Annotated in this window: 29 protein-coding genes and 2 pseudogenes; 20 read left to right on the top strand and 11 right to left on the bottom strand. The window is 58.1% G+C overall.

Features of this window, described 5'->3' with window-relative positions; genetic code table 11:
* The 4 genes from GSQ75_RS07455 to GSQ75_RS07440 form a co-directional block, all read right to left on the bottom strand.
* The coding region (locus GSQ75_RS07455) for a hypothetical protein (protein ID WP_216840629.1) at positions 1–335 on the bottom strand (335 nt) is incomplete at its 3' end.
* A gap of 42 nt (positions 336–377) precedes the next feature.
* Entirely contained in the window at positions 378–947 is a 570-nt protein-coding gene (locus GSQ75_RS07450; RefSeq protein WP_158753813.1) for a TetR/AcrR family transcriptional regulator, read from the bottom strand.
* A gap of 297 nt (positions 948–1,244) precedes the next feature.
* On the bottom strand, positions 1,245–2,600 hold the full coding sequence (locus GSQ75_RS07445; RefSeq protein ID WP_158753812.1) for a cytochrome c peroxidase: 1,356 nt from the start codon (positions 2,598–2,600) through the stop codon (positions 1,245–1,247).
* Positions 2,601–2,676: 76 nt separating this feature from the next.
* Positions 2,677–4,482, bottom strand: a complete 1,806-nt coding sequence (locus tag GSQ75_RS07440; RefSeq protein ID WP_158753811.1) for an alkaline phosphatase family protein — start codon at positions 4,480–4,482, stop codon at positions 2,677–2,679.
* 504 nt (positions 4,483–4,986) lie between these two features.
* Between GSQ75_RS07440 and GSQ75_RS19175 the strand changes: the two are divergent.
* Both GSQ75_RS19175 and GSQ75_RS07425 read left to right on the top strand, forming a co-directional pair.
* Positions 4,987–5,160 (top strand): annotated as a pseudogene (locus tag GSQ75_RS19175) (pyrimidine dimer DNA glycosylase/endonuclease V); the annotation flags it as partial.
* 1,097 nt (positions 5,161–6,257) lie between these two features.
* Positions 6,258–6,572, top strand: a complete 315-nt coding sequence (locus GSQ75_RS07425; protein ID WP_158753810.1) for a TolC family protein — start codon at positions 6,258–6,260, stop codon at positions 6,570–6,572.
* Between the two features lie 493 nt (positions 6,573–7,065).
* Here the strand turns inward: GSQ75_RS07425 and GSQ75_RS07420 are convergent, their stop codons facing one another.
* Together GSQ75_RS07420 and GSQ75_RS07415 are read right to left on the bottom strand one after the other, a co-directional pair.
* Positions 7,066–8,715, bottom strand: a complete 1,650-nt coding sequence (locus tag GSQ75_RS07420; RefSeq protein ID WP_158753809.1) for an MASE1 domain-containing protein — start codon at positions 8,713–8,715, stop codon at positions 7,066–7,068.
* A 375-nt stretch (positions 8,716–9,090) separates the two neighbouring features.
* The gene (locus GSQ75_RS07415) at positions 9,091–9,786 is read right to left on the bottom strand and encodes an autoinducer binding domain-containing protein (RefSeq protein WP_158753808.1); all 696 of its coding nucleotides are present in this window, start codon (positions 9,784–9,786) and stop codon (positions 9,091–9,093) included.
* A 414-nt stretch (positions 9,787–10,200) separates the two neighbouring features.
* Here GSQ75_RS07415 and GSQ75_RS07410 point away from each other — a divergent pair.
* The 5 genes and pseudogenes from GSQ75_RS07410 to GSQ75_RS07385 all read left to right on the top strand — a co-directional run.
* Positions 10,201–10,432, top strand: a pseudogene (locus tag GSQ75_RS07410) (transposase); the annotation flags it as partial.
* Between the two features lie 467 nt (positions 10,433–10,899).
* Positions 10,900–11,238 (top strand): DUF302 domain-containing protein, encoded by a 339-nt coding sequence (locus tag GSQ75_RS07400; RefSeq protein WP_216840628.1) that lies wholly within the window; start codon positions 10,900–10,902, stop codon positions 11,236–11,238.
* Between the two features lie 74 nt (positions 11,239–11,312).
* On the top strand, positions 11,313–11,720 hold the full coding sequence (locus GSQ75_RS07395) for a hypothetical protein (RefSeq protein WP_158753806.1): 408 nt from the start codon (positions 11,313–11,315) through the stop codon (positions 11,718–11,720).
* 131 nt (positions 11,721–11,851) lie between these two features.
* The gene (locus GSQ75_RS07390) at positions 11,852–12,250 is read left to right on the top strand and encodes a DUF427 domain-containing protein (RefSeq protein WP_158753805.1); all 399 of its coding nucleotides are present in this window, start codon (positions 11,852–11,854) and stop codon (positions 12,248–12,250) included.
* Between the two features lie 85 nt (positions 12,251–12,335).
* Complete coding sequence (locus GSQ75_RS07385) at positions 12,336–14,222, top strand: beta-L-arabinofuranosidase domain-containing protein (protein WP_158753804.1); 1,887 nt, start codon at positions 12,336–12,338, stop codon at positions 14,220–14,222.
* Positions 14,223–14,629: 407 nt separating this feature from the next.
* Here GSQ75_RS07385 and GSQ75_RS07380 read toward each other — a convergent pair whose 3' ends face one another.
* Genes GSQ75_RS07380 through GSQ75_RS07365 form a run of 4 tightly spaced genes read right to left on the bottom strand, consistent with a single transcriptional unit; the run spans position 14,630 to position 16,698 of the window.
* Positions 14,630–15,055: an EVE domain-containing protein gene (locus GSQ75_RS07380; RefSeq protein WP_158753803.1), complete on the bottom strand. Its 426-nt coding sequence runs from the start codon at positions 15,053–15,055 to the stop codon at positions 14,630–14,632.
* Entirely contained in the window at positions 15,052–15,387 is a 336-nt protein-coding gene (locus GSQ75_RS07375) for an antibiotic biosynthesis monooxygenase family protein (RefSeq protein ID WP_158753802.1), read from the bottom strand. The genes GSQ75_RS07380 and GSQ75_RS07375 overlap by 4 nt, the downstream gene beginning before the upstream one ends.
* A 31-nt stretch (positions 15,388–15,418) precedes the next feature.
* Positions 15,419–16,324, bottom strand: a complete 906-nt coding sequence (locus GSQ75_RS07370; protein ID WP_254058463.1) for an SDR family oxidoreductase — start codon at positions 16,322–16,324, stop codon at positions 15,419–15,421.
* A gap of 2 nt (positions 16,325–16,326) precedes the next feature.
* Entirely contained in the window at positions 16,327–16,698 is a 372-nt protein-coding gene (locus GSQ75_RS07365; RefSeq protein ID WP_158753801.1) for a VOC family protein, read from the bottom strand.
* A gap of 126 nt (positions 16,699–16,824) precedes the next feature.
* Here GSQ75_RS07365 and GSQ75_RS07360 point away from each other — a divergent pair, with 126 nt between their 5' ends.
* From GSQ75_RS07360 to GSQ75_RS07340, 5 genes are all read left to right on the top strand, one after another.
* Complete coding sequence (locus GSQ75_RS07360) at positions 16,825–17,214, top strand: MarR family transcriptional regulator (protein WP_254058462.1); 390 nt, start codon at positions 16,825–16,827, stop codon at positions 17,212–17,214.
* A gap of 68 nt (positions 17,215–17,282) precedes the next feature.
* Positions 17,283–17,978 (top strand): DUF4365 domain-containing protein, encoded by a 696-nt coding sequence (locus tag GSQ75_RS07355; protein WP_158753799.1) that lies wholly within the window; start codon positions 17,283–17,285, stop codon positions 17,976–17,978.
* Positions 17,979–18,150: 172 nt separating this feature from the next.
* A complete protein-coding gene (locus tag GSQ75_RS07350; RefSeq protein ID WP_158753798.1) occupies positions 18,151–18,897 on the top strand; it encodes a hypothetical protein in 747 nt (248 codons plus the stop codon).
* 159 nt (positions 18,898–19,056) lie between these two features.
* Complete coding sequence (locus GSQ75_RS07345) at positions 19,057–19,941, top strand: alpha/beta fold hydrolase (RefSeq protein WP_158753797.1); 885 nt, start codon at positions 19,057–19,059, stop codon at positions 19,939–19,941.
* Between the two features lie 439 nt (positions 19,942–20,380).
* Positions 20,381–21,169, top strand: coding sequence for a nucleotidyltransferase domain-containing protein (locus GSQ75_RS07340; protein WP_158753796.1), 789 nt, complete (start codon positions 20,381–20,383; stop codon positions 21,167–21,169).
* Positions 21,170–21,194: 25 nt separating this feature from the next.
* On the opposite strand, the gene rtcR is transcribed toward GSQ75_RS07340, so the two are convergent.
* On the bottom strand, positions 21,195–22,790 hold the full coding sequence (gene rtcR, locus GSQ75_RS07335; protein ID WP_158753795.1) for an RNA repair transcriptional activator RtcR: 1,596 nt from the start codon (positions 22,788–22,790) through the stop codon (positions 21,195–21,197).
* Positions 22,791–22,960: 170 nt separating this feature from the next.
* Between rtcR and GSQ75_RS07330 the strand changes: the two genes are divergently transcribed.
* The 8 genes from GSQ75_RS07330 to GSQ75_RS07295 all read left to right on the top strand — a co-directional run bounded on the left by GSQ75_RS07330 (position 22,961) and on the right by GSQ75_RS07295 (position 42,377).
* A complete protein-coding gene (locus GSQ75_RS07330; RefSeq protein WP_158753794.1) occupies positions 22,961–24,514 on the top strand; it encodes an RNA-binding protein in 1,554 nt (517 codons plus the stop codon).
* A gap of 654 nt (positions 24,515–25,168) precedes the next feature.
* A complete protein-coding gene (locus tag GSQ75_RS07325; protein ID WP_158753793.1) occupies positions 25,169–26,413 on the top strand; it encodes an RtcB family protein in 1,245 nt (414 codons plus the stop codon).
* 62 nt (positions 26,414–26,475) lie between these two features.
* The gene (rtcA, locus tag GSQ75_RS07320) at positions 26,476–27,486 is read left to right on the top strand and encodes an RNA 3'-terminal phosphate cyclase (RefSeq protein WP_158753792.1); all 1,011 of its coding nucleotides are present in this window, start codon (positions 26,476–26,478) and stop codon (positions 27,484–27,486) included.
* Between the two features lie 1,171 nt (positions 27,487–28,657).
* Entirely contained in the window at positions 28,658–40,723 is a 12,066-nt protein-coding gene (locus GSQ75_RS07315; protein ID WP_158753791.1) for a LysM peptidoglycan-binding domain-containing protein, read from the top strand.
* The gene (locus GSQ75_RS07310) at positions 40,720–40,980 is read left to right on the top strand and encodes a hypothetical protein (RefSeq protein ID WP_158753790.1); all 261 of its coding nucleotides are present in this window, start codon (positions 40,720–40,722) and stop codon (positions 40,978–40,980) included. Before GSQ75_RS07315 ends, GSQ75_RS07310 begins: the two co-directional genes overlap by 4 nt.
* A gap of 199 nt (positions 40,981–41,179) precedes the next feature.
* A complete protein-coding gene (locus GSQ75_RS07305; RefSeq protein WP_158753789.1) occupies positions 41,180–41,410 on the top strand; it encodes a hypothetical protein in 231 nt (76 codons plus the stop codon).
* 10 nt (positions 41,411–41,420) lie between these two features.
* Positions 41,421–41,933, top strand: a complete 513-nt coding sequence (locus tag GSQ75_RS07300; protein WP_158753788.1) for a hypothetical protein — start codon at positions 41,421–41,423, stop codon at positions 41,931–41,933.
* Between the two features lie 144 nt (positions 41,934–42,077).
* Positions 42,078–42,377 carry a hypothetical protein gene (locus tag GSQ75_RS07295; protein WP_158753787.1) on the top strand — a complete coding sequence of 100 codons (300 nt, stop codon included), beginning with the start codon at positions 42,078–42,080 and terminating at the stop codon, positions 42,375–42,377.
* The last annotated feature ends 53 nt before the right edge of the window (positions 42,378–42,430 follow it).

Genomic DNA, 42,430 nt, shown 5'->3' with positions numbered 1-42,430 from the left:
TGAAGCGCGGGCAATACAACGAAGTACATCGCCCCAAGAACAGCTGTGATTAGCAGGCCAGCGCACACGCCCAGGGCGATATTCCTGATGCCCGGTGTTCGAAACCCGATTGACGACAGCAGCCGGCATTCTATCTTGCGGACATACAACAGGATGGCGGCGACATAGATCCACCAAATGGCTTCATTGCCGATCAGATGACCAATGCCCGCAAATTCATGATCCCAGTCGCCGATGGGAAGGCAAGCAACACCAAGCGCCAGCGCGAGCCCGACAAGTGTCACCAGCCACTTACGCCTGCGGGCGGGTTCGGGTTCAGTGGCCAACGTGTTCATGGATCAGCCTGCATGGATGTGAGGGATGCTCTGCGGACGCCTTCATGCTTTCGACAGACTTGCAAGCGTTTCGGTGGCCATCTGGATGAAGCAATCGAGAGCCTGCGTGGTGCGTTTGCGATCGCCGCTGCTCATGAGTTCGATAAACAGGCCATCGAACACGGCTGCGCATAGCGTCGCCATGGCAGGGGTGCGTAATGAGGGAGACAGTGCAGTCAGCGCAAGATCAAGCCAGTTATCGGTATTGCGCCCGAGGTACTGCGCATAGGTATCCGGATTTTGGATGGCGAGGATCTGCAGTTCGTACAACAGCTTCAGATACAGATAGTTTTCGTCAGCGATGGCCCAGTTCCAGAGCAGCTTGAGTGGTGGCTTGGAACTCCTGGCCGTCGATGGTTTTTCCAGCAACTGGGCGAAGGATCGCCGCACATGCGCCTGCATTGCCTCCAGTACCTCGGTGAGCAAGTCTTCCTTGGACCCGAAGTGGTAAATCAGCAGGCGGGCGCTGGTTCCGGTTCCCGCTGCGAGCGGGCGCAGCGACAGATCGGCCAAGCCGTTTTCAAGCAGATAGGCGATCAGCGATTCGATCAGTTCGTCTTTTCTATTTTGCATGTAACGAACGTTACATGAAACGTTCGTTACATGTCAAGAACTGACAACCATGTCCGGCAAATATGAAGACTGAATCGCCTCCCGCACTTGACGGTAGGCAGGTACTAAAACGCTTGCCTAGGGATATGGGACTCGGGAAGAACGTTCATGACGTGGCCTCGATTTCACACAGCACTACTTCAAATAACCGCCCTCGGCTTTTCCGGTGGCCCTGCGCGTTGAGATGCACCGCACGGCAGAGGACCGACGACACCGTCACACGACATCCAGCTGAAGCCTGCCATTGCAACCGGCGATTCAACGTACGGCTTCGTCTCGTATGGGGACATCCTTATCGTTCAATGTCCTTAGAAATGCGAGGATGTCTCTGATTTCAGCATCGTCTAATGCCGGCTTGTCGCCGGCCTTGCGATTAAGCGGGGCATCCACGGTATCGACGTTGGCCAGATACTTCGCCGGAAGATCGTCGAATTTGACGATGTGCCCATCCGCTGTTCGTGGAAAGAACCTGCCGGGATCGGTATCGCGCTCTGCGTAAAACTGCAGCACCTCTTTGAGTGTGCGCAAGGCGCCGTTGTGGAAGAACACGGACCGGGCCGCCACGTTGCGCAGCGACGGTGTCTTGAATAACCCGCAGTTCTGCGCCTGCCGCGCATAACGGTCCATGCGCAAGGGGCCGCACAGGCCAAGGTCGAAAAATGCAGGATCGGCGTCGGCGCCGATAGTCTTGTTGCGGGGTACGCCCAGGGCTTCGAACTGATAGTCCGTGAAGGCGGGTGGCCGGCCGTCGGCACGGTTTCGATCCGGGTGGCAGGCGGCGCAATTGCCCTTTTTAGGATCGTCGTACAAGGCCAGGCCGCGCCGTTCTGGCGCGTTCAGGCTGGCGTTCCCGCGTAAATACCGGTCGTATTTGCTGTCGTAGGGATGGAAGGCAGAGTCTTCGACTTGGTACTGGCCGATGGCGCGCAGCGCAAATGCCAGCAGCCGACGCTTGTCCTCGAAGACGAGCGGTCCGCCGGCTCGTTTGAAATCATCCACATAGCCGCTCTTGCGCAGCTTTTCCGCCACGGCATCGGGGGAGGTATTGGCCATTTCCACCGGATTCAACAAGGGGCCCAGCGCTTGCAGCGCCAGGTTTGCCGCGCGCCCGTCCCAGAATAGGCCGCCCTGCGGGACGAGCGCCTCTGAGCTGGCGTTTGCCACCTTCGCGGTGCGCGGCTCCGGTGCAGCCAGCAGTCCCGCGCGGGCGCCCATGCGCCCATGCCTGGCGTCTGCTGTTGCATCATCCGCAGCGTCGGGACCGATCGAAAATCCCGGGGTGTCGCTGGCATAACGCAGACTGGGGACGGTGCGTAGGCCTTGCAGGTTCAGACCTGGCCCGCCCAATTGCACGGCTTGATCGTTCGGTGGACCAAAGGCGCGGGCAGGGCTATGACAACTGGCGCAGGATTGAGTGCCGGAAGCGGATAGCGAAGGATCGAAAAACAGCTTTTTCCCCAACCGCGCCATGGGGCTCAAAACCTGCGGCGCTGCGGTTGTGGAGCTGACCTGTGCCGGAGCGTGCCGGCAGCCGCTCAAGCTCAGGAACATCAGTGCCGCGAGCGCGGAGGTAAATGCCAGCAAACGCCGACGCGACGGAACCTGTATCTGCATCGAGAAGGACTCCCGCCGAGCTGCCAAAGCTCTGCCCCTCGCGGCGGCGGGGGCAGGCAGCGATGCGACCGACCGCTCAGGGCGTCACGGTGAAATTGATTGGACTGGCCAGACTGGTGTAGCCACCGTTGGAAAAGTAGTAGGCGGTGTAGTTACCCGGCGACAAGCCTGCGGTGCTCAGGGCAACATTGCCGTTGGCGGTCGGCACGTACTGCCAGACGTCAGAGGAGTTCGTGCCGGGCGTGGCGCCGGCACTGTAGATGCCCACCCAGTTGCTGGTGCTGAACTGTGCGGCGGGCGTGGCATAGTTGAATACGATGTTGCCGCCCTCGGCCAGCTCGGCAGTGCTGCTGGTGAAGATAGGCGAGGCTACCGGCGGCGTAGGCGCAGCGAAGGCGTCGTTGATCGGGGCAGCATAGCCATCGTTGGCAGTGAGCGCGGGCAGGCCTAGCGCACGCTCGATGGTGACGCCGGTGTTGAAGTGATTGTAGCTGACGCCGCTACCGTAGCCAGGCCGGACCAAGCCCAGCGAATCCACCAGGATCGTCGCGATATGGTTGCCCTCCTCGGGTAGAGCCAGAGGATCGTCGGATTCATCCCAGGTCAGGACCAGCAGGGAGCGCTGACCGAGCCACGCCGGCGAGCTTAAGATCGGCTGCAAGGTCTGCTTCAGCCAAGCATCCTGCACCTGCAGACTGGTCGACGAGCCGTCACCGGATGCTTCGCCGTCGTTGTAGTCATCGGCAGCCAGCCAAGCGAAGTTGGGCGTCGTGGCGGCGGACTGTAGATCGGTGGTGAGCTGCGTGGTATCGAACAGGTGCGCCTGGCAACGCGCCGTATTGGTACTGATATCGGTAAAGTTAATGAACGGCGCGTCGTCAGGTTCGTAGTAGCTATCGTACTGAGTGGTGAGATTGCAAGGCGTACCCATGCCTTGCTCGTAGGCTTTCCAGGTCTTGCCGATAGCCTCCAGGCTGTCGCCGAGATGGGGAGAGGTGATCTTGATATTCGGCCAATAGACCGCCCCTTCAACGAAATCGCTACCGCCGGCGATGGCTAAGTAGTTCTCGTCACTCGGGTGATAGGTGCCGCTGTAATTAGTCAGCAGCGTGCCGCGGTTGGCCAGCCCATTGATGAACGGCGCATCGCTGGTGTCGCCAATGACCTGCGAGAAATTGGTGTTCTCCATCTGCACCACGAACACGTGGTCATAGGCCGGCACCGTGGAGACTGGGGTGTCTAGTGGCGGCGCCGATAGTGAGGTCGAGAGCGTCAACGACAAATTGTCGGCGTAGCTGACGTTGTAGGAATCGACGGGCGTGCCGAGGAACTGCACCAGCACCTCGATGGAGCGGGTGCCGGCAGGAATCTTTCCGGCGGTCGAGCGTGCCAGGAACGCATTATCGTCATTGCGCTGCGAGGCCGACACGGTCGGCATCTGCACCGACGCACCCAGCGGTTGACCACTGGCACTGAGAAAAGTGGCGCTTACCTGAGTGTACGCGCTATAGCTGCCCCAACCGCCGAGCCAGCCGGACAAGGTGTAGCTCACACCGCCGCCGTCGATAGCGGCGCCATCCGAGGACACATTCACTGTCTGGCTGATGGCCGCGTTGCCGTAAGGGCCGGTGGCGATGAAACCGTTGCCGGGCGCTGGGGAACTGGGAGTAGAGAACTTCGCGCTCGAATAACACACCACGCTAGGGCTGCCGTACAGCACAGTCCAGCCCGGCACGGTGGTCACTGCTTTAAAATCCGCAGTGCAGGCACCAGACTCGCCACCACCATCGACCAGCAGGTTGGGGCTGGTTTGTGCCAAGGCCGTTCCGGCCGGGCAGGCCGCTGTTGCCAGCAGCAGGGTCAGCGCCGCGGTATGTTTCATCCTCACGGTTAAACTCCTCTTCACAAGTGTGGCTGCAGTCGTTGGCGATCTGTAGTGGGCTTGTCAGCGCTTGCCGGCAAGCCTCTGTGACCGGTCGAAATGATCGGTGCGCCGCAATTTTCCCCATGTTCCCGGCTCACGGTATCGCACTAGCTCATCGTTCAATCGGCGCTACTTGTCCGCTCTGGCATGGACACTCCCACGCATACCAGGCTGTGCTTTGGCGCAACAAAAAAACGGGTAGGTGGTAGAGGATGATTTGGCCAAATCAAATCGCTACCTACCTCTTGCCCGCGCCAGCTCAAACTTCATGCGCAGTACCTTTCCGACTTTGACATGGGTTGATGTCAAAGCCCTTACAGCGCTGTCGTGGGATGGCGACATCATTAACTTAAGCGAGCGCCGCTATAAGCGGCGGATCCGTTCCAGCACGAAGTCCTTCTCACCGTATTCGCTCACCACCGACCAAGCGGCGAAAAGCTCCCAAAAGAAGTTGGTTACCTAGACGCTCAAGGCCTCGTCGCACTATGGCGGGAGGGGTTGCTGGTTCGGGCAGTGCTTCGCGGGAACACGCGCGGGTACAAGCATCACCTGCAACTCGACCGCTTCACGGCGCATGCGCCGACGCGCCTAGCGATTAACGCCTATCTTGCTGGGGTCCTCGATGGCTTTGGCTGAAGTTGTAGCCGGCGTCGTGGCATTGCGCTGTCGCGCCCGTGGGTGCGCGTCACGATTCAATATGCGCAGGCCGATGCACCGTATTTCCAGCCTTGTTGACGTAGCTCCCTGACTCGATGAGGTGATCATCGTGCGGGGGTGGTGTCTGCTGCGTCTGTTGTAAGGGCTGGGACGGCGCAAGCTAGTAGGCAGGGGTAGCGGATGTGCACGCCAGACCAAGCACGGCCGCAAGGATGAGTTGCCGGTACATGAGTTCCCCCTATTGCAGGTAGGCACCGGCCAGCGCATGCCCCCTAGCATGCCAGAGCACGATAGCCATCGTCCTCTGACATCGCATCGGTCTTCGCTTACGTGTCAGCGTGTACCAGGGACCTTACGCAAGCCAAAAAAATGGCGCCCGAGGGGGATTGGGCGCCGAGGTGTATCCATTGAATAACCCACAGAAGTCAACCGTTGTTCGAGCAACCTGGCATGCCAACTCGACCATGTTGCAGATGCTCGGTGAACTTGGGCGACCTATTGGCAACGATAGAGAGATGCACCTTCGAGCGAACCTGTAGGTTCTGTCAGTTCTTCGGCATGTCTTCTGATGACACATTGGCTCTGAATGGTTGCGAGGAGTCAGGAGAAGGGAGATGCCACACACAATCTATGTTGTGCAGGGTTTTCGTGGTGGGTGCAAGGCGATCACGCAATGCTTCAAGAGCGAAGCGCTAGCTAGGGAGCACGCCGCTTACCTTGGAGGGTCATTCGATGGTGTTGTTATGTGGTGTCATACAGCCGACCCCGACACAGGCAACTATGACGGATCCTCTAGCCGTCCTGTCGCCATCGCTGCAAATGGTTCCCGCCAGTGAATTCCGGTTGTTCGCCGATGCACCGAGCGCCCCTGAGCCGTAGCAATTCTCTATCTTTGGTTTAGCAAGGAGAGGAGCGCTAGCTAGCGAGCACTGCAGGTGCTGGATCAGCGGTTCCCGCCCTTACGCGGCTGAATCGGTGGACGATGGCGTGCTGGTCGATTCGACTCCTATTGTTGCCGACAGGACGGATTGTTTGAACTCCATAACCTGGCCTATCCGTGCTCCCGGAAAGCATCGGTGCATGCGACCTCTGCACAGGTAGGCGTTGCTACGGCCAATCTGCTTCCGCATATTTCGCTGTCCGCGTCGCTGGGTTCTGAAGCATTCAAACCAGGTAACCCGTTCACGGCTGCGGGCTCGATCTGGAGCGCGGGCGTTTCGCTTACTCAGCCGATTTTCCACGGTAGCGCCCTGATGGCTCAGCGCAGGGCCGCGATTGCGGATTACAACGCGGCGTTGGCGCAATACCAGCAGACCGTGCTCAATGCTTTCCAGAACATTGCCGATAAGCGTTGGTGCTACCTTTCTATCGGCATATGTGTGCCGCTATGAATGGACGGGGGCTTTATGTTCTGCATATCACGTAAGATCGTTTTGGTTGGACTATTTGGCTTGGTTCTATCGACGCCTGGGTTAGCAGCCAAGCTACCTTCAACGGGGCTAGGTCAATCCTGGCCGAATACCAATGATGTGAGTGCTAGTCCGCACTACCACGTGTATCTCTTTGCTAGAGATGGGATTCGATACATCCAAGTCAATGACTCTAACGGAAAGGTGCGAGCTGCCTTTGCAACAGCCAACCAAGTCATTTTTGTGCTTCCCATTGGCACTGATGCTCAGAGCGCCGGAACGTCTCAACAATCCGCTGCACAGGCAACAACAGTCAATGCATCATTGAGAGAGAGGGTCTACTCCGACAACGTAGTACAGGTGACTGCGACACCACAATCCAACGGAACGTTGCTTGTAAATGCTTCGTTGACTGGTTGCACAGACCCCTACAACTGCATCGGTGGTAGTGTGATTTCACAATGAAATTGACGCTTTAATTCACCCATAGCTGAGTTTGAGCGGGAGCGGTTGACTGCTCTCGCTCTCTTTTTCTCACATCCTGTAGTAAGAAAGTAATTCGAAGCTTCTCGTGGGTCGATTTGACGTGGAGTTCGCCTTCATAGAGGTTGGCGTGGTCACGCATGGATGCCAAGCCCAGTCCATTTGCTCCAAATCGAGCAGCCAGATATTCGCGCTCTAGTTTTCTGTATGAAGGATCCATCATCTGAAGCTCCTGAACTTCACCTTCTAAACGAAGAACCGCCCAACGTTCGCCGTTTGTTTCCCCTCCACGCAAAGATAGGGTGATGGTGAGACAGGTCTCTTCCCCGCAGATGTAGACCACCGTTTCGCAAGCCAAACGATAGATAGCTGCTTGAATGCAGGGATCGAGCTGGTTCAAGCCACGCCCCTTGATCTGGCAAAAGTAAGCCATCCCCGCTTCATCAAGGGTACGTGCAATCGTCTCCTGAAGGGCTGAAGCTAAGCCTCTATCGCGCCAAGCAACAGGATGCATGCTATCTGCAAGTCGGTAAACCTGGCTGCTTGTTGCAGCGGCTTGCCTGTAGAAATTCTGACTCTCGGAAGCTTGCAGCAGATGCTTGAAACGATCGAGTAAACGGCCGTGCGATAGTTGTAACGTACTCCTGACTTGCTCCAGTGCTGTTGCCGTTTGACGCAAGCGAAGCTCACCCTGGTACAAGCCCTTCCGAGCAAGCTCCATGGCGCCTTTTGCATCGAGGCACCTCCGCATTTCTTGCAGGTTCTGGGCTGTGATCCGTGCACCTATGGCAAAGAGAGTAGTCACTGCAAAAGCAATGAAGGCTTGTGCTTGCAGGAGATCGGGTTCTGGGCGAGATGCAATCGCGATGCAAATGCAAATGATTGCGAGCGTTCCACCTAGCACTGCTGCCCGCCAACCGTACCTGATAGTCAGCCATAAGACAGGCAAGAACATTACCATCCGTGTAAGTTGCTTGGCATCCTCGTTGCCATGCAGGCTCAGCCAGGAAAGAGCAATAAGTGCGGGAAGAATGAGGCCAACTGTCTCTATCAATAAGCGACTCTTGGCAAAGCGTTGAAGTCTTGAGCGAAGCAGGCCAGCGCTATAGTCCATTTTCGCTATCAGTACCCATGGCACAACGGCGAGTATCGAAATGTACTTTCCGACGAAGAGGCCAACAACCATCAGTGACTTTAGTCGCAGGGGCGGAGTTCCAGCGGGCAGACGGACCGTTGCCATCGTACCGAAATTGACGAGTGCCCAAACCAGCGATACCAGCAATCCGCAGATGAGCAACGTCTTGACGTTGATAAGTCGTTTATTTGGAAACAATGCGAGGCGACTTTTACACCACCAAACAATCGGCATTGCGAGAGCGATAGGTGGCATTGTTTCGAGCAAGACAGCCATGGGGCCGAACTGAGCCAGGCAGAGAAAATCAAAGTACGCAAGCGGGAGTAGTTCGCCAACAACCAAAGCTGGCCAAAATCGGTAAGGCACCAGCAAAAGACAACTAAGGCGAAGCCCAGCTGTGACCGGAAAGTGTGCATCCGATACCGGGCGCAGCAGAATGTAGGTCACCGCATATGCGACGACTACCGCGACTTGGTTGAACCAGAAATCCCCTTTGATACGGTGCATATCCTAGCTACCTCATAGCTTGAAATATCGCGCCCCATCCAAGGTTTCATGGGGTATTCCCTACGAATGTTTCACCGGTTCTACGCAAAGACTTGCATTATTGCATCTTGCCCATCCTAGCCAGATCTTTCCATGAAATCGTGGAGACATAGCCTAAGAGCCGAACGCCGTCACGTTTTCGAGCTTAACCTATAAGCCATACGGGTAAACCTGATAGAAATCCTCGGTCTCAGGCAACAACAAAAGAAATGAAGCGACTTTCACCTCATGCTCGGAATCAGCACAATGACCGCATCATTAAAGGTCGGTTGCTGGGCATGCTTGTAGCTCTGATAGCTCTCACCACAGTTTTTCGACTAGCTGGCACCGGTTAGATTAAAGCATCCCCAATAGCATCGCCTTCGCAACTGCTTGCGTTTTATTGGTGACGTCCAGTTTAGTTAAGCTACTTGTGACGTGAAACGTAACAGTGCGTTCGGAGATTCCAAGAATTCTACCGATCTCATCTGCTGTTTTACCTGCGGCACTCCATCGCAGTATTTCGCTTTCGCGGGCCGTCAATTCGCAATCAGATATCGGTATCAGCCTTTGTATTTCAGCAGAGCTAATCAATCCGTGGATCACATGTGATAGCCACACCAACTTCATCTCAGTCTCTGCTAATTCCGATGAAGTCACCGCTTCATGTGACCGAGCCAGAGAGAGCATGCCGGTTGTCATGCGCTTGCCGTGGGTGGTGAATGCCCACCCATGTCTTATCCCGTGCGACCTTGCCTCTTCCCAAAACGCTGGCTGACTTTCAAAAAGATCATCCGTCCAGACAACAGGAGATAGCTCTGCCGATGATGTTCGCTGAATGACGGGATCAATCTCGAGATACTTATTTGCGAAATAGTGCTCTAACCAATGGTCGGGATACGTGCTAGCCCACGTGACACTCGGTTCTGAAGCGAGAACCGGGATTCGCAAAACGTAGGAGCAGTATTCGAAACCCAGATGACGCACCATCGTGGCGAGTTCTTTTAAGGCCTCGGCATTCGACTCTCCCGCTGACAGCGTGAGCCTATTCAAACAGTCTTCGCGCCAAGACTTCACAAAACTGGCCCTAACGCAGCTTTCGGAAGATGGCAGTTGGTCGTCTTACAACACTGTATGTACGGTGAGTTATCCGACTTTATTGTTAGTCGTTGTGAGCTCGTCGTCATGCTCATCACAATCTTCATGAAAAGATCTTCGGATAGCTAGACAAGCATCACCTTCGGCGCATTTCCTAGCCTGAACTTACAGCGAGAGCTAGTGTCGGAGAGTCTTGATCTAAGAGAGGATCTTACTCTACTTGTCTATGTAGGTCCGCGAGCGACGTCCCCCCGGTTTTGAGTAGTACAGCGATTTGGAGTCCAATCCCTCAACCCAAGGAGATTGGACGTGAAGAAGCGGTTTACCGAAGAACAGATCATCGCCTTCCTGCGTGAAGCGGAAGCCGGCATGCCGGTGAAGGAGCTGTACCGCCGACACGGCTTCAGCGAGGCCTCGTACTACCTGTGGCGCAGCAAGTTTGGCGGGATGAGTGTGCCCGATGCCAAGCGCCTGAAGGAGCTGGAGACCGAGAACGCGCGGCTGAAGAAGTTGCTCGCCGAGCACGTGCTCGAGAACGAGGTCACCAAGCAAGCGTTGCGAAAAAGTGGTGAGCGCACCGGCTCGGCGCGAGTTGGTGCGGCACACGCCGCAGCACCGCCTCTTCATAACCGCCGGTGGCTTCCACCACGATACGAACGTCCTCGCGATCCTGCAGCCACCGAACCAGTCGGCGGATGCCCGCTGCCGTGTTCGCCAACCGATGCACCTTTGGCTCGCCAAAGATCGCCACGTCCAACGCTGCCTTGCCCACATCAATGCCCACTGCCGTCATGACCAAACTCCGTTAAAGTAGGAAATGCCGAGAGCCACTCACGGCCTGCCCACGCTTATCGGTGCGAGTTTTCCTCGCGCAACTGTTCGGGCGAAGGACGTGAGGCCGGTGGGCGACCCAGGCTGGAGTAAGATGCTGCTACACCGAAGCGTTATCGGGTGTGCTCATTAGACTAAGGAATCTTCAAGACATAAGCGTTAGGCACAACTCCCATGTCATCTTGCGGCCTCGTTGAGCTGAAGAGCCCTTACCCGTTCACTGACACGGTGCAACGGTTGCACGCTGCTTTTTCCGAGAAAGGTATCAAGGTTTTCGCAACCATTGATCAACAAGCGGAAGCCCGGGCTGTTGGTTTGACGATGCCGCCCACCACATTGATCGTTTTCGGCAATCCCAAAGCGGGCACGCCGATCATGCTCGCCAATCCACGAGCCGGCATCGATCTACCGTTAAAAGTTCTTGTTTGCGAGCTGCAACCAGGCCACATAGCTGTCATGTTTACCGCTGCTTCCGAGATTATTGCGCGCTACTCGCTTCCGATCGAGTTTGCGTCCAATCTCTTACCCGCCGAGCACCTCATTGCAGCCGTCCTCAATGAGAGCGCCGGCGCCTAACTATTGGTTCAATGCGGACGGCTTCGCCGCCGCTTAACTCCAGCGTTAAGCATCTATGGCAAAGGGAGAGGCGCATGGTATCTACAGAACACGACCTTGAACTTGAAGCGTATCGGCAGGCGAGCGATGATTTGCGGCACTACAGTAGCCTTCGCTTCACTGTTCTCGGAGCATTTGTAGCCATCTCGGGCGGCCTATTCACCTTATCGGTAGAGCGCATTGAGGACAGCCACGCATTCTCTGCAATTACCATGTTCAATATCGTCGTTGCATTTGTTTTCGCTGTCTTTGAGTGGAGGATAAACGCAATAGCAGAGTTCTATGCGAAGAAAATCGACATCCTCGCCGAGCAACTGAAGATGAGCCAAGCCGCTTGTGATGCTCCTTCACAGTCTGCGTTAGGAAGGTGGCTAGCACCATTGCTGATGTTTCTAATTTATGGTGGCTCAGTGGGCATGTGGCTCTATACGTGCTTCGTCTGAGGCAAGACTGCTTGGAGAGCCGTGGCTCCGGTTGCGCTGGAACGGGTGACGGCGAGCCCACTCCGCCCATCTCTCACCCAGCGCTTTTTACGAGGCGCGACACCGTCATCATCCTTTGTGGAGATACGACTATGACCCTACTCACACCTCCCATTGCCAGGACGATCAAAGTGCCCGGTCCGGATCATCCCATCGCGATCGAACACAACGCACAACACGTCATTGTGAAAGTCGCTGGCCTAGTTATTGCCGATACGCACAGCGCATTCACGTTGAAAGAAGCGAGCTATCCGCCCGTCCGGTACATCCCTCGGCAAGACGTGGATATGGCGTTGCTGAAGCGCACCGACCACAGCACGTACTGCCCGTACAAAGGCGAATGCGCCTACTACAGCATTCCGGCCGGCGGTGAGCGCGCCACGAATGCGGTGTGGACGTACGAACACCCCTACGATGCCGTCGCACTGATCAAGGACCATGTCGCGTTTTATCCAGATCGCGTCGATACGATCGAAGAGCTCGATCACTGATTTTCCCTCTACTCAACTCCTAATCCAAATTCGATGTGGCTGGACGCTGTTTCCTTCTGACCCTCGTCCCGGAGTCCACTCAGACATGGCCGACGAACATTCGCCCACCGGCTTTTCGCGCCGGGAGTTCCTGAAGACGGTTTCCCTGCTCGCCGTATACGGTCAGTCGTTTCCTTTGCTTGCGGCAAAGGTCGTGCCGAACGCAACGATGGCAACGGCGCCGACGGACTTGCTGGAAGAATTCTCGTATGGCGACGTACAGCTTGCGCCTGGTCTGGCGCGCATGCAGTACGAGCATACGCAGGGCGTGATGCTGCGTATGAACGTGGACTCGATGCTCAAACCCTATCGCCTGCGTGCCGGACTGGCGGCGCCGGGCCCCCAGATGGGCGGCTGGTACGACGCGGTGTCGGATGCCGTCAGGGCGGCTAACAAGGATCCTTACGGCGGACACGGTTTTGCGCCGGGGCATGCCTTCGGTCAGTGGATTTCCGCGCTGGCCCGAGGTTACGCGGCCTCGGGCGATCCGGCAGCCAAGGCCAAGGTCGAGACCATCCTCGCGGCCTACCAACCGGCGATCTCAGGGCGCTTCTACGCGAACTTCCCCTACCCGGCCTACAACTACGACAAGATCGTCTGCGGACTGATCGACGCGCATTCGTATTGCGGCATGGAATCGGCATTCCCGCTGCTGCAGCGGACGACCGACGTCGCCGAGCCGCATCTGCCGCCACGCGCGCTCGATCGCGGCGATCCGCAGAAGCGCTGGCGGCAGTCCATCGGGGAGAGTTCCTCGGGCTGGTACCTGATGGACGAGAGCTACACGCTGGGTGAGAACCTGTTCCTCGCCTGGCAGCGTAAGGCTGGGCAACGCTATCTGCCACTGGCACAGCGGTTCCTACTCGACGACACGTTCTTCACGCCTCTGGCGGCCGGCAACAATGTGCTGCCGAACCATCACGCCTACAGTTATGCCAACGCGCTCAACTCGGCGGCACAGGCGTACATTGCCACGGGCAGCCGCATGCATTTGGACGCGGCGCGCAACGGCTTCGAGATGATCGTTGCGCAGAGTTTCGCCTCCGGCGGCTGGGGCCCAGAGGAATATTTCCGCAAGCCGGACAGCGACGATCTCTATACCACGCTGGCCACCACCCATCGCGGATTCGAGACGCCGTGTGGCAGCTACGCTCATCTGAAGCTTGCGCGTTACCTGCTGCGCATCACCCGCGATGGCCGTTATGGCGACAGCATGGAGAAGGTTTTCCTCAACACCGTGCTCGGCGCCAAGCATCTGCAGGATGACGGCCACGCGTTCTACTACTCGGATTACAACTTCAAGGGCGCGCGCACCTATTTTCCGGATCGGTGGCCATGCTGCTCCGGCACGCTGCCGCAGGTGGCTGCGGACTATCACGTAATGATCTATTTCCACGATCCGGCAGGCGTGTACGTGAACCTGTATACGCCCTCCACCGGCCACTGGATCGCCGCCGACGGTACGCGGTTGGCGCTGATGCAAAGCGGCGATTACACCAACGACGGCCGCGTGCGGCTGGACCTCAAGGCCAGCGGCAGCTCGCGCTTCCATCTGCGCCTGCGCATACCCGGGTGGTCACTGCAGGGCGAAGGCAGACCAGATATCCGCGTCAACGGCGCGACGGTAGCGGTGGATGTGGCATCCGGCTTTGCCGTCATCGAGCGCACCTGGAAGGATGGCGACCGCATCGAACTCGCGCTACCTATGACGGTACGTCTGATTCCGATCAACGCGCATCACCCCGATGTGGTGGCCCTAATGCGCGGGCCGCAGGTGCTCTTTGCGCTGACCGAGCGGCCGAAGCTCAGCCGCGGGCAGCTCTTGGGGGTAAAGCGACGCAGCGACGGCTTGTGGCAGGCGGGCGACGTGCGCTTTGCTCCGTTCACGGCGATTCATGACGCGCCATACACCACTTACATCGAACTCGCGTGAAGGCCGAGGAATGTCGCGCGGCTTTGGACAGCCTTTAAACCGGACTCGAATGGTGCGGATTGCTCCGTATCCGTTCGTGCCATGGTCCAGGCACAAAAGCGATTGCCACGACAATCCAGGCAATGATGGCGCTCACTGCAAACACGAGCATGGCGGTCATGTGTGGCCAGCTCGAAGTGGTCGAGACGAGTGCTGATATCAGAAGCGACACAATTGCCGTCGGCAGGATGTCTGTCTTGGCCGTTTCCAGCCAGGTCACTAGTGCTGACATCGCGTCCCCCTCGGTTCCAAGCTTATGTAACGCCTATATCGGTGGCGTTGTCCTCGCTGGCGACCTATTTAGGCGCGCTCTAACCACCAAGGCTCATGCGGGCTAATGCTGTTCAACGAAGGCGTGTGTTTTTAGGTCACCGGCGCTGCGCCACTCCCATGGCACGGGCGATGATGCGAAAATCCTTATCGTCGATTTCGAACAAGCTTCGACGAAACACCATGCCCCAGGACGAGCTGCCACGCGTGAAGTCGAGTTTTTCGAGCAACGGCCTGACCGGTGCATCGTGTGCCTTGAAGTAGTGCACCTTGCGACGGAAAGGCTCGAAACACTCACTCTGTTTCGCCCGGTGCGGTTCGTCATCCAGCACCCGTCCGACCGCGGTGAACGACTGAACCCGTTCGCCGGCGTTCAATCCCTCCCGAGGTGAGTAATAGAGGATGTCGTCGCCACGCTTCATGCGTTTTACTGGCGCCATCTTGCCGTGACCGGCCTGGGCGAAACCGCCCTTGATCGCAGCCTTCACATGGTCGCGGCTCCCCACTCCGATCCAGGAAGTCATGGCTTGTCACCAATGCTTACAGTTTCACGAAGCTCGTAGATGATCGGATCAAACGATACGGCGAGGGCGGCCGCCGCTTTGAGATGCTCTCGCGTCGCTGGGTCGCGTAGGAACGCGTCATAGTCCGCGCGCGAGCGCCACTGGGCGTAATTGGATACGTGCGTGCGATCCTCGCTGATGTGCAAATTGGCGGACACGAAGCCCGGCACATGCCTGATCCGGCTCTCGGTCGCGTGGCGCAGTTCGGCAAGTAGCGCATCGGCAATTTCCGGCGAAACGGTGAAGGTGTTAATGAGCACCATATGCCCGTCTTTCGGGTCCAGGGTCGTCATGACATGGTCCTTGGAGTGGTCACGATGTTGGTCATTCTGCGCAAACCGCTCGCTCGACGGCCTGACGCCACGCGGTGGTAGGGTGGCCAATCAGGGCGCTCAACTGATGGCTGTTGTCTTCCAACTCACCTTTCGATGCGCCCGTATCCGCGTCCGCGACGAGTTCGGCGACGTCCTCGGGCAACTTCATGTCGATGAGCGTGCGCTTGTAGTCGGCCTCGGGCATGTCCTTGTAGTCGACGGTTTTGCCGGCTGCCGCCGAGATCGCGGCGGCGAAGTCGGCCAGGGTATAGCTCTCGTCCCCAGCCAATTCATAAATGCGTTCGGCCTGCCGTTCGTTCGTCAACAGAACGGCGGCCGCCTCGGCCAAGTCGCCGCGCGCTGCGGTCGAGAAACGTCCTTTCCCTGCGCAGCCGAGCACTGCCCCGTATTTGAGCGCTGACGGGATGAGAAGCAGATGGTTTTCCATATACCACCCATGTCGAAGCAAGGCGTAAGGAATGCCTGACGCGGCAAGGATCGCTTCGGTTTGGCGATGGTCCTTACCAAAGCCGATAGACGATGTGTCGGCATGAAGCAGGCTGGTGTAGGCGATCAGGCTCACCTTCGCGGCTTTCGCTGCGTTGATGACATTCTCATGTTGGGCAACGCGTCCTTCGTCCGCGCTGGACGAAATCAGAAGCAGCCGGTCGATTCCTTGAAAGGCTGCGACGAGCGTGTCGGGCTTTGTATAGTCGGCAAGCCGGATTTCGATCCCGTGCGCGACAAACTGCTTGGCGACTTCGTGATCGGCCGATCGGACGCCCGCCACGATCCGGTCCGGCGAAACTCGTAGAAGCAGCTCGCTGATCACCCGCCGACCAAGTTCACCGGTCGAGCCGGTCACGAACAGCCGCGCATGAATTGGCTCCGCCAATTCACCCTCTTTCGTCTCCACGGTCAGGGCCCCTCGACGTTGTGGGGCGTGATCGTGTAACCGAACGGATCGCGAAACGCGAAGTAGCGACCGAACGGCCCATCTTTCGGTGGGAAGACGATCTGGATGCCGCGCTCTACTAGATGGGCGTGCAATTTGTCGGCGTCATCACAGCCGAACCAGATCGCGATGCCTTCGCCAAGTCGGTCAACGCGGTTGGATGCATCGACAGGCTTGCGAACGGCGAACGGTATCGGCTTGGTATCGAATACGACGGCGCCAGGCGGGCTTTTGGCGGCTGGTTTTAAGCCGACAACTTCGGCATAGAAGGTTCGTGCGGCATCGAGGTCCTCGATCTGGATGCCAATGAAATCGGGTCCGATAAGGTGGGGCATGTCTGGATTCCTTGGTTGGTTACCGTTACATTATCAGTAGGCTGATATTAATATAAGGGCACTGATATGCCAAGTGGGGCATCCCGCACGGAGTTAGGCGATCCATTCGCAACGATCGGCTTCGCCTTGAAGTTGGCGCAACAAGCGCTGCGCACGCGAATGGATAGCGCCCTTCAAGAGATCGGGCTAACAACCCCCCAATACGCGGTCCTGACCTTCCTTGACGTTGAGCCCGGTGCCTCAAATGCCGCGCTGGCGCGGCGGGCCTTCGTTACTCCGCAAACGATGCAAGGAATTTTGGTCGCTCTCGAACGAGCCGGTTTCGTCAGCAGAACGCCTCATCCGGAGCATGGCCGCGTCCAAACGACCGAGTTGACAGCAAGTGGGCGCAACGCCCTGAAAGCCGCCTCCGGCATCGTGTTAAGGGCGGAAATGTGTCTGCGGGAAGCGGCGGCACCACTCGATCCACAGGTGGTCGCCGCGATGCTGCGTCGCTTTGCAGACGCGCTTCGTTAAATGGTGGGACAGGAATGTTCCCCTTGTGGGACGCTGTGAGGGGCGTTTGCCACAACGGATGAGATGAGATGGAGTTGCCTAAGCGCGATAAAAACCATTCGCTGGAATCAAAGGCGGAAGCCGCATTCGATAAGCTCATCGCGGACTCGGGATGTTTCCTTGTTCAGAGAAGTGATCGCAAGGATTACGGGACCGATTATCAAATCGAGGTAGTCCGGGACGACATGGCCACCAACGCCCGACTTCATGTCCAGCTAAAAGGAACCGGGAAGACACCCAACGCAGACGGTTCCATTAGCGTGGCAGTCGAAATGGCCAACCTGAACTATCTCAGGATGCAGGCGTATTCCTTCTACGTTTGTTATCACGAGCCCACCGAGAGTCTGAAATTCAGATCTGCTGAGGCCGTTACGCGTCAATACCAGCGCAGCGAAAATGACTGGATGCAGCAAAACACGGTCACGGTGAACTTCATCGAGCCTTTGACGCTCTCGGTACTCGAACGGCTAGTGGTGGTCAGGCTCGATGCCAGGAATAGGCAACGCCATGATGATGATGGCAGCCGTTCCGCCGGCCGTGGTCAGTTTCGCTGGCGAAGCTGGTCAGTTGCAGAGGGATTGGTGGCCAGGTGGTTGGCGTTCGGCACCCTTCCAACGACATTGCATCGGTGGCTGTGCAACGAACGATGGCCACTTTATGGTTTCCCGCACACTGCGTGCGCGTTAAACCATAGATTGGCCACGCCCAATCCCGGCACCGTTTAACCCGCCCGGAAATGGATGCTTTCGACCCAAAGCTGACCTCGAAGCGTTTAATAATTGAGTGTCTTGGAGTTGACCTTACGTCTCGCTCGTGGAGAAGTAAGAATTTGCGCGCAGAGCTGGCTCGTCTGTTATACGCAGGATAACTCTAAGCGGTGGTGGCTTATGACTAAATATGGTTCACCTCAAGGCGGACATAGAGCTTGCCCGGATTAGCCACTTTCGGTTGTTAACTTTGCTAGATATAAAAGCGGACTCGGAGCGTGTTGTGCGCCATATCGCGATTTGTCTACTGTTCTTGCTCGCTTCCAGTTGTGTTTACGCTCGTGACGGCATGGCTTGTAATCCGAACGATACCGGGGACGCGACGCTCGTGAATGCTGTTTCTGCGCAGCAAGCAGGATCGATCGTAGCTGGGGATCCCGTGAAATTTATCGGACCGGTTTATGGTCAAGCCGCTAACTGCCAAGGCTCCTCTTGTGATGCGCGTGGCGGAGTGAATGGAGTATTGCTGCGCCAGGCTGGCTCCCAAGTCTGCGTGAGATTGCCGGGCAAAGGAAGGCTCAATACTGTTTTTGGCTGGATCCCAGCAACACGTTGGCGCAGCACTAATAATGGACCTGAGCGGCCCGATCGATGGATCGGAGTTTGGCAAAATGAGTCAGGAAAAATAACCATTCGGCTTGGTGACAGAGACCAGCTCCATGTGGTCGGTGCCGGCATCTGGGGTGGTGGGGACAACGTGCATTTGGGAGGCTTCGATATGACCGGCACACTTCAAAAAGGCGTGTTCGCGAGTGAGGCAGACGGTTGTCAAATCGCGATGCGGATTGTTGGCGATTATCTTATCGCTGCAGACAACAATCGTTGCGGCGGCATGAATGTCAGATTTAATGGCATGTATCGATTTCGGCATCAATGAAGCTCATGGCAACTGACTCAGATTCGCCTGATGATCGCGACGAAGGAAATGTCCGCTTCCGACCCGAGGCAGGCATAAACTCAGCCAGCTGAACGTCCTAAATCGAATCGGATTATCGATGTAAGTCTCGGAAACATGGATCGTGGGTTCACATATCTAATGGCTGACAACGCCCGACTCGTGAAGTGGCTGTCCCTCCTAGCGCTGATGACGCTTCTGGGAGTTGTGGGTACATGGATAGCTGGCTCAACGCTAGTCAGTCCCACACAATCGTCCATCGGAGCGCCACCATCTGACATTCCTGCTCAAGCCGTGGTGTTTCCTGATGCGTCAGGTAAGCCGATCCATGGTTGGTTTATCGCGGGTGCGAAAGGTCAAGGTGCAGTGCTCTTGTTGCACGGTGTACGCGCGGATCGGCGAGCCATGGTCAATCGCGCTCGGTTTCTGCATGCGGCAGGTTATGCGGTGCTACTGATTGACTTCCAGGCATCCGGCGAAAGTCCTGGTAAGGCGATCACCTTCGGCTATCGCGAAGCGGATGACGTGAAGGCATCGCTGCGGTATCTCCATCAACAACTACCCGGCGAGCGCGTAGGGATCATCGGTACGTCGATGGGCGCCGCCGCCATGATTCTTGCCGAACCGAATGTGGATGCAGATGCTGTTGTGCTCGAACAGGTCTATCCAACGATCCGCCAAGCCACTGAGGATCGGCTCGCTATACACATTGGGACTATGGGGCCGTGGCTAGCCCCCTTTCTGCTAGCCACCTTACATTGGCATCTCGGCATTTATCCCGACCAGCTGCGTCCGATCGACCACATAGGGCATCTGGCGATGCCCAAGCTATTAATAGTAGGTGACCGTGATCGGGACACGACCCTACCTGAATCTTACGCGATGTTTCGTGCGGCGACAGGACCGAAGGAGCTATGGGTGGTGCATGGAGCAACGCACGTTGATCTTTACGGATATGTCGGCGCTGATTATCAAATCCGTGTGCTCGACTTTTTCGATACGTGGTTGCGAAGGAGCCCGAATTGAATCATGGAGGAACCAGATGTTCGCTGCGATTCTGATCGCAATGTGCTTGTCCCGCTGTGGCAGCCTTCATGGCTTGCACTGAAATTCGTGAAGCGACTTTCAGCACGAGCGACAATACGTAAAGCTTGGCCGGTCTGGTTGGCACAGGTATGTCTAGCTGTGGCGTTTATCTTCCTTGCCGATGCGATAGGCCTTACGAATCCGGCAGGCTACATGTTTGGCATTTGCTTGGGGCTCGGTGTTCTGGGAGCTGTGATGCTGTGGCGATTCGCGTCGACGGAGCATAACTGGCATCGGCTTTGAAAGGCGATACTCATGGCGTTTAACTCGCTTCTTTGGTGTTTGCGATTTCCGCGGTCTGGCTTCGATTAAGGCGTCATGGCAGGCTCTAACCAAACGTCTAAGCGAACGCCGACTGCTCTACTCAGGTGTGAGGCCCATGATTCAACCTTCTGTGCGCGCTGAAATTGAGAGTCGTATAAATCGTGCCGAATCGGAGCATGGCGTTAGGGTCTTGCTTGCTGTGGAGTCTGGGAGTCGCGCGTGGGGCTTTGAATCTCCCAACAGCGACTACGACGCCCGATTTATCTATGTGCACCCAAGAGATTGGTACCTTTCAGTCGGACTGGAAGAGCAACGGGACGTTATTGAATATCCGATCGTCGATGATATCGACCTCAACGGTTGGGATTTGCGAAAGGCCCTGAGGCTCTTTTGGAAATCCAATCCAGCCTTCGTTGAGTGGATTCAATCGCCAATTATCTATAGGCAGGAAGGTAACTTCGCCCACTTTGTACGTGGGCTTCTGAGTACGATATATTCCTGCGAAAGTGGCATGTATCACTATCGAAGCATGGCCAAGAAGAATTTTCGTGGGTATCTGAAAGCCGATCTTGTGCCGCTAAAAAAATACTTCTACGTTTTGCGCCCTCTGCTAGCGTTTCGTTGGTTGGAACGGTATCAGTGCGCTGCACCTATCGAATTCGAAAAGCTGCTACACCTCTTGGGCGATGACGCTTCGCTGCTTGCGGACATAGATAGTTTGCTTACATTGAAGCGAGGGGCGCCAGAGATGGGATTGGCCGCGCCGGTCCCGTCGATACATGCATTCATCGAAGCGGAATTGGATCGGCTGGAGCGAGTGTCTCCGAGCAAATCCGAGGCTGCACTAGCCGTCCCTATGCTCAACGACGTATTTCGCTCCTGCCTTGAAGCGGCGTGGGCTTAGCGAATCGTCTAAGGGTGGTGCGCGGCTAAGCGCGTTCGGCAACTTCTTCCCAGGTCAACTCGAACCGAGCTAGGTATTTGCGTAGCCGGTCGGCGTCGTTGGTGGTCGAGCGCCGTTTGCGTGACGCCGCAAAGAGCATGCGTCCGGCCTCGGAGAGTGATTTGGCGTTGCGGCACGTGCTGATCACTTCACGCAGCTGAGCGTGATCGAAGCGATCTATGTCGTGCAATCGATCGCCGAGTAATCGCGCTAGCGCATTATCTTCTTGACCGCCCATCGGTCCCCACAGTCGCTTAAGACGTCCAATCTCTTCATCGACAGTTTCGATGCGTATGCGACCGGAAGCCGAAAGCGTAGCCATACGCGTTACCGAGGCACCGAGATCGCGGAAATTGCCCTTCCAGATCGCATTGGCGGATGCAGCGAATGCTAGGTACCGATCGCGCGCTTCCCGATTGAACGTCACACGACGCTGGTTGTGCTGCGCGAATCGTTCAAGCTCGAAATCAAGATTGGGTTCGATGTCTTCGGGGCGATCGGCGAGGCCTGGAAGCTGGAATGTCCATAGATTGAGTCGCGCGTACAGATCGTCGCGAAAACCGCCTTCATCAACGCGCTGGCCAAGATCTCGGTTCGTACCGGCAATGAGCTGGAAGTCACTTTCTACTTCCCTATCGCTGCCAACCGGCAGGAATCGTTTCTCTTCCAACGCGCGCAGCAGCATGGCTTGCTCGTCCGCGCCGAGTTCGCCGATTTCATCAAGGAATAGCAGCCCTTTGTTTGCCGATCGAAGCAAACCTGCGCGTTCGTTGATGGCCCCCGTATAAGCGCCTTTGACATGTCCAAACAGCGCGCTCATGGCGCCATCGCCACGAAGGGTTGCGCAGTTCACCTCGACAAAATTCCCAGGAAGCTGGTGACGCAATTTCTTAAGCTCGAAAATGCGCTTTGCAAGCTGGCTTTTCCCCGCGCCGGTCGGGCCCATAAGCAAGATCGGCGCGGCAGAACGTATTGCGACAGTTTCAATCTGCTCGATCATGTGATTGAAAGCCACGTTGCGCGTGGCGATGCCGCTCTTCAAATACGCCTGATCGGCCTGTTGCTCCTTAACGAAGCGCTCGGCAATGCGGTCGTATTTCGACAGATCCAGATCGATAACACTGTAGGTTCCGCTCACGCCCGCTGTTTGCTTACGTGGCGGAGAGGTCTGCAGCAGATGGGCGGGAAAGTGCCGGCTCTCCGTCAAGAGGAACAGACAGATCTGCGCAACGTGCGTGCCCGTGGTGATATGGATGTAGTAGTCCTCGGCCTCCGTATCGAACGGATAGCTGCGGCTGAATTCATGCAGCACCGAATAGACCGACTCGAAATCCCACGGGTCGGCGATGTAGGTATCGCGCACCGTTACCTTTGTTTCCGGCGAGACCTGCGCGATGTCGGCGCACACCTGATCGGCTGTCTGTTTATAGCGGCGTTGATCCGCGAGCAGCTCGATACGGCTGATGAGGAAGTCCTCATGCATGCCCAGCGATACCGAGGGACGCCATTTCTCCCACCGCCCGGCGCCCTGGCCGGAATCGAGCTGCGTGCCGAGAAATCCGATAACGACTTTGGGTTTCATGACGATACACTAGGATAAAAAGCTATCTATAGCTATCCGTATTTCGCAAATTAGTCAACATCGAAATCGCGTCGTTAAATATATAAAACTTTATAAATCAATAAATTAATAAGATGACGCGAACGTTGGCACGGCAACTGCACTAATGGGGAAGACAAAGGAGATTCCCCATGGCCAACACTCAACTCTTCGCCAGTCAGCGCGGCCGCTTTGTTCCGAAGGCCAATGCCTTCAACGAGGCAGGCGGCGCGGCTTACCAGCGTTCACCGGAAGCAGCCCTCGCACTCTATGCCGCGACCGGCTGCCTCAACGGCACGTTCTATAGCGATGCCGCGACGCAGCTAGCCGAGGTGCTTGGCCTATGTGAGGCGGTATCGCCGCAGTTCGTTGCACAAACCGCGCTGTACGCCCGCAAGACCGCATACATGAAGGACATGCCGGCGTTGCTGCTTGCACACCTGGCTATCCGAGATGGCGAGCTGCTCAGCAAGGTCTTCGACCGAGTGATCGATAACGGACGCATGCTGCGTAACTTCGTACAGATCGTGCGTAGCGGCGTCGTGGGACGCAAGTCATTGGGTACGTTGCCGAAGCGATTGGTGCAGCGTTGGTTGGAAAACGCTTCGATCGATGCGGTGATGAGCGCGGCAATCGGCGAGAAGCCTTCGCTGGCGGATGTCATCCGCATGGTGCATCCCAAGCCCAAGGATTCGGAGCGTGAGGCGCTGTATGCATGGTTGATCGGGAAGCCCTACAAGCAGGAAGTATTGCCTTTGAAGGTGCGTGAGCTGGAGGCGTTCAAAAAGGAGCAGGGTGATGTCGTGCCGGACCTTCCATTCCAATACCTCACCGCGTTGCCGTTGAAGGCGCAGCACTGGAAGGACATAGCGAGCCGAGCTTCGTGGCAGGCAACGCGTATGAACTTGAATGCGTTTGCGCGTCATGGCGTGTTTGAAGATGCCGCGTTGACCGCACGTACGGCAGCTCGGTTGCGCAATGCGGAGGCGATACAGCGCGCCAAGGTGTTCCCGTACCAGTTGATGACGGCATTCCGGGCCTCGTCCGCCGCGATACCGTCGGCGATCGTAGATGCGTTGCAGGACGCCATGGAAGTGGCAACCCGCAATGTGCCCAAGGTGGCGGGAAAGGTTGTGGTGGCAGTGGATGTGTCGGGATCGATGCAATCGCCGGTGACCGGATTTCGTCGGGGTGCGACGTCAACGGTGCGCTGTATCGACGTGGCGGCGTTGATTGCCGCCTGCCTGAAGCGGGTAAACGCCGATGCGCACGTGATTCCGTTCGCGGAAGCCGTACGCGAGTGCCGGTTGAACCCGCGCGACAGCGTGATGACGCAGGCGCAGCAACTGGTGGCGTTGATTGGTGGTGGTACGAAGGTGAGTGCGCCGCTTATTGAGTTGAACAAGGAACGTAGCGACGTGGATCTGCTGGTGCTCGTGTCGGACAACCAAAGTTGGGTCGACACGCGTGCGAGTGGTGGTACGGAAACCATGCGGCAGTGGGAAGAGCTGAAGCAGCGTTGCCCGAAGGCACGCATGGTCTGCATCGACCTTCAGCCGTATGTCACCAGCCAGGCCGTGGAGTCCATGGACGTGCTCCACGTGGGTGGCTTCACTGATGCGGTGTTCGATCTACTGGCGAGTGTGGCGTCCGAGGGAACGGATGCCCGTCGCTGGGTGGAACGCGTCGAGGCGATAGCGCTCTGAAACGTTCGCCCCGGTGGGAGAGCCCGCCGGGGTTGGGCCCAGAAATGACGAAGCGAATGCGCGAGGGACTACTTGGGATCAGCTGGTTCGAATCCAGCATCTCTCGCAAGGGTTGTCGCCCCGTACGCGGGCAGAATTTATATGAAGCTTTGTTTTGCAGCGAATGCAGATGGAACTACATCATTGGTAAAGCCTTCGGGCGATAGGGTTCGAATCCCGCTGCATAGCGATGTGCCACGGCATATCTCCATGCAGGATGTTTCATCACTTTTGTCGCTGCGCCTCTTTTCATGCGTCAGTTATACGTATCGGGTTTGAAGGTTGTTGCGAATGCGGGTGGACGTACTAGAAATCCTAGGTCGCGGGTTCGACTCCCGCCAATGTTGCGAAAGCGACGTTGTAGCTCAGCGGATAGAGTAAGGGTCTTCGTTCATCAATCTTTGTCGCTACAGCTCTTGAAGCAATTCTTAGAAACTAACGATTTCGCGTTGCGGCGAATGCCTGTGGAACTACATGACCTCATAAGTCCCATGTCGCAGGTTCGATTCCTGTCAATACGGCGCAAGCCGTGTTGTAGCTCAGCGGTAGAGCAGGAGTTTCACTCAAACTTGTCGCTGCACTTTTATGTAGACAGCGAGTGGCATTAACGAATCAATGGCCATTCGAGTAAGGAGAAAGACTGTGAGCACGCACTACGAAGTCATCAATGAGCCGGGCGCTGTACCGATCAAGACGTGGACGCGCGGTGTTCCGATTGAGGACGCAGCACGCCAGCAGTTGATCAACATCGCCAAGCTCCCGTTTATCCATCGCTGGGTGGCGGTGATGCCGGATGTGCATCTGGGTAAGGGTGCAACGATAGGTTCCGTCGTACCGACGGTCGGCGCGATCGTGCCGGCGGCGGTAGGTGTCGATATCGGTTGCGGCATGATTGCAACCCGTACGACGTTGACCGCATCCGACCTGCCGGACAACCTGGCCGGCCTGCGTTCCGCGATCGAGCGTGCTGTCCCGCATGGCCGCACAGTGGGTAAGCGCGACAAGGGGGCGTGGGAAACACCGCCGACGGTCGCGATCGATGGCTGGTCACAGCTTGAGCAGGACTTCCGTCGGATTGTCGAGAAGCAACCAAAGCTGGCACGTACCAATAACCTCAATCACTTGGGAACCTTGGGTACCGGAAATCACTTCGTCGAAGTTTGTCTCGATGAGGATGATCGCGTTTGGTTCATGCTCCACTCCGGCTCACGCGGCGTGGGTAATGCAATCGGCACGCGATACATTGAGCTCGCCAAGGAGGACATGCGGCGCTGGATGATCAATTTGCCGGATCAGGATCTCGCTTATCTGCCAGAGGGTAGCGACCACTTCGATGACTACGTCTTTGCCGTCGAGTGGGCGCAACGCTTTGCGCGGACCAACCGCGCGATCATGATGCAACATGTGATCGAAGCAGTTAAGCGCGTGATTCCTAAGTCATTCGATGCTTGGGCAGAAGCGGTGAACTGCCATCACAACTATGTGAGCCGCGAGTACCACTACGGCAAGGATGTGTTGGTAACGCGTAAGGGCGCGGTAAGTGCCAAGGCTGGCGAGCTGGGGATCATCCCAGGCAGCATGGGCGCCAAGAGCTTCATCGTGCGCGGCCTCGGCAACGAGGAAAGCTTCCACAGCTGCAGCCATGGCGCGGGCCGCGTCATGAGCCGTACCGAGGCGCGCAAGCGCATCACGCTCGATGAGCATAAGCAGGCCACTGCACATGTCGAATGCCGCAAGGACAGGGATGTGATCGACGAATCACCGGCAGCCTACAAGTCCATCGATGCAGTTATGGCGGCGCAACAGGACTTGGTGGAAATCGTGCATACGCTTCGCCAGGTGGTCTGCGTCAAGGGGTAAGGTGTGCCGGCTTAGGCCTGCACACTCACTAGAAAAATGGATTGAGATTCAAGGAAGTTTGAATGATTGAGATCGATGGATCGCAAGGCGGTGGTCAACTGCTTCGTACCGCATTGACCCTGAGCATGGTGACGGGAGAGCCCTTCACCATGACGGGCATCCGTGCGAAACGCAGCCGCGCAGGCCTGATGCGTCAGCACTTAACGGCAGTCGAAGCGGCGCGCCAAGTTAGCGACGCGACGATCACTGGCGCGGATCTGGGCTCGCAGACGTTGACGTTCGTTCCGCAAGCCGTTCGTGCGGGCGACTTTCATTTCCCGATCGGCACGGCCGGATCGACCACGCTTGTATTGCAGACCGTGCTGCCGGCCCTATGTCGCGCGGATAAGGCTTCAACGATTCGATTGGAAGGCGGTACACATAACCCACTAGCGCCACCGGCTGACTTCTTGATCCATACGTTTGCACCGGTTTTGGAAAAAATGGGTGTGATCGCTGATATTCGTTTGGATCGCTACGGATTTTATCCGGCTGGTGGCGGTGTGATTCATGCGCACATAAAGCCAGCCGAAACACTTCGTCCACTCCACTTGCTGGAACGCGGTGAACTACGCTCCGTGTCGGCGACTGCCTTGATTTCGAGCATCAATGTGAGCGTTGCAGAGCGTGAGCTGAAGGTAGTGGCGCGCCGCCTATCCTTAGCGGATGGTGCATTGAAGCTGCACGAAATCCGGCCTGCACTGGGTCCTGGGAACGCGTTAATCATTCGCGTCGAGTCTGAGCACGTTGTCGAAACCTTTACGACATTTGGAGAGCGTGGTGTCAGCGCTGAACAAGTTGCCGAACGTGTGTGTGATGAGGCGCAGGCTTACCTCAAAACAGGCGTAGCCATCGGTCCCTACATGGCTGATCAGCTGCTGTTGCCCTTTGCGCTAGCTGGCAGCGGCTCATTCACGACAACTTCTCCCACGGCCCATTCTAGAACGAATGCCGCGTTGATCGAGAAGTTTCTTGCAGTCCAGATTGACCACATCGAGCTAAGGCATGATGTCTGGCGCGTTGAGATCAGCTAGTTGGTGGGCCCACCAGCCACAAAACAGCGGCAAGTAAATGGCTCTGTATGTGGCTTCCTCTCAATGAGGCGCTTATTTGTACCACCAGATGTACCACCTGCTACTGCACGGTGGCGATAGAAGTTACCCGTTCCAGTCCCAAGTCAGGATCGTCAATCGGCCTAGGCTGTGAAAATGTGAGGGCCATTCGGAAAAAGGTAATTTAGGTAACCTTTTCAGATATTTTCCTAGAACACATTAGAAATCAAAGATATACGGAAAGAACAGCAAGGTAACTATATGGTGATATTGAGGTAATTAGTTACCCCTCTAAAAGGTAATTTCACCGACCAGCAAGGCCCTTATAAATCAATAACTTGTAAAAATTACCTTCAAGGTTACCCAAAGTGACCCCTGAAAGGTAACAACTAAATCCTTCAAGATTATGTACTTGGCCGCGTTTTCCGGCATGGTTACCTAAATTACCGTTTTCCGATGGCCCCTCGCTTTCTGGCGCTCATCGCCACCCATCAGAAGCCCAAAAACACCCCGCGTGCGTCGTTCTGCGTCTTGATCCGTGCCTAGTCCATAGTCGTTTGAGCGCCACACGGCGCCATGTGGAGACTGTGGATAGCCTCGTCACAATCGACTCCTGTAGGCCACGCGGGTGCGGCGGGGGGAACCGCGCAGTCTGAGTTGATGTCGGCGTCAGCCTTACATGGAGTAGCGCTGGCGTTTTGCAGGCCGAGCCTGCGTTTCGGTGTTTTGTTTTCATCTGAAAAGTGAAAATGTGTCGACCATGACCCTCCACCTTCCCCATCCAACCTCCTTGAGTAGGCGGGAAATGCTTACGATCTCAGGGGCAGTCGAGCCGAGTCGCGGAACGCAGATCGGAGGCTATGAGCGATGACATCGGGTCGCAACGCTTCCAGCGGCTTATTTTCGTGAGTGGTGTTCGGGTGGTCCTGAAGCAGTAAACCCAACCCTTAGATCGCCGCCGCAAGGCGGCGATGCGGCTTGACCGACCTAGCTGATTTCACCTCAACTTAGGCCCGCTGCGTTGGGTGCTCGCGTCCAGAGGCTGCCGGTCCCCCTAAACTTTTCCACCACTCCCCGGATAAGTCTTTAGAGGCACCGCTAAAGCGCACCGTCATCGGGCGCGGCGGACGGCTATGGATCAGGGGGAAGGACAATGGTTGCAGTCATCGCGGGTAACGGTCTGGGTCTGGGCAACACGTCGCTACAGCAGCTGGGACAGGGGCTGGGCGGGCAGGCGGCGATCGGGCAGGACGGCGTGGGGCAGTACGTCAACGCCGCCACCGGCAACCTGGTGTTGCAGACGCAGGACGAGAACCTGATCTTCGACGGCCTGTCGCTCAATGTGATGCGCACCTACAACAGCCAGGGCCAGCTGGCTGCCAACGGCGGATGGGGCTTCGGGTTCAGCCGCTCGGTCGGCGGCCTGACCGGGACGCTGGATACGGCCGGCAGCACGGTGACACGTACCGACGATGACGGCTCGGCGGTGACCTACACCTACAACACCACGCTGGGCGAGTACGTCAGCAGCGGCCAGAGCGGCGCGGCAGACACTCTAAGCTGGAACGCCACCGCCTCCACCTGGACCTGGAACGATGCGGCCGCGGCGCAGCAGGAGACGTATAGCGCCAGCGGCCAGTTGACGGCGTTGAGCGATGCGCAGACCGGCGCCAGCTACAGCTTCAGCTACACCAGCAGCCACCAGCTCAGCCAGATTGTGGCCGGCGACGGCGACACGCTGCTGTTCGGTTACAACACGAGCGGCCAGCTGACCAGCCTGTCGGTGCAGGAAGTGCCGCCGGGTCAGACCACACCTGTGACGCGCCAGCAGGTGGGCTACGGCTACGACACGCAAGGTCGCCTGAGCACGATCACCACCACCCTGGGTTCGGACACCGACAGCAGCACCGCCAGCTACACCACGACCTATACCTACAGCGGTACCAGCGACCGGGTCGCCTCGGTCACGCAGAGCGACGGCACCACGGTGAGCTACAGCTATACCGAGGATGCCCAGGGCGTGTACCAGGTGACCGGGATCACCACCGGCACCGGCGCGGCGGCGCAGACCCTCACGTTGGCCTATACCAGCGGCAGTACCACGGTTACCAACGCGCTGGGCAACACGACCACGTACCAGTACAACGCCGCCGGCGAGCTGACCGCCGTGATCGCCCCGACGGTCAACGGCACCACGCCGACCACGAGTTACACCTACGACGCCAACGGCAACCTGCTGACCAGCACCGACCCCGACGGGGCCACCACGTCCTACAGCTACGATGCCAATGGCAACCTGCTGAGCGTGGAAGACGGCGCGGGCAACACGCGCAGCTACACCTACAACGCCAACGATCAGGTCACGAGTCAGACCACCTATACCGTGCCGGCCCAGGGGACGGTCGGGCAGAGCGGCTATGTCGCGCCGAGCGGGGCGCAGACCACTTACTACGTGTACAACGCCGCCGATCAGCTGGCCTACGTGATCGACCCGCTGGGCAACGTGACCCAGAACACCTACACGACCACCGCCGGGATCAGTGTGCTCGGCAGTACCCAGCAATACCTGGGCGCCAGCTTCAGCCTGACGGGCCTATCGCCGAGCACGCCGCCCACGCTGGCGGCCCTACAGAGCTGGGTCGCCAGCAGCGCGGTGCAGAACACGCTGAGCCAGAGCACGCTCACCAGCTATACCTACGACGTGCGCGGCCAGCTGGCGACGCAGACGCAGTGGGATACCGTCAGCGCCAGCGGCGCCGGCGTATCCGATGCGGGCACGGTGGTCACCACCACCACGTACAGCGCGCAGGGGCAGCTGCTGCAGACGGCCACCCAGCGCGGCAGCACGCTGCAGACCACCGCTTACGCCTACGACGGGTTGGGCCGACTGATCAGCAGTACCGATCCGCTGGGCAACGTCACCAGCTACGTTTATACCGGTGGCACCACCGGTGCCACCCTGGCGATCACCCAGGCCAACGGGCTGACCACCACCCAGGCGACGAACAGCGCCGGTCAGCTCATCAGCAGCACCCAGTCGGCCAGTGGCCAGACCAGTCGCGTCACCACCTATGTGTATAACGCCGACGGTCAGCCGGTCGAGACGATCAACCCGGAAGGCAGCATCACCACCACGTTCTACAACCCCGCCGGGCAAGTGGCCGGCACCGTGGATCCCGAGGGTGATGTCACGGCGTATACCTACGACGGCGATGGCCACGCGATTGCCACGACGCAGTACGCCACGCCGCTGACCGCCGCGCAGCTCAGCGCACTGACCGGCAGCACCGCCTGGTCCAGTGTGCAGAGCGAGATCGTGACCAGCGCCAACGATCGCACCGCGCACGTGCTCTATAACGCGGCCGGTTTAGCCGTGGCCACGATCGATCCGGAAGGCAACGTCACCACCACCACGTACGATGGTGACGGCAACCCGATCAGCACGACGGCCCATGCCACGGCCCTGACCGCGGCGCAGCTGACCGCGTTGGGCAGTGCGCCGACGCTGGCGGCACTGCAGGCGGATCTGACGACAACGACCAACGACCGCACCACGCAAATCATCTATGACGCCGACGGTCGTGCGGTGGCGACGATCAATGCCGCTGGCGACGTCACCACCCAGACCTACAATGCCGCCGGCAACGTTGTGCTCAGCACGGCGTACGCCACCGCGTTGACGACGGCGCAACGCACGGCGCTGGGCAGCAGTCCGACCCTGGCGGCGCTGCAGGCGGATCTGACGGCCAGCAGCGCCAATCAGGTGACATCCAACTATTACGATGCGACCGGTCGCGGGGTGGCGCAGGTCGATGCGGACGGCTACCTCACCACCACCTCGTATAACCAGACCACGAATACCACCACGACGACGCGCTATGCGACCGCGCTGACCGCCGCGCAGCTCAGCGCGCTGACCCCCAATGAAAGCGCAGCGACCCTGGTCGGTCTGCTCGGCAGCAACACCGCCAACGAGCAGAGCAGCGTGACCGATAACGCCGATGGTCAGGTGGCCAGTAGCACCGCCATCGACGGTACGGTCACCACCTATGCCTACAACAGCGTGGGCCAGCTGTTGACCACCACGGTGACGCCGACGGCCGGTCAAGGCGCGGCGCGCATCACCAACGCTACCTATGATGCGTTCGGTGACACGCTGACCAGCGTCGATGGCAACCGGGCGACGACGACCTATACCTACAACGTGCTGGGTCAGCGTGTCAGCGCGACCGACGCGGATGGCAACAGCACCTACACCTACTACGACGCCGACGGGCGCGTGCTGTATACCGTGCAGGGCCAGCCCAGCGGCAGCTCGCTCAACGTACTGGGTAATGTGACGAGCTACAGCTACAACGCGTTTGGCCAGGTGGCGAGCACGCAGCAGTACGCCAGCCAGCTGACGCTGACCGGCGGCACCAGCAGTGGCACCACCCTCAATCCGGCCACGGCGACCCTGGCGCAAGTGGCGACGGCGGTCGCCGCGCTGCCGGTGTCCGCCAGCGATGCCAACGGCCTGACCATGTATACGTATACGCTGGACGGGCAGGTCGCCAGCCTCACCAACGGAGACGGCTACCAGACCGCCTACGGCTACGATGCCTTCGGAGACCAGATCCAGGTGCAGCAGCAGCTTAGTGCACCGGGCAGTGCACTGAGCGCCAGCAACAGCACACTCACCCAGGCCACGTACAACGCGCTGGGCGAGCAGATCGGCCAGACCCAGGGCGTGGGCAGCACGGTCGCGAGCAGCACGTCGAGCACCTACGATGCCTTCGGACGGCTGAGCAGTACGACCGACGGCAACGGCAACACGATCACGTACGGCTACGACAACCTGGGCCGTCAGGTGAGCACCAGTCAGACGGTGCAGGGCACGGCGCGGACCACGCAAACCAGCTACAACGCCTTCGATCAGGTCCTCACGCAGACCGATGCGCTGGGCAATGTCACCCGCTACCAGTACACCCCGGCCACGCACACCGCCGTCGTGACCACGCCCGATGGCGTGACGATGACGACGGTGAAGGATGCCTATGGCGACACCGTCAGTGTCACCAACGGCGCCGGCGACACCACGCGCTACACCTACGATGCGGATGGGCAACTGCTCACCACCACCGATGCGCTGGGCAACGTCAGCAGCGAGGCGTACGACGCCGACGGCGACGTGATCCAGACCACCGATGCGACCGGGCACCTCGTCACCTACACCTACGACGCCAGCGGCCGAGTGCTGACCCAGACGGTCGATCCGGCGGGCCTGGCTCTGACCACGACCTATGACTACGACGGCGAGGGTCGCGAACTGAGCGTGACCGACCCGACCGGCACGGTGACGACCTACGCCTACGACGCGGACGGCAACACCCTGACCCAGGTGCAGGATGCCGGGGCCGGTCACCTCAACCTCACCACCACCTCGACCTACGATGGCGAGGGCAAGATCCTGACTGTCACGTTGGGTGCCGGCACCAGTGCCGCACGCACTACGCAGTACGCGTACGACAACCTGGAGCGGCTCAGCCAGCAGATCGTCGATCCGGGCACCGGCCATCTCAACCTCACCACCAGCTACACCTACGACGCCAACAACAACCTGACCAGCGTCACCAACGCCGATGGCAACGTCACGCGCTCCGTGTACGACCAGGCTAACGAGAAAATCTTCAGCATCGATCCGACCGGCGCCGTGACGCAGCTGGGGTACGACGCGGATGGACAGGTGACGTCCACCCGCAGCTATGCGACGGCACTGACGTCGACCCAACTGACGGCTTTGGGCACGGCGCCTTCGATCGCAGCGGTCACCGCCGACCTCGTCACCAGTACCAGTGACCAGGTGTCCTACACGGCGTACAACACCGACGGGCAAGTGGGTTACACCATCGATCCGATGGGCAACGTCACCGAGACGCGTTATGACGCGGCCGGACGCGTGAGTGAGACGTTGGCTTACGCGCAAGCCGTGAGCGTCACCGGGAGCTTGTCGACGGCGCTGCAACAAGGCAGCGCCTTTGGCTCGATGGCCAGCGCGATCAGTGCGGCTGGCAATACCGATGCCAATGCCGAAGCGACCTTGTACCTGGTCGACGCCGATGGTCATACCCGTTTCGTGGTGCAGCAAAACACCGTCAACGGACAATTCGTGGGACTGGTCAGCGAGCAGCGTTACGACGCGGCCGGGCGGGTCATCGCCAGCATCGCGTATGGCAGCACGTTGCCGCTGTCGAGCAGTGCGGCACTGACGGCCCAGCTGACGACGGCCAGTGTGGCCACCGCGGTGGCCAGCGCACCCAGCGAGATCACCCAGAGCGTTTATGACAACGCCGGGCATCTGCGCTATACGATCAACAGCCTCGATCAAGTGACCGAAAACCGGTACGACAACGACGGACGTGTCACCGAAACCCTGGTGTATCCCGGTGCAATCACGGTACCGGCGACCCTCACCGTCGCCAACGTGGCCCAGGCGGTCGTGGCCGCCAATACCATCGGCTACATCGGTAGCAACCCGGTCATCAACGAGCGGTATTCCACCACGACCTATGACGCGGCCGGACGGGTGGTGAACACCGGCGACTGGAACGGCCTCAACGCCAGCTACACCTATGACGCGACCGGCCTGCAACTCACTCAGACCAATCGCGACGGAAACCAGACCGTCATCACGTACGATAAGGCCGGCCGCAAGATCCTGGTGCAGTCGCCGCAGGTCGAGGTGGCCAGCGACAACGGCAGCGGTGTCTTGCAAGCACCTACCTGGCAATACCTGTACACGAGCTATAGCTACGACGCGATGGGGAACGTCACCACGCTCAACCAGGGCTCGGGCACCAGTCCCAGCGCCATCACCAACCTCAGCACCACGACCTACACCTACGATGCCGACGGACGTCAGACCCAGGCGGCGTATCTGGATGGGGTGCCGCCGTACTCCACGAGGACGTTCTACAACACCTTCGGCCAGACGGTGGTCACCGAAGACGGCAACTTCAACTACCAGTACAACGTGTACAACCTCGATGGCGAGGTAGCGTACGCCGTCGATGCCGATGGGTATGTCACCGGCGCCAGCCACGACGCCTACGGGAACACCACGGCGGTCACGCAATACGCGACGGCGCTGAACACCGGCGCGATCACCGGCTGGAGCGCGGGGCAGCCGTTGACGATGGCGCAGCTGCAGCAAGGACTGGTCACCTCCAGCAGCGATCGCACCACCACGACCACCTACGATCAGCGCAACCAGATGATCGAGGTGCAGCAGTCGGCGATTGCCTACGCCTTGGGTGTGGGCGTGCGAGATATCGGCTCTGCGATGGTTCCGGCCCAGCCGACCACGACCTACACTTACGACGCTTACGGCAACCGGACCAGCAGCTCTACACTGCTTCAGGAAGCCGATACCGAACAGACGATTCCCCAGCTCAATACGCCCGCCATTTGGGCGACGACCTACACCTACTACGATGCCCTGAATCGGGTGGTGATGAGCATTACGCCGACCGGGTTGTACACCGCCCCGCAAGGCTATGTAACGCAAACGTCGTACGACGGTTTCGGCGAGGTGTCCTCGACCACCCAGTACGCCAACGCCATCGCGACCAGCGCCGTGACGACGGCCGCGCCTCCTTCGACACCCGTCACAAGCGCGTACGATCGCACCAACATCTATAGTTACGATCACCTCGGCCGTGTCACCAACGAAACCAGCACCGGGACCTATAGCGATGTCGGTGGCACTGCCGGCATCGCCACCGGCAGTAGCGTGACGACATGGACCTACGACGGTGAAAACCGAGTACTCACGCAAACCGTCAACGGCGCGACGACGACGACGGCCTACGATGCCGCCGGTCGTGTGATCAGCGTAACGGCGCCAGCGCGTCAGGCGCTGGTGAGCAACTGGGCCACCCTGCTGGAGTCGACGCCCGGGGACGATCTGACCAGTGCGGCGCTGTACACCACAGTCAGTCCGGTCACCAGCTACGTTTACGACGCGCTCGGCCATGCGCTGAGCACCACCACGTCCACCGGTTTGCAAACGCGTCAAACCTTCGCGACCTACGATAGCCGTGGCAATGTGCTGAGCTATACGGACACCGCCGGCAATGTGCAGACCAACACGTACGATCGCGACGGCCATTTGCTCACGCAAAGCTACCTGCTGACCAGTAACGGTGCTTCGAGCACGGTGACCACTTCCTATGTCTACGACAAGGACGGCCAGCTGACGACCACGGCGGTGCAGCGCAGCGGCCAAAGCACGTACGACAGCTACACCCAGACGCAGTACAACGCCTTTGGCGAAGTGGTGGCTCAGGGCGACAACAACGGTTTTGAGGCGCAGTACACCTACAACAACGTGGGCAACCTGATCAGCGCCACGGATCCGACGGCCGGGGCGATTCAGACCTACATGTACGACCTGGCGAACCATCAGGTAACGGAAATGACGGGCCCCAGCTCGCCTACCTTAACTGGCACGAACGATCCTTTCGGACAAATCATCCAGCAACAGGCTACCAGTACGGGCACGAACCCAACCTGGACCGCCACCACGATCGATTTGGGCGGACAAACACTTCAACAGCTCACCGCAAGCGATAACATCAATGGTGTCGACCAAGCCATCCAGTTGACCCACGACCGCTGGGGCAACGTCACCTCGATGACCGACGGCAACGGCAACGTCACGCAGTATGTGTACGACGCCCAGAATCAGATGATCAAGGAAATCGAGCCGACCGTGACCGTCGTGTCGGCCACCGGGGTCAGCAGCACGGCGACGCCGACCAAGAACTGGTACTACAACGTCATGGGCCAGCTGATCGGTTCGACCGATGAAAATGGCAACCAGACGTGGAATACCTACGACGCGGCAGGCAACCTGATCAGCACATCGGACCCGGCGAGCGGCGACAAAACCTACACGGCCTACACCTCGATCGGCATGGCGGTCGCGCAGGAAACGCCGCCGGTCAATACCGCCAGCGGCACGCAATCGCATATCACGACCACCAGCTACAACATGCTCGGTCAGGTGACCGGCGTGGGTGATTTCGTGCTCAATGCCGCCGGCACGGCGCGCACGGCCCAGCAACAAGAGACCTACGTGCTCAATACCAATGGCGACCGCATCCAGGTCACCGATGGGTTGAACAACACGTCCTACTATACCTACGACAGCCAGCATCGGGTCTTGCAGAGCCAGACCGCGTTGCAGCATGCCAACGGCCAGTCACAAACGTATACCTACGACGTCAACGGCAAACTGATTGCACAGACCGATGCCATGGGTCACACCCAGAGCTGGGTGTACAACTACTTTGGACAGGTGCTCAGCCATGTGGATGAGAGTGGCGCGACCACCACGTACACCTACAGCCCCACCAACGGGCTGCTGACCACCGAAACCAGCAACTGGACGGCGAACGGCCCGGCCGCGTCGGTGAACTCCACGCTGAACTTCCAGTACATGGCGGACGGTCAATTGGAGCAGTTGAGCCAGACCGTGGGTGGCGTGTCTTCCACGTATACCTATCAATACGACGCCAACGGCAACGAGACGCAGGAGACGGACACCACCCAGGACGGCAACGGGCAGGCCATCGTCGTCACGACCGCAACGACCTACGACAGCCACAACCGCATCAGCTCGGTGGTGGAAACCAGCACGCAAACCGCGCCGCCTACCGGGACGGTCCCCACCCTTACCCTCAACTACACGTACGATGCCGCGGGCAACCGGCGCGAAGTGACGGCCGTCACGGGCACCGGAAGCGGCACCGGCGCGACGGTGGCGGACTGGTTTACCTACGACGCGGATAACCGGGTGCTGGTCACCAACGGTAGTCTGGTCAGCGGCCAGATCCTGGTCACCAGTACGGCCGGCTCAGCCCAGAGCACTTATGACGCGGCCGGTGATGTGTCGATCTACAGCACCGTCAATGCGTCCGGACAAACGCTCAGCCAGAAGAACACCTACGATGCCCGTGGCGAGTTGACCATGGTGCAGACGCAATCGACGCCCGGCGGCACGTACGCGCCGTATGAAACCCTCACTTACGACAACGACGGCCATCTGACCAGCGAGGTGACCTATAACCTGCCCGGTCATCAGAGCGCAGGCACCTTGGCCAACGGCACGTTGGTTTCCTTCAGCGATGCCGGCTGGGTGGCCAGCGACACGATCTACACCTATGACGCCAGCGGTGACCTCACGGATGTCAGCCTGTATGCGGAAAATACGGGGCAGAACCTGGTCAATGAGTACGGCACGGGCGTGGCCACGAGCGCCTACGCCACCCTGGATGCGTCGGTACCCACCACGCTGCCCACGGTAGGCAGCAACCTCTTCGGCGGGTTGTTCCTGGCCACCGAGACCAGCTACGCGACGGCCACCGGGGGCTACGGTTACGACGCCGACGGCAACGTGACGGGCTATAAAACCATCACCACTAGCAATCTGGATCAGACGGCGCGCACGGACAGCTACTTCAACGGCTATGTGCTGCAGAACACGGAGCTCAACCTCAAGACCACCGCCAGCACCACCAGCGGCACGTACCAGCCGTCGACCAATACCAACACCTACAACGATCTGGGCCAGGTGACCAAGGAGGTCACCACCGTCAGTGGCGCCGCGCAGACCTATGCGATCGCGTACACCGCCGACGGTCAGATCCTGGCAAAAAACACCGTGGGGGTGAATGCCAAGGAATACGCCTACGTCAATGACCAGCGCCTGGCCGGCTACAACAATATGGGCGACATCAATCTGGCCAATACCTCCAGCGGCTTTAGCAACAGTGTCCTGGGCAGCCAGAACTATACGGTACAGGCCGGTGACACCTTGCAGTCGCTGGCGCAGGCGATCTACGGCGACGCGAGCTATGCCTTCATTTTGGCGCAGGCCAATGGCCTGCAGGTCGACGCCTATCCCGTGGCCGGCACCGTGCTGAAAATCCCGCAGGTCACCACGCATGCCAACGGGTCGAACACGGCCCAACCGTACTCCGCCAGCGCCATCCTCAACGGCAACGCCTCGGCGTCCACGACGACGGCGCAACTCGTCACCAACGCGATCTCTTCGTTATTGCAGCAGCAGGCGCTGGCCAATCCGATCATCCAGCAAATCGAGTCGGAGCAGCAGCTGGAAGCGGCGGAGGAAGCCAAGGAGCAGGCGGAGGCCGAGGCACAGCCGCAGACCAATGCGACGGCGACGGCCGCGTCGTCGTCGTTGATCGCTACGGCCCCGGATACACCCGAGCCTGCACTCGGTCAAAGTGGTGCTTCCGGATCGACGGCTATCGAAGAAGGCGGGAGAGGGTCGTACATCGCCGCCACCCTGCGAGAGGACCGGAACGAGCGACCGTACACACCGGCCATGATGGACTTGGGAAGTGAAGATACGGGCGGTAGTGGGGGCGTCGACGATGATACTGACGACGACTATGACATGTCCGACTATGACGACGAAAGCGACTCGAGCGACTTTGGCAACGACGACTCGAGCTCTATAGATGACACGGACCCCGGCGACTCTTCTGAGTCAGCAGGCCAGCAATACGAAGACAATTTAGATGCTCTTTCCAATACTTATTCAAGCGATACGACAGTCGACTATGGGATGATGGCTGATTTTGGCGTTGCGGGTGACTTCAGTGCTGGTATTGGTGCCGTCGGGCAAGGCGATTACAGCGACTTTGACGCTGGTGATGGTACGGATGCGACCGCGGTAAATTCGTTTGGAGATACCTACACCATCAACAATATGGTGGGGAGCCCCAACGGGGCTGGTGGCTGGATGAATGGCTCGGAGACTGGCGACGGTGGCGGCGGTCCCAACGGGGATTTCGATACGGATCCGGGTAATCCGATCCCGAGCATTGACGGGGATAGCGTGGGCAACCCGGTCAGCTCAACGACCAACTACGATCCGAACAATGTGCTGGCCCAGTACAACGGGGCGGGCTATGCAGGTCTTTTGACAGGGGGATATGGGAGCAGCTACTCCAGCGGTGATGGCACAAGTAATTCGCCCGACATAGCCTTTTCGGGCTTGCCATTAGCGGGACACGCTGGTGCTTATGTGAACTACTTTGTGTCCCCTGATGGCGATGAAGGAGGCGGCATTGGCGACTCAAATGCGGGTGGCGAAAGCGCGACATCTGATATTGGCGTCAATGGTTGGCCGATCGTGGGTCAAAAAATGGCGCCCAATCAGACCATGGAGGACGTCAGCCAGGCGCCAACAGTGCAAGTGACCGCAACAGCTATCGATGATTCCCTCTCGGCGCCTGGCGAAACAAGCTTTGACTATATGAGTTTGTCGAAATACTTCATGAGTCCGGCCATGAGCCAGGCCATGAGCCAGGCGCATGACATCGACGTGCAGTTGCAGGACGTGCGACCCGGCAGCGCCCTTTGGACGGCGTTGAAGCAGCAGCAGGCAGCGCTGAACCTGTCGAGCAGTGACCCGTCGATAATGGCCCAAGGGCAATTGACGGCGATGGAGCTTCAGATAGATCAGCAGGTGCAGGCGACGCAGGACGACAGCGGCGCGCTGATGTCACAAGTCGGGCCAATACCTGACAACTCGGCACAGCAGAGACAGCTAGCTGCATTGGGGATGTTCATGCTCGCTACGAGTATTCCGGCCATGGTGGGCGGCACTCCGGAGTCGCCGGGTGTCGTGGAGCCGCCAGCCGGTGGCTTGGAGCCGGTATCATGGCAAGCTCCAAATGAAGCAACCGTTGCGCCTGATGTTCCAAACTACGTAGCTACAGGCAATGCCGCGCCTCTAAGTTATGACATTTCTAACTGGGGAGCTTCTGGTCTTCCATCAAACGGCTACTTCGCTCGAACATTGAATGAGCAGGACGCGTTTTCGTTGATACAGGGTGACCAAATCAGCTTTGGTGGCATGCCAACCGAAGGGTATCCGAACGGCATGGGATTCCTTGGTTCTGCAGAAGAAGTGAGCTCTCTTAATACGGGTGCTGACTATGCAAATAGTCTGAATTTGACATATCAACCAAAATACCTGCTCGAATTTCAATTGCAGGATCCTGCTGGGCTGCAAAATGTCTTAGAGGCTCCTTACGAGGAGTTCGTTCCAGGTGGAAAAACGGCTAGTGGATTCTCGGAATGGAACTATCCGGGCATCAATTCAAGCCAAATTGTTAATTGGCAATTGAGGGCGTTCAAATGATCCCGCTGAAAGTTAAATGCCTTAACGGCGCACAAAAGCAGATTGATATGAGCACTCTAAAACGAGTGGCAAAAGGTGTAAGCCAAATTCACCCGGGCTGGAGCAGTACATTGACCTTCTCAGAGGAGCTGAGTGCATTCGTGGAACTTTCCGGAGCGCCGCCAGATATCAAGGGAAATAGTGAAGGGGCCTCTAATGAAGTAGATGACGCATACGCAAAACACGTGTACGGAAAGACTCGTCAAGATGTTCCTTAGTGATCTTCGGACATAGCTGACTAAATTTGATGTTCCAGACACAACAGCTGCTGGTAACGTTCAACCTACGGGATCTTACATAGAACTCGGAAGCGACGAGTCGGCGGCAGCGCAGCGCGCATACAGCCAAGCATTCAATAGCCAAAACAGTTTGGTTATCGGGCGTCTCGAGGATACGGCTGCGGGCGCCGATCTCGGCATGACAAGCTTGAATGAGCCGAACTGGACGATTAACGTCAATGACGCGTTCATCCAGGGAGGTGTGGATGCGAACCAACCCTTCTATTTGGGATCAAACATCTCGATAAGCAATCTGCGCTCGGGCGATCCAATCTATCCAACCACAGTATTTTTCCGTGAGCTCCAGCAGCTTAGGGGCGCTGGATACTATCAAGAAGGCAATTACATGTTGCCGCCCAAAGGAAACTGAGGAAATTTCAATGAGCTCGAAAGAATCGGTAATTGAAGCTTTAAATTGGCTCGGAACAGTGAGCACTCGGTTTCGTCCAAAAACCTCTGAGGTGATTGACAAAGGGTTGTCCATCGCGACTTCGTTTGAAGCACTATCGGCGCGCGACCGCATATCTGTTCAAGAAGGTCTGCCTCCTTTGCTACACAAAAAATTGTTTGCACTAAGTGGGTTCATGGCGGAAGCGGCGATAAACGAGCGTGATCCGAAGTGGATAGAAGCAGCCGTCTGCTTACATTTGCTGGAAGACTTTGGCGTGGACTATCGTGAAAATTTTCGCTATCTCGTTTTGGTGACATATGCTGCGAAAAAGATAAACATTGATTTTAAGGAGGTCATAGAAAGAGTACTTCCTATCGCCTCCATGAGATCCAAGTCTTACCTTCTGGACTTTTCAGGGAGGAGTGATAGCGTCAATAGCCTCTCTTCCTTTGGGATAAAGGAAGAGATTTTTGGCAATAAGTCGCAATTTGTGCCCGTGTAATAGTTCCAAACGCGGGAGCCGATGCGGCGACGACATCTGCTGCAGCTCCTGGTTCTCAGATCCTGTACCGAGGTACTGCAACTCAGACGACACAGTTTTACTCGGACGTTGCGGCGACTCCAAGGAGTGGATGCATCGAACAGCATGATCGATAATGCGCAGAACGAAGGTTCCGTCTCTTATCTGTTTGAGAATCACGCAGCGCAGCTTCCAGGGTCACCCTACATAAGCATGAGTTCTGCACAGGAGGTCGGGGAGTTCTTCGCCAGAGGGCCGGATGGCAATCAATCTGGGTACGTTACTGTTTTCCAAGTGCCAGAGAATTTTGCCCAGCCTAATTTCGAAAACGCGGATCCGTGGGAGCGAGAGTATCTGGCGCCCACGCAGATCCCGGAACAATACATACTTCGCCAGTATCAAGTAACGCCGCAAGGTACGCCATGAAATACAACATGATTTCAGCTGCATTCGAGAATAAAGGGGACGTGGCTAATTAA

The organism is Dyella sp. S184, from assembly GCF_009766065.1.
Classification (GTDB): Bacteria; Pseudomonadota; Gammaproteobacteria; order Xanthomonadales; family Rhodanobacteraceae; genus Rhodanobacter.
This window is presented reverse-complemented; position numbering and strand designations above follow the sequence as displayed.

Excerpts from the sequence above, each read along its gene's own strand:
- GSQ75_RS07300 (WP_158753788.1), top strand. The coding sequence starts at position 41,421 with ATGAGCTCGAAAGAATCGGTAATTGAAGCTTTAAATTGGCTCGGAACA.
- GSQ75_RS07330 (WP_158753794.1), top strand. The coding sequence starts at position 22,961 with ATGGCCAACACTCAACTCTTCGCCAGTCAGCGCGGCCGCTTTGTTCCG.
- GSQ75_RS07325 (WP_158753793.1), top strand. The coding sequence starts at position 25,169 with ATGGCCATTCGAGTAAGGAGAAAGACTGTGAGCACGCACTACGAAGTC.
- GSQ75_RS07310 (WP_158753790.1), top strand. The coding sequence starts at position 40,720 with ATGATCCCGCTGAAAGTTAAATGCCTTAACGGCGCACAAAAGCAGATT.
- GSQ75_RS07340 (WP_158753796.1), top strand. The coding sequence starts at position 20,381 with ATGATTCAACCTTCTGTGCGCGCTGAAATTGAGAGTCGTATAAATCGT.
- GSQ75_RS07385 (WP_158753804.1), top strand. The coding sequence starts at position 12,336 with ATGGCCGACGAACATTCGCCCACCGGCTTTTCGCGCCGGGAGTTCCTG.
- GSQ75_RS07350 (WP_158753798.1), top strand. The coding sequence starts at position 18,151 with ATGGTTCACCTCAAGGCGGACATAGAGCTTGCCCGGATTAGCCACTTT.
- GSQ75_RS07380 (WP_158753803.1), bottom strand. The coding sequence starts at position 15,055 with ATGACTTCCTGGATCGGAGTGGGGAGCCGCGACCATGTGAAGGCTGCG.
- GSQ75_RS07295 (WP_158753787.1), top strand. The coding sequence starts at position 42,078 with ATGATCGATAATGCGCAGAACGAAGGTTCCGTCTCTTATCTGTTTGAG.
- GSQ75_RS07355 (WP_158753799.1), top strand. The coding sequence starts at position 17,283 with ATGGAGTTGCCTAAGCGCGATAAAAACCATTCGCTGGAATCAAAGGCG.
- GSQ75_RS07445 (WP_158753812.1), bottom strand. The coding sequence starts at position 2,600 with ATGCAGATACAGGTTCCGTCGCGTCGGCGTTTGCTGGCATTTACCTCC.
- GSQ75_RS07315 (WP_158753791.1), top strand. The coding sequence starts at position 28,658 with ATGGTTGCAGTCATCGCGGGTAACGGTCTGGGTCTGGGCAACACGTCG.
- GSQ75_RS07440 (WP_158753811.1), bottom strand. The coding sequence starts at position 4,482 with ATGAAACATACCGCGGCGCTGACCCTGCTGCTGGCAACAGCGGCCTGC.
- GSQ75_RS07420 (WP_158753809.1), bottom strand. The coding sequence starts at position 8,715 with ATGCACCGTATCAAAGGGGATTTCTGGTTCAACCAAGTCGCGGTAGTC.
- GSQ75_RS07390 (WP_158753805.1), top strand. The coding sequence starts at position 11,852 with ATGACCCTACTCACACCTCCCATTGCCAGGACGATCAAAGTGCCCGGT.
- GSQ75_RS07305 (WP_158753789.1), top strand. The coding sequence starts at position 41,180 with ATGACAAGCTTGAATGAGCCGAACTGGACGATTAACGTCAATGACGCG.
- rtcR (WP_158753795.1), bottom strand. The coding sequence starts at position 22,790 with ATGAAACCCAAAGTCGTTATCGGATTTCTCGGCACGCAGCTCGATTCC.
- rtcA (WP_158753792.1), top strand. The coding sequence starts at position 26,476 with ATGATTGAGATCGATGGATCGCAAGGCGGTGGTCAACTGCTTCGTACC.
- GSQ75_RS07365 (WP_158753801.1), bottom strand. The coding sequence starts at position 16,698 with ATGCCCCACCTTATCGGACCCGATTTCATTGGCATCCAGATCGAGGAC.
- GSQ75_RS07395 (WP_158753806.1), top strand. The coding sequence starts at position 11,313 with ATGGTATCTACAGAACACGACCTTGAACTTGAAGCGTATCGGCAGGCG.
- GSQ75_RS07345 (WP_158753797.1), top strand. The coding sequence starts at position 19,057 with ATGGCTGACAACGCCCGACTCGTGAAGTGGCTGTCCCTCCTAGCGCTG.
- GSQ75_RS07450 (WP_158753813.1), bottom strand. The coding sequence starts at position 947 with ATGCAAAATAGAAAAGACGAACTGATCGAATCGCTGATCGCCTATCTG.
- GSQ75_RS07375 (WP_158753802.1), bottom strand. The coding sequence starts at position 15,387 with ATGACGACCCTGGACCCGAAAGACGGGCATATGGTGCTCATTAACACC.